The sequence below is a fragment of the Streptomyces sp. NPDC021096 genome, assembly GCF_040641275.1.
Classification (GTDB): domain Bacteria; phylum Actinomycetota; class Actinomycetes; order Streptomycetales; family Streptomycetaceae; genus Streptomyces.
Map to the genome: position 1 here is coordinate 111,796 of NZ_JBFADG010000007.1, position 57,344 is coordinate 169,139.

Sequence of the window (57,344 nt, forward strand, 5' to 3'; positions counted from 1 at the left end):
TGCCGTCGGTGAGGATCACCGCGTCGCCGGGGCGCAGGGACGGGAGGTCCTTGAAGGGGTCGCCGTAGGTGCGGCGGTGGCCGGCGACCGCGAAGTTGCCGCTCTCCCCGAGCCCGGCGGTGCGCTCGTAGTGGCCGAGGCCCTTCTTGAGCAGCTCGGTTCCGGTGCCGTGGAGGACGGGCTTGGCCCAGCCGGCGCCGAAGCGGGGGATGTACATGACGGCGAAGGGGGCGCCCGGGCGGTAGGAGGCGCCCGGCGCGGCGGGCGGGACCTGCCGGCCGGCCTCCGCGGGCGGGGCGGTGGCCCGGCCCTCGCCCTGCTCGCCGCGGGCGGGGGGCGTCGCCGGTGGCGGTGCCGGCCGGCCGTCGGACGGGGTGGCGGCGGGGCCGGGGGACGGGTCCCGGTCCGGGGCGGGGGCGCCGGCGACTGCTCCGGCGGCCCAGCGGTCCTGGAGGCGGTCGATCTCGTCCCGCATGGCGCTGTCGGCGCGGACGCCGGTCCAGTAGAGGACGTACACCACGAACAGGACGATCAATGTGCCGATGGTGAGGCACAGTTCGCTGAGCGTCCGTACGACCAGTCGTAACCCCACCGGCCGACCCCTTCCCGGGCGCTATCCCATGGGCTTGGCGTAGTGGAGATCCACTGTGCCCGAGTAGCCCGGAAGTGTCACCGCGTCGTGCTGGTCGACTTTCCAGCCGAGGCCGTACGCGTTCACGTACTGCAGGTAGTTCTGGATCGCGGGGGAGGTGTCGAGCGCCTTGCGCAGCGTGCCGCGGTCGCCGACGGCGGTGACCTTGTACGGCGGGGAGTAGACGCGGCCCTGGAGGATCAGGGTGTTGCCGACGCAGCGCACCGCGCTGGTGGAGATCAGCCGCTGGTCCATCACCTGGATGCCCTTGGCGCCGCCCCGCCACAGGGCGTTGACGACGGCCTGGAGGTCCTGCTGGTGGATGACGAGGTCGTTGGGCTGCGGCTGGGGGACGCCGGGGATCTTGGCGGTGGCGTTGGGCGGGGCGTCGGTGAGGGTGACCGTCAGGCCCGCGCCGGTGGTCTTGCGGGTACCGGCCGCGTCCTCCAGTGCGGTGAGCTTCTTGTCCTGCGCCGTGTCGCGGCTGTCGCGCCGGGCGAGGGCGTCGACCTGGGCGCGGGCGGTCGCGGCGCTCTCCTCGAGGGCGCCGTTCTTGCGGCTGCGCTCCTGGATGAGGTCGGACAGGCGCAACATGGAGTCGTCGGTACGGATGTTGGTGCCCTGGGCGGTGTTGAAACTCATCCAGAAGATGAGGCCCGCCAGGGCGAAGACACCGCCGGTCAGCAGCCGTACCGGACGGAAGCGCCGGACGGGCCCGCTGGTGGAGTCCGCAGAATGGCTCAACGTACCCTTATCCTCTCCGACGCCGCGGAAGCACTACGCTAACGGACGCCCGGGAGAAGGAAGCGCTCCCGTCGCATCCCGCTCCGGCGGACCAGCCTTGTATCCCAGCGCGGTCACGCAGCGCATCGACAGGAGAGTTACCTCGTGCCGAAGTCACGGATCCGCAAGAAAGACGACTTCACGCCGCCGCCGGTGAAGCAGCAGAGCATCAGGCTCACCACCGGTCGTCGCTGGGTGGCGCCGCTCATGCTGGCGATGTTCCTGATCGGGCTGGCATGGATCGTCGTCTTCTACGTGACGAGCGGCGACATGCCGGTGGAGTCCCTGAAGAACTGGAACATCGTGGTGGGCTTCGGCTTCATCGCGGCGGGCTTCGTCGTCTCCACCCAGTGGAAGTAGCGGCGGCAGCGCCCCTTCCGGAAACCCCCGGCGAAGCTCTGCCCTGAGTTTTCCGGGGAGTTATCCACACCCTCGTCCACAGTGGGGAAAAACTCAGAAGATCTGTGGATAACTTCCCTGGCGTTGACGCCGGTGTGACTGATCGCGGACGCCGCGTATCGACGGTCGCACCGGCGCCTTCCAGGGGAAACGCAGCTCAGCGGGGGTACGGACACACCTGAACACCCGTTCCCACACGCCATGCACAAGATCCGGCACTCGTTGTGGACAACCTGTGCGGCCACCGATGTGGGTGACACCCCCGACGGCACCCGGCCCGGGCCCCTCCGGCCCTCGTTCAGCCGAGCTGGAGCGTCCGCACGCCGACCGTCACCACGATCGCCAGCAGTGCCGCCGCGCAGGTGAGGCGCTGGACGAGCGCCCGCTTGTCGCGGGGGGCGTGCACCATTCCGTAGGCCACCGCCGTGCCCACCACCAGGCCGCCGACGTGGGCCTCCCAGGCGATGTTGCTCCAGGTGAAGGTGAAGATCAGGTTGAGCACGAGCAGCGCGATGACCGGGCGCATGTCGTACTTCAGCCGCCGCAGCAGCACGGCCGTCGCGCCCAGCAGGCCGAAGATCGCGCCCGAGGCTCCCAGCGAGGGCTGGTTCGGGGCGGCGACCAGGTAGGTCAGGGCGCTGCCGCCGAGGCCGGACAGCAGGTAGAGCGCCACGAAGCGGGCGCGCCCGAGGGCCGCCTCCAGCGGCGGGCCGAGCCACCACAGCGAGAGCATGTTGAAGGCGATGTGCATCGGCGCCTGGTGCAGGAACGCCGCCGTCAGCAGCCGGTACCACTGGCCCTCGGCGACGCCCTCCAGCGGACCGAAGTCCGAGAGCGCCGCGCGGCCGAACAGCTCGAGGGAATCCACCAGAGTGTCGCCGGTGGCCAGCACCGCGAACCACAGGGCGAGATTGATCCCCAGGATGATCTTGGTGACCAGGCGGGGGTCCTCCGCATGGGTGCCGCCGGCGATCGTGCGCGGGGCGCTCGCCTGCGGGGCGGGCCCAGCGCCGGAGGCGCCGGCCACGCAGTCCGGGCACTGGAAGCCGACCGAGGCGCTGACCATGCACTCGGGGCAGATCGGGCGGTCGCAGCGCGTGCAGCGAATGCCCGTCTCGCGGTCCGGGTGCCGGTAGCAGCGGACGGCCTGGTCGTTCATGCTCTCCCCTTGCCCCTGTCGCGGACCGGTGTTGCCCCTGTTCGCACCACGGCCCCGCCCGTCATACGGACGGGCGGGGCGCCAGGTTCCCGTGGAACGGGTGTCAGCGGGTCTCGATGACGACCGACTGGATGACGACGTCGTTCACCGGACGGTCGGTGCGCGGGTTGGTCTGGGCGGTGGCGATGGCGTCGACGACCTTCTTGCTCGCCTCGCCGACGACCTGGCCGAAGATGGTGTGCTTGCCGGTCAGCCAGGTGGTCGGCGAGACGGTGATGAAGAACTGCGAGCCGTTGGTGCCCGGGCCGGCGTTGGCCATGGCCAGCAGGTACGGCTGGGTGAAGGCCAGGTCGGGGTGGAACTCGTCCGCGAACTTGTAGCCGGGACCGCCGGTGCCGTTGCCCAGCGGGTCACCGCCCTGGATCATGAAGCCTTCGATGACGCGGTGGAAGACCGTGCCGTCGTACAGCTTGTCCGTCGTCGTGGCACCGGTCTCGGGGTTCACCCACTCGCGCTCGCCCTTGGCGAGCTCGACGAAGTTCTTGACCGTCTTGGGCGCGTGGTTGGGGAGAAGCTGGATCTCGATGTCGCCCTGGTTGGTCTTCAGGGTGGCGTAAAGCTGCTCGGCCACGGTCTACCTTCCATAGTGTTCACTGACGGCTACCGATCCTCGCACGGCGGGTTGGCACGAGTAGCCACCAAAGCCCCGCGCGCGGCGGCGAACCATGGCATTGTCGACCGAAGCTCCCCTTTGACCCGGATGCCCGCTCGCACATGCCGGACCGCCCATCGGCAGGCATGATTTTCCACTGGGTGGAAAGGCGACAAACCATACGCCACCGAGGAGGAGGTTCTCGTGACCCGCAAGGACAGCGTGCGCGCCGCGACCAGTACCGCCAAGGACAGCGTGCGCCATGCCGCGGAAGTGGTGGCGCCCTATGCAGGCACGGCCAAGGACGCCGCCGTGCACTACGCGCACGAAACCCGGGTACGGCTCGCGCCCAAGGTGTCATCGGCCGCCCGGCACGCCCGTACGACCGCGGGCGAGCAGTACCACGCCCACCTCGCGCCGCGCCTGGAGCACGCACGCGACGCCCTGCCTCCCAAGGTCGACCAGGCCACCGCCCGGGCCCGCGCCGTCGCCGAGCCCGTGCGGGACGAGGCGCTCTCGCGCGGCACGGCCGCCCTCGCCGCCCTGCGCGGCCAGGTGTCGGCCGACGACGTGGAGAAGATCACCCGCCGGCGCGGACGCCGCTGCCGGGCGGGCCGCGCGGCCAAGCGGCTCCTGGTCCTGGGCGTGCTCGTGGGTGGCGCGGTCGCCGTGTGGAAGTGGTGGGACAAGCAGGCCAACCCGGACTGGCTCGTCGAGCCCCCGGAGGCCACCGAGCCCGCCGACCGGGGGACCCTGAGCTCCGTGGACGGCAGCGGCGAGGCCGCCGGGCTGGATCCGGAGGTCCAGGCCAAGCAGGACCGGGCGGACGCCGACGTCTACGACGAGGGCGACAACGACCGCCCCTGAGCGGGCACGCGGCGCATACGGATAAGCATAAAACCCCCTCCGACCTGCATTTCTGCAGGTCGGAGGGGGTTTTATGACGGTGGAGCCTAGGGGAGTCGAACCCCTGACATCTGCCATGCAAAGACAGCGCTCTACCAACTGAGCTAAGGCCCCGTCGGGGACCAGACTACCCGGTGCCAGGGGTGTTTCCCGACCGGGTATCGCCGGGACCCACCACTCTCCGTAGGATGCACCGCAAGATTCGCTGCAGCGAAGCGAAGGGGAGAGCGAGATGGACGCATCACAGCAGGAAGCCACCGCCCGCGCACGGGAGCTGCAGCGGAGCTGGTACGGGGAGCCGTTGGGGGCGCTCTTCCGCCGTCTCATCGACGACCTCGGCCTCAACCAGGCCCGTCTCGCCTCCGTCCTGGGCCTCTCGGCGCCCATGCTCTCGCAGCTGATGAGTGGTCAGCGGGCGAAGATCGGCAATCCCGCGGTGGTACAGCGGGTGCAGGCGCTGCAGGAGCTCTCCAGCCAGGTCGCCGACGGCAGCGTGAGCGCCGCCGAGGCCGCCGAGCGCATGGAGGAGGTCAAGAAGAGCTCGGGCGGCTCGGTCCTCAACTCCACCCAGACGACGGCCAGCAGCGGCGCTCCGACCGTGCGCCGGGTGGTCCGCGAGATCCAGTCCCTGCTGCGGTCGGTGGCGGGCGCCGGGGACATCATCGAGGCCGCCGGCACGCTCGCCCCCACCCATCCCGAGCTCGCCGAGTTCCTGCGCGTCTACGGCGCCGGCAGGACGGCCGAGGCCGTCGCGCACTACGAGGCGCACCAGAGCTGACCGTGCCGGCGAGGCCGGCGGAGCAGGAGGCGGGGGCGGCGCGAACGACATGGGTGAGGTCTTCGCTGGGCGGTACGAGCTGGTGGACCCGATCGGACGCGGCGGGGCGGGGGCGGTCTGGCGGGCCTGGGACCAGCGCCGACGGCGCTATGTGGCGGCCAAGGTGCTGCAGCAGAGCGACGCCCACACACTGCTGAGGTTCGTCCGCGAACAGGCGCTTCGCATCGATCATCCCCATGTGCTGGCGCCGATGAGCTGGGCGGCGGACGACGACAAGGTCCTGTTCACCATGGAGATGGTGGGCGGCGGTTCGCTGGCCCATCTCATCGGCGACTACGGGCCGTTGCCGCCGCATTTCGTGTGCGTCCTGCTGGACCAGCTGCTGTCCGGGCTCGCGGCGGTGCACGCGGAAGGCGTCGTGCACCGCGACATCAAACCGGCCAACCTCCTTTTGGAGGCGACCGGTACGGGGAGGCCGCATTTACGCCTCTCCGATTTCGGGATCGCCATGCGCAAGGGCGAGCCCCGGCTGACGGACACCAACTTCGTTATGGGAACCCCCGGTTACTTCGCGCCCGAGCAAATGCTGGGCGAGGAACCCGACTTCCCCGCCGACCTCTTCGCCGTCGGCCTGGTCGCGCTGTATCTCCTCACGGGCCGCAAACCGGACGCCGAGGCGCTCGTGGAGCTCTTCCAGGAGCGGGGCGTGCCGAACGCCCCCCAGGAGGTTCCCGAACCGCTCTGGGACGTGATCGCGAACCTGCTGCACCCCGATCCCTACACCCGCTTCCGTACGGCCACGGGGGCGCGCAAGGCCCTGTCGGCGGCCGTGGAGCTGCTGGGCGAGCCGCCCGAGGACGAGGAGCGGATCGAGGTCTTCGACCAGCTGGGCCCGCTGCCCCCGGGTTTCGGCCCCTCGGGCCCCGAACCGGAACCGCGCCCGGAGCAACGGCCGCAACCCCCTGCGGAGCCGGGGGCGGAGGGCGTCCCGCTCGCACCGCCGCGGCCGAACTACCCGCCCACGCGCCCCTACACGGCCCCGCAGCCCTATCCCCGCCCGTTACCGCCGCCGCCCGCCCAAGGGCCCTTCACCGGGGCCGTACGGGCCCCCCACGGGCGTTCCGGGCCATCCGCCAAGGTGGCGGTGCCGGTGCTGATCGTGGCGCTGCTGTGCCTCGCGGTGGGGGTGTGGGCGCTCACCGTCGGCTGAGCGGCGCACCGCAGGGGACAGGTGGGACATCACGGGAGAAGCTTCACGTTCGCAATCATTTTATTTGCGACCGCAACTAAAAGGACAGGGCCCCGACCGCCTGGCGGTCGGGGCCCTGCTCAACGCTTGTCTTCAGCTCACACGCCCGAACCTGCGGGCACGGAGTCGGTCGCCTCCGTCCACAGGTCCTGCTCGGCGCGATCCGCCTGGATCTGCCGGTACACGAGGAGCCCGCCGATGGCGGCCAGTGCGACCAGGAGCAGCTTCTTCACCGCGCGACCTCGTCTTTCCTTGACGTAAGGGGACCTCTGGTGGCCGATGATACACACCGGCCGATACCGATCGGTGACCTGCGTCCGCTCCCCCGCCGGGCCCGAACTCCCAAAAGCGATCGGCCCGGACGGAGAATTCCGTCCGGGCCGATCGTGCGAGTGGGGCTAACAGGACTTGAACCTGTGGCCTCTTCCTTATCAGGGAAGCGCTCTAACCGTCTGAGCTATAGCCCCTCGCGACACCGAAAGATTAGCGCACTTGGGGCCCAGTCCCAAAATCGCCCGGGCCCCAGGGCGTCATGCCCGCTATTCGTCCTCGGCGAGCGTCAGCTCCACGCCGCCCACGAAGCCGGCGGAGAGGTTGTAGACGAAGGCCCCCAGCGTCGCCAGGGCCGTCGCCAGCACCACGTCGATCACCGCGATGACCGAGGTGAACAGCAGCACGTGCGGCAGCGACAGGAAGGACTCCAGGTCGAAGCCGCCGCCGCTCTCACCGGAGGCCGTGGCGTCGCTGATGGTGCCGCCGACCGTGGAGAAGACGCCCATGCCGTCCATGACCAGCCACAGCACCGTCGCCGCCACGATGGTGCACACGCCCAGCGCGACCGACAGCAGGAAGCTGACCTTCATCACCGACCACGGGTCGGCCTTGGCCACCCGCAGCCTCGCCTTGCGCGTACGCGGGGCCGTACGGGCCTCGGGACGCGGCCGGCGGGCCGATTCCCCTCCGGCCTGTCCGGCGGCCCGCTCGGCCTGCTTGGGGACGCCCAGGGCCTTGCCCGCCTTGGCGTCCTGGCCGCCCTTGCCCCCGGTCTTGCCGGCCTTGCCCGCGCTGTTCTTGGCGTCGCCGCCGTTCGAGGCGGCGCGTGCGGCGCCATCGGAACCGGCGTCGGCTTCGGCGCCGGAATCGGCGGCAGAAGCGGAATCGGAAGCGGAACGCTCGGCCGGAGGCTCGTAGGCCTTCGGCGGGTGGTACGGCTGCGGATCACGGGTCTCGGTCATGGTCCTCCCCCTGCCTGCGGTCCCGGTCCCGTCGGCCCCGGAGCCCGCGCCGTCCGCGCTGTCCGTGGCAGAGCCACGGACCCCCGCCTTCTCGGGTGCGGCCTTCGCGGATGACTTCCGCTTGGCGGCCGCACCGCCGGTGGCGGTGCCCGTGGCTCCACTCACGACTTACTCCTCGGTGTCCTCGACCAGGGGCGCTGTGCCCTCGGCCGCCTCGGACCCGTCGCCCTCGGCTGCGTCGCCCAACTCCTCGACGCCCTCAGCCTCGCGACCGGCCTCGGCGTTCCGGGCGATGCCCACGACGGCATCGCGCTTGCCCAGGTTGATCAGTTGGACGCCCATGGTGTCACGGCCCGTCTCCCTGACTTCGTTGACCCGGGTACGGATCACACCGCCGCTCAGCGTGATGGCGAGGATCTCGTCCGTCTCCTCGACCACCAGAGCGCCGACCAGCGAGCCGCGGTCCTCCACGATCTTGGCGGCCTTGATGCCGAGGCCGCCACGACCCTGGACGCGGTACTCGTCGACGTTCGTCCGCTTCGCGTAACCGCCGTCGGTGGCGGTGAAGACGAACGTACCGGGACGGACGACATTCATCGAGAGCAGCTCGTCACCCTCGCGGAAGCTCATGCCCTTGACACCGGAGGTGGCCCGGCCCATGGGGCGCAGGGCCTCGTCGGTGGCGGTGAAGCGGATCGACTGCGCCTTCTTGCTGATCAGCAGCAGGTCGTCCGCGGCGGAGACCAGCTCGGCACCGATCAGCTCGTCCTCGACGCCGCCGTCCGTCTCGCGGAGGTTGATGGCGATGACACCGCCGGAGCGCGGCGAGTCGTAGTCCTTGAGCGAGGTCTTCTTCACCAGGCCGGACTTGGTGGCCAGCACCAGGTAGGGCGCCACGTCGTAGTCGCGGACGGCGAGGATCTGGGCGATCTTCTCGTCCGGCTGGAAGGCCAGCAGGTTCGCCACGTGCTGACCGCGCGCGTCCCGGCCGGCGTCCGGCAGCTCGTACGCCTTGGCCCGGTAGACCCGGCCCTTGTTGGTGAAGAACAGCAGCCAGTGGTGGGTGGTGGAGACGAAGAAGTGGTCGACGATGTCGTCCTGCTTGAGCTTCGTGCCCCGCACGCCCTTGCCGCCGCGCTTCTGCGAGCGGTAGTCCTCGGTCTTGGTGCGCTTGACGTAGCCACCGTTGGTGATGGTGACGACGATGTCCTCTTCGGCGATGAGGTCCTCGATGGACATGTCGCCGTCGAAGGGCACCAGCTGCGAGCGCCGGTCGTCGCCGAACTTGTCGACGATCGCCGTCAGCTCCTCGCTGATGATCATCCGCTGCCGCTCGGGGGAGGCGAGGATGGCGTTGTACTCGTTGATCTTCGCCTGGAGCTCGTCGTGCTCGGCGGTGATCTTCTGGTGCTCCAGGGCCGCCAGGCGGCGCAGCTGCATCTCCAGGATCGCGTTGGCCTGGATCTCGTCGATCTGCAGCAGGCCCATCAGGCCCTCGCGGGCGACGTCGACGGTGTCGCTGCGCCGGATCAGCGCGATGACCTCGTCGATGGCGTCGAGCGCCTTGAGCAGACCGCGCAGGATGTGGGCGCGCTCCTCGGCCTTGCGGAGCCGGAAGCGGGTGCGCCGGACGATGACCTCGACCTGGTGCGTCACCCAGTTGCGGATGAAGGCGTCCAGGGACAGCGTGCGCGGCACGCCGTCGACCAGCGCCAGCATGTTGGCGCCGAAGTTCGTCTGCAGGTCGGTGTGCTTGTAGAGGTTGTTCAGCACGACCTTGGCGACCGCGTCCCGCTTGAGGACGACGACCAGGCGCTGGCCGGTGCGCGAGGAGGTCTCGTCGCGGACGTCCGCGATGCCGCCGATCTTGCCGTCCTTCACCAGGTCGGCGATCTTCTGGGCGAGGTTGTCCGGGTTGACCTGGTAGGGCAGCTCGGTGACCACCAGGCACTGGCGGTTCTGGATCTCCTCGACCTCGACCACCGCACGCATGGTGATCGAACCACGGCCGGTGCGGTAGGCCTCCTCGATGCCCTTGCGGCCCACCACGAGCGCGCCGGTCGGGAAGTCGGGGCCCTTGATCCGCTCCATGAGCGCCTCGAGGAGCTCCTCCGGCGTCGCCTCCGGGTTGGCCAGGTACCACTGGGCACCCTCGGCCACCTCGCGGAGGTTGTGCGGCGGGATGTTGGTGGCCATGCCGACCGCGATGCCCGCCGAACCGTTGATCAGCAGGTTCGGGAAGCGCGCCGGCAGGACCGTCGGCTCCTGGTTGCGGCCGTCGTAGTTGTCCTGGAAGTCGACGGTCTCCTCGTCGATGTCCCGGAGCATCTCCATGGACAGCGGCATCATCTTGCACTCGGTGTACCGCATGGCGGCGGCCGGGTCGTTGCCCGGGGAACCGAAGTTGCCGTTGGAGTCCACCAGCGGCATGCGCATCGACCAGTGCTGCGCCAGGCGCACCAGGGCGTCGTAGATCGAGGCGTCGCCGTGCGGGTGGTACGTACCCATGACGTCACCGACGACGCGGGCGCACTTGTAGAAGCCCTTCTCGGGGCGGTAGCCGCCGTCGTACATCGCGTAGAGCACGCGGCGGTGCACCGGCTTGAGGCCGTCCCGCACGTCGGGCAGCGCACGCGAGACGATGACGCTCATCGCGTAGTCGAGGTACGAGCGCTGCATCTCGGTCTCGAGCCCGACGGGCTCGACGCGCATGCCGACGCCCTCCAGGGGCGCGGGCGCGCCCTCGGGGGTGACTTCGGGCACGGGAGCGGTGGGAGTCTCAGGGGTCTCGTCGGCCATTGCTGTTCAAAGTCCTTTCGCGCTGCGGCTGTTTCTCGTGGGCCGACAGGCTCAGATGTCGAGGAAGCGGACGTCCTTGGCGTTGCGCTGGATGAAGGAGCGCCGTGCCTCGACGTCCTCGCCCATGAGCACCGAGAACAGGTCGTCCGCCTGCGCCGCGTCGTCCAGGGTGACCTGGCCGAGAACGCGGTGGTCGACGTCCATGGTGGTGACGCGCAGCTCCTCGGCGTTCATCTCGCCGAGACCCTTGAAGCGCTGGACCGAGTCGTCCTTGATCCGCTTGCCGTTCTCCCGGCCGAGCTGGATCAGCGCGTCGCGCTCGCGGTCGGAGTAGGCGTACTCGAAGTCGTCCCGGCCCCACTTGATCTTGTACAGCGGGGGGCGGGAGAGGTAGACGTGCCCGGCCTCGACCAGCGGCCGCATAAAGCGGAAGAGGAAGGTGAGCAGCAGGGTGTTGATGTGCTGACCGTCGACGTCGGCGTCCGCCATCAGGATGATCTTGTGATAGCGGAGCTTCGAGATGTCGAAGTCCTCGTGCACACCGGTGCCGAAGGCGGAGATGAGCGCCTGGACCTCGGTGTTCTGCAGGATCTTGTCGACGCGCGCCTTCTCGACGTTGAGGATCTTGCCTCGGATCGGGAGGATCGCCTGGTACTGCGGGTTGCGGCCGGACTTGGCCGAGCCGCCGGCGGAGTCACCCTCGACGATGAAGATCTCGCACTTGGTCGGGTCGTTCGACTGGCAGTCGCTGAGCTTGCCCGGCAGCGACGCCGTCTCGAGCAGGCCCTTGCGGCGGGTCAGGTCGCGCGCCTTGCGGGCGGCCACGCGGGCGGTCGCCGCCTGGATGCCCTTGCGGATGATGTCCGCGGCCTCGTTGGGGTTGCGGTCCAGCCAGTCCGTGAGGTGCTCGTGGACGACCTTCTGGACGAAGGTCTTGGCCTCGGTGTTGCCCAGCTTGGTCTTCGTCTGGCCCTCGAACTGCGGCTCGCCGAGCTTGACGGAGATGATCGCGGTCAGACCCTCGCGGATGTCCTCACCCGTGAGGTTGTCGTCCTTCTCGCGGAGCAGCTTCTTGTCGCGGGCGTAACGGTTGATCAGACCCGTCAGCGCGGCGCGGAAGCCCTCCTCGTGGGTACCGCCCTCATGGGTGTGGATGGTGTTGGCGAAGCTGTAGACGCCCTCGCTGTACTGGCTGTTCCACTGCATCGCGATCTCGACCGAGAGCATGCGCTCCTTGTCCTCGGCCTCGACGTCGATGACGGTCGGGTGGATCAGCTCGCCCTTGCGCGAGTTGAGGTACGTCACGAAGTCGACGATGCCGCCCTCGTAGTGGTACCCCACCGACAGCGGCTTGCCCTCCTCGTCGACGTGGTCGGCGCGGAGGTCGGTCAGCGAGATGCGCAGGCCCTTGTTGAGGAAGGCCATCTCCTGGAAGCGCCGCGAGAGCGTCTCGAAGGAGTACTCGGTGGTCTCGAAGATGTCGCCGTCGGCCCAGAAGGTGACCGAGGTGCCCGTCTCGTCGGTCGCCTCGTTCTGCTGGAGGGGGGCCGTGGGGACGCCGAGCTTGTAGTCCTGCGTCCAGCGGAAGCCGTCGGTCTTGACCTCGACCGCGACGCGCGTCGACAGGGCGTTGACGACCGAGACGCCGACGCCGTGCAGACCACCGGAGACGGCGTAGCCGCCGCCGCCGAACTTGCCGCCCGCGTGCAGGACGGTCAGCACGACCTCGACGGCGGGCTTGCCCTCGGAGGGGACGATGCCGACCGGGATGCCTCGGCCGTTGTCCACGACGCGCACACCGCCGTCGGGCAGGATCGTCACGTCGATGGTGTCGGCGTGGCCGGCCATGGCCTCGTCGACGGAGTTGTCCACGACCTCTTGGACGAGGTGGTGCAGGCCCCGCTCGCCGGTGGAGCCGATGTACATACCGGGCCGCTTGCGGACCGCGTCCAGGCCCTCCAGAACGGTGATCGCACTGGCGTCGTACGACGTCTCGCCGACAGCGGCGCCGGTCACGGCGTCCGCTGCCTGGGAGGGGGTGGTGTTCTCGTTGGGGTTGCCGGAATCGGCCACGAAGCGCCCTTTCTGGCACAGCACAGGCCTTCCCTGCTGCGGCGGGGGTTTCCGGGGCAGGCAGGAGGCTGCGTCGTTCAGCGGTTGTCCACGAGTCCCGCGATCCGGCGGGATTACTACCAGTGTACCGGTGGCGCTGACATGAATGGGGGTTTGGCGGTGCCTGAGTCCTCACGTGCCGCCCTGAACCGGCATCAGCCGACTCCCTATATGCGGCCCGGGGCTCCAAGAGGCTCACAGCGGCACTCAGCGCTTCGGGCTGTCAACCGCCCGCAACCGTGAGCGCAGTCTCAGCCGTCCGCAGGCGTCACTGGCTTCACCGCCGGAGCGGCCGGGGGTGCGCGCGGGCCACCGGATCACCCGTAGGTGTCGCCCGGTCCCATGCTCCCGGGGGCGCGCAGCTGCCCGTACCGGCGCCCGGGGCCGCCGGGCCCCAGCACCTTGATCAGCTTCACGGTTCCCTGGCCGAGGTCGGCGTTCAGCCGGGCCACGAGCTGGGGCGCCAGCAGCCGCAGCTGGGTCGCCCACGCCGTCGAGTCGCACTGCACCGTCAGCACCCGGGCGTCCTCGTCGTAGGCCTGCGGCTCGCAGTGCAGGGCCACCTCCGGGCCCACCATCTGCGGCCAGCGGCCCATCACGCCGCCCACCGCCGCGGGCTTCTCCCAGCCCCGCTCGGTGATCAGCCGGTTGATCGCGGCGCCCAGCGGCAGCGGATCGCGCCCGTCGGCGCGCGCGCCGGAGCGCAGGCCGCCGCGGCGCGCCTGCTTCTTCTGCTGCGCCGCGTTGCCCCGCGCCCGCGCCTGCTCCTTGGCGGCCCGCAGCGCCACGCGCGCCAGGTCCACGCCGGAGGGCTCGGGCGCCTTGGCCGGCTGCGGGGCGCTCTGCTCGGGACGGTCGCTCATACGCGTTCGACCCTGCCCTCCGCGACCGCGTACCGCGCGCCCACCAGCACGCCCGGTACGTCGTCGTCCACGGCCGCCGTCACCAGCACCTGCTCACCCGGGGCGACCAGCTCGGCCAGCCGCTCCCGGCGCCGGGCGTCCAGCTCCGCGAAGACGTCGTCCAGCACCAGCACCGGCTCGTTGCCCTCCGAGCGCAGCAGCTCGTACGAGGCCAGGCGCAGCGCCAGCGCGTACGACCAGGACTCGCCGTGGCTGGCGTAGCCCTTGGCCGGCAGCGGGCCGAGCCTGAGGAGCAGCTCGTCGCGGTGCGGGCCGACCAGCGTCACGCCGCGCTCGATCTCCTGCTTGCGCGCCTCGGCCAGGGCCGCGAGCAGCACCTCGTAGAGCTCCTCGCGGGTGTGGACGCCCTCGATGCCGGCGGGGCCGCGGTAGTCGAAGGAGACCGGGCCGCCGCCGGGCGCCAGCTGCTCGTAGGCCTTGTCGGCCAGCGGCCGCAGCGTGGCTATCAGGTCCAGCCGGCGCGCGAGCAGCTCGGCGCCCGCCCGGGCCAGGTGCTGGTCCCAGATGTCGAGCGTGGACAGGTCCATGCCGCGGCCGCCGTGGCGGCGGGCCATCGCGGCGGACTTCAGGAGGGTGTTGCGCTGCTTGAGGACGCGCTCGTAGTCGGAGCGCACGCCCGCCATGCGGGGGGAGCGGGCGGTGATCAGTTCGTCCAGGAAGCGGCGGCGCTCCCCGGGGTCGCCCTTGACCAGCGCCAGGTCCTCGGGGGCGAACAGGACCGTGCGGACGATGCCGAGCACGTCGCGCGGTCTGACCTGGGAGGAACGATTGATCCGGGCCCGGTTGGCGCGGCCGGGGTTGAGCTCCAGCTCGATCAGCTGCTGTCGCTCGTCCTGGACGACCGAGGCGCGGATGACCGCCCGGTCGGCGCCCATGCGGACCAGGGGCGCGTCGGAGGAGACCCGGTGGCTGCCGAGCGTCGCCAGATAGCCGACCGCCTCGACGAGGTTGGTCTTGCCCTGGCCGTTGGGGCCCACGAAGGCCGTGACGCCCGGGTCGAGCGGAACCTCGGCCCGGGCGTACGAGCGGAAGTCGGCCAGCGACAGATGCGAAACGTGCATGGGTGTGCGCCGACCTCCCCGGCTGCTGCGGGTCTTACTTCTTGCTCTCGACCGCGTGGCCACCGAACTGGTTGCGCAGCGCGGCGATCATCTTCATCTGCGGCGAGTCCTCCTGGCGGGAGGAGAAGCGGGCGAACAGGGACGCCGTGATCGCGGGGAGCGGCACGGCGTTGTCGATGGCGGCCTCGACGGTCCAGCGGCCCTCGCCGGAGTCGGCGGCGAAGCCGCGCAGGCCGTCCAGGTGCTCGTCCTCGTCGAGGGCGTTGACGGCCAGGTCGAGCAGCCAGGAGCGGATGACCGTGCCCTCCTGCCAGCTGCGGAAGACCTCGCGCACGTCGGTGACGGAGTCGACCTTCTCCAGGAGCTCCCAGCCCTCGGCGTAGGCCTGCATCATCGCGTACTCGATGCCGTTGTGGACCATCTTGGCGAAGTGGCCCGCACCGACCTTGCCGGCGTGGACGGAGCCGAAGTCGCCCTCGGGCTTGAGCGCGTCGAAGATGGGCTGGACCTTCGCGACGTTCTCGGCGTCGCCGCCGTACATCAGGGCGTAGCCGTTCTCCAGGCCCCAGACACCGCCGGAGACGCCGCAGTCGACGAAGCCGATGCCCTTGGCGGCGAGCTCCTCGGCGTGCTTCTCGTCGTCGGTCCAGCGGGAGTTTCCGCCGTCGACGACGATGTCACCCGGGGAGAGCAGCTCGCCGAGCTCGTCGATGGTGGACTGGGTCGCGTCGCCCGCGGGGACCATGACCCACACGACGCGCGGACCCTGCAGGGAATCCACAAGGTCCTTGAGGCTGTGGACATCCGCGAGGTCGCGGTTGCGGTCGTATCCGATGACGGTGTGGCCTGCGCGGCGGATGCGCTCGCGCATGTTGCCGCCCATCTTGCCAAGGCCGACGAGACCGAGCTCCATCAGTGATCCTTAAGTGCCGTAGTCGTGCGAGGTGTACCGGAGGTACCTGCTCCGAGCCTACGCCCGAGGGTTTGTGCACACCTGTGGACCGGGGGCGCTCATCGGGTGAGCGGCCCCCGGGCAGGGGCGGCCCGCCTCAGCCGGACAGCCGCACCGGCATGATCAGGTACTTGTAGGCGTCGTTCGCCTCGGCGTCCAGGGCGGGCTTGCCGCTGAGCAGCGCGGGCTTGGTGGACGTGGTGAAGGACAGCTGGGCGACCGGGGAGTCGATCGCGGAGAGGCCCTCCAGCAGGAAGCCGGGGTTGAACGCGATCGAGATGTCGTCGCCCTCGAGGTTGGCGTCGACCCTTTCCACAGCCTGTGCGTCGTCGCTGGAGCCGGCCTCGAGGATGAGGACGCCCTGCTCGAAGCTGAGGCGGACCGGGGTGTTGCGCTCGGCGACGAGCGCGACGCGCTTGACGGCCTCGACGAACGGGGCGGTCTCGATCACGGCGACGGAGTTGAACTCGGTCGGGAAGAGCGTGCGGTACTTCGGCAGGTCGCCCTCGAGCAGACGGGTGGTCGTACGACGGCCGGCGCCCTCGAAGCCGATCAGGCCCTCGCCGGCACCGGAGCCGGACAGGGCGATCGAGACGGTGTCGCCGCCGCTGAGCGACTTGGCGGTCTCCAGCAGCGTCTTGGCGGGCACCAGGGCGACGGCGGAGATGTCCGGGGTCTCCGGCTTCCACATGAACTCGCGGACCGCGAAGCGGTAGCGGTCGGTGGAGGCCAGGGTGACGGTGTCGCCCTCGATCTCGATGCGGACACCGGTGAGCACGGGCAGCGTGTCGTCGCGGCCGGCGGCGATGGCGACCTGGGCGGCGGCCGAGGCGAAGACCTCGCCCGGGACCGTGCCGGTGGCGGTGGGCATCTGGGGCAGGGCCGGGTATTCCTCCACAGGCAGGGTGTGGAGTGTGAATCGCGAGGAGCCGCAGACGACGGTGACGCGCACGCCGTCGGTGGAGATCTCCACAGGCCTGTTGGGAAGTGCGCGGCAGATGTCGGCGAGGAGGCGGCCGGAGACGAGGACGGTGCCGTCCTCCTCCACATCGGCCTCGACCGAGACCCGGGCGGAGACCTCGTAGTCGAAGCCGGACAGGCTCAGGGAGCCGTCCTCCGCCTTGAGCAGCAGGCCCGCGAGGACCGGTACCGGCGGACGGGCCGGGAGGCTGCGGGCCGCCCAGGCCACTGCCTCCGCGAGTACATCGCGCTCCACCCGGATCTTCACCGGAACCGCCTCCTGCTTGTTGCTGGCTCGCCCTGCTGGCTTCTTCGTCGGCTGAGTTGCCGGAGACCAGTCTGACGCACGCCGCTGACAGTCGGTGCGGCCGGCGGTCAAGTCGAGGTCCGGGGCGTGGCGCGGCCCGCGGCCGAGTTGTGCACAGGACCCACTTCGAAGCGAGTTTCCCGGTAGATCTCTGTGGTCGTAGTAGTAGGGCCTGTGGAAACCGTGGAAAACTTCCTTTGCCCAGGTCAGGCCGGATTTTTTGTCCACCGAGCCTGTGGGTGGGGGCAGTGGAAAACCGGGGGCTTCTGTGGACCGCGAAAAGTTCTGCACACCCGGTGCACAGGCAGGGCGCACTTCTCCCCAGGCCTGTCCCCAGCTTTACCCACGTTGCCCACAGCCCAATCCGGCATCTTGGTGTGACGGCTTTCACTCGGTGCGGTGACCTTCGGCGTTTCGTTGCCGAACAGTGGACAGGGATGTGGAAAGGCTGTGTATAACACCGGTCCTCCTGTGGGCGGCCGGTGGACAACGGCCGGGGCGGTTGTGGGCGGACCGTCCGTCCACAGGCTGTGGAGCGCCGTTTGCCACAAATCCCCAGCCCGCTGACCTCGGCTGATGGCATATCAACAGCCCGGCCTGTGGACATGATCTGGATAACTTCCCGGTCCCCAGGGTGTGGACGGTGGACGACGCCAGAATCTGTGGAGAACCCCCAGGTCAGAGCCCATATTCGAACAGACTGGGGAGTGCGCGGCGCGGTGCGGTCGCCGTCGACGGGCCCCGGGAACGCCGAAGGGCGCCCCGGGAAGCGTCCCGAAGCGCCCTCAGACGGCCCTCGCCGGCCCTGTCAGCCGTTCTTGATGCGGTTCGTCAGCTCGGTCACCTGGTTGTAGATGGAGCGTCGTTCGGCCATCAGCGCCCGGATCTTGCGGTCCGCGTGCATCACGGTCGTGTGGTCACGGCCGCCGAACTGGGCGCCGATCTTCGGCAGGGAGAGGTCCGTCAGCTCGCGGCAGAGGTACATCGCGATCTGCCGGGCCGTCACCAGCACCCGGCTGCGCGAGGCTCCGCACAGGTCCTCGACGGTGTGCCCGAAGTAGTCGGCGGTCGCCGCCATGATGGCCGGCGCCGTGATCTCCGGGGAGGCGTCCTCGCCGCCCGGGATCAGGTCCTTCAGGACGATCTCGGTCAGGCCCAGGTCCACCGGCTGCCGGTTCAGGCTCGCGAAGGCCGTCACCCGGATGAGGGCGCCCTCCAGCTCGCGGATGTTGCGCGAGATGCGGGACGCGATGAACTCCAGCACCTCCGGCGGCGCGTTGAGCTGCTCCTGGACCGCCTTCTTGCGCAGGATCGCGATCCGGGTCTCGAGCTCGGGCGGCTGCACATCCGTGATCAGGCCCCACTCGAAGCGGTTGCGGAGCCGGTCCTCGAGGGTCACCAGCTGCTTGGGCGGCCGGTCCGAGGAGAGCACGATCTGCTTGTTGGCGTTGTGCAGGGTGTTGAACGTGTGGAAGAACTCCTCCTGCGTCGACTCCTTGCTCGCGAGGAACTGGATGTCGTCGACCAGCAGGATGTCCATGTCGCGGTAGCGCTTGCGGAACGCGTCCGCCTTGCCGTCGCGGATGGAGTTGATGAACTCGTTGGTGAACTCCTCGGAGCTCACGTAGCGCACCCGCGTACCCGGGTAGAGGCTGCGCGCGTAGTGCCCGATGGCATGCAGCAGGTGCGTCTTGCCGAGCCCGGACTCCCCGTAGATGAACAGGGGGTTGTACGCCTTGGCCGGCGCCTCGGCCACCGCCACGGCCGCCGCGTGCGCGAAGCGGTTGGACGCGCCGATGACGAAGGTGTCGAAGAGGTACTTCGGGTTCAGCCGTGCCGTCGGCTCGGCCGCCCCCGTCGAGGACGCGGAGGACGAAGAGCCGCTGGAACGGTCGGACGGCGAGCCGGACGGGCCGCCGCGGGAGGGGCCGTCGGGCAGCTCCCGGCGCTGCTCGTACGCCGACCGCTCGCCCTGGCCCGGGGAGCGGTAGTCCGGCTGCTGCTGCTCGTACTGCGAGGCGTAGGGGTCGCGCTCGGACTCGGCGAAGGAGCCCAGGCGCGGCTGCTGCCAGCCATAGTCGCCGCGGTCGGGCGCGGCCGGTCCGGGGGGCGCCGAGTGGCGCGGCCAGGCGCCCGGGTCGGTCCGGGGCTGCTGGTAGTCGGGGTAGGCGGGGCGTACGGACGGCAGCTCGTCGGAGCCGGGGCGGCCGCCGTAGCTCTCGCGGCCGTCGTAGCCGCCGTGGCTGTCATAGCCCTCGTAGGCGTCACGGCCCTGCCCGGGGCCCGGACGCTGGCCGGGCTGGTGCTGGGGGCGCTCCTGGGCCTGGGGAGGGCCCTGAGGCGCGGGGGGCTCGCCCGCGGACTCGTCGACGGTGATCGCGATCCGGATGGGGCGGCCGCACTCGCGGCTGAGGGTCTCGCTGACGATCGGCGCCAGCCGGCCCTCCAGGACGCCCTTGGCGAACTCGTTGGGCACGGCCAGCAGGGCCGTGTCGGCCACCAGGGCCAACGGCTGGCACCGCTTGATCCAGTGCTCGTCCTTGCTCTCCACGCCCTGGCCTCGCCCCTCACCGAGGAGCTGTTCGAGCACGCGCGGCCACACTGCGGCAAGATCGGCGGGCAGGTCAGCCACAGGGCACGCTCTCTCAGTCACGGGTCAGGGGGGCGCCCCGGAGTCCCACGAATGTGTGGTTCTCGGGACGTGCGGGAAGGATTCAGAGTTCAGCCACGGTAGTCAGGCCGAGGTGTACGGTTCAAGTCGTTGTCCACAGGGTGTGTACAAATGTGCCATGGGTCGGCACGTGGTGTCGGCTCGGCCCTGAGGGAAGCTACGGTGTATGCCTGGTGCACTGCCGGTTTGACCGGATGGCGTAACCGCGCGTACCGTGACCAGGTCGAGTTGTCGATGGCTGCTGCCGCCTGCCTCCGATGGGCAAAGATCGCGATCGTATCTGATCGTGATCGTGAAGCGGTGCACTTGGGCGTATTGCGAGCTTCTCGTGGGCGCACGGTGACAGCCAGGCGATGTCCCGCCATCAATATTTCTGGAGTCCCCGAGTGAGCAAGCGCACCTTCCAGCCGAACAACCGCCGCCGCGCGAAGACCCACGGCTTCCGCCTGCGCATGCGCACCCGTGCCGGCCGCGCGATCCTCGCGTCCCGCCGTGGCAAGGGTCGCGCCCGCCTGTCGGCCTGACCGGCCTGACGGCAAGGTCCAGGTCGTGCTGCCTTCCGAGTCTCGGCTGAGGCGGCGCGAGGACTTTGCGACCGCGGTTCGCCGAGGACGCAGGGCCGGGCGCCCGCTCCTCGTCGTCCACCTACGCAGCGGTACAACGGACCCGCACACGCCGGGGGGGAACGTCCCCTCGGTGCGTGCGGGTTTCGTCGTGAGCAAGGCCGTCGGCGGTGCCGTGGTCCGCAATCTCGTCAAGCGGCGCCTGCGCCACCTCATGCGTGACCGGCTGGATCAGCTGCCCGCCGGTAGCCTGGTGGTGGTGCGAGCCCTGCCCGGCGCGGGTGAGGCGGACCATGAGCAGCTGGCCCGCGATCTCGATACCGCGCTGCAGCGGCTGCTGGGAGGGGCGCCGCGAAGCAATCCCCCGGGGGGTGACCCCCGGAACCCCGGTCACCCGGGAGGGAGCGCACAGTGAAGTACCCGCTGCTGTGGTTGATCAAGCTCTACCAGTGGACCATCAGCCCCTTGCTGGGCCCGGTCTGCAAGTACTACCCGTCGTGCTCGCACTACGGCTACAAGGCCATTGACGTGCATGGCGCGGTCAAAGGAACGGCGCTGACGGCCTGGCGCATCCTGCGCTGCAACCCGTGGTCGCTCGGTGGCGTCGACCACGTCCCTCCCCGGAAGCGTCCGGTCTGGCACCAGCGGCTGAGGAGCCGACTGGGTGGGCACCCCGCCGAGGGGCCCACCGCACAGCCCGAGACTCAGCCCAACGCCCAAGGAGCCTGATTCGTGGACACGATCCTGAATCCTCTCTATTACGCCGTTTCCTGGATCATCGTCCAGTTTCACTCGTTCTTCAGCCTGATCTTCAACAAGGACAGCGGCGCGGCGTGGGGTCTGTCCATCGTCTCGCTGGTGGTGCTGATCCGTATCTGCCTGATCCCGCTCTTCGTGAAGCAGATCAAGGCCACGCGGAACATGCAGGCGCTCCAGCCGAAGATGAAGGCGATCCAGGAGCGCTACAAGAGCGACAAGCAGCGCCAGTCCGAAGAGATGATGAAGCTCTACAAGGAGTCGGGCACCAACCCGCTCTCGAGCTGCCTCCCGATTCTGGCGCAGTCGCCCTTCTTCATCGCCCTGTACCAGGTGCTGAACAAGATCGCCGGTGGGCACGAGGTCGGCGTCCTGGACCAGGAGCTGGTGGACAGCGCCCGTAGAGCGCACATCTTCGGCGCCCCGATCGCGTCGAAGTTCATGGACAGCGCGAGCAAGGTCGAGTCCCTCGGTTCCACGCTGACCGACGTCCGCGTGGTCACGGTCATCATGATCGTCCTGATGTCGCTGTCGCAGTTCTACACGCAGCGCCAGCTGATGACGAAGAACGTCGACCTCACGGTGAAGACGCCGTTCATGCAGCAGCAGAAGATGCTGATGTACGTCTTCCCGATCATGTTCGCCGTCTTCGGCATCAACTTCCCGGTCGGTGTCCTCGTCTACTGGCTGACCACCAACGTGTGGACCCTGGGCCAGCAGATGTTCGTCATCCGCCGCAACCCCACCCCGGGCAGCCTCGCCTACACCCAGCGCCAGGAGCGCCTGCGGGCCAAGGGCAAGCTGAAGGAGGACCCGGCGGAGGTCGAGGCCCGCAAGGCCGTCGAGGCCGCCCGTGCGGCCCGTCAGCAGCCCAAGCGCCAGACGAAGGCCAAGCGCCAGGTCGCCGGCACGGCCCAGCCCGTCGGGGACACCAAGAAGACCTCGCTGGAGAAGGACCGGGACGACCAGCCGGGTGACGCCAAGTCCAAGCAGGGCGGCACCTCCCGCAGCGCCAAGTCCGGACAGCGCAAGGGCGGCCCGCAGCGGCCCAAGCACCCGTCGAAGAAGTAATGAAGGAGTCCACCGTGACGGAGACGCAGCCCCAGACCGCCGCCGAGGGCACCGACACGCTGTCCCGCCTCGAGCAGGAGGGCGAGATCGCCGCCGATTACCTCGAGGGGCTGCTGGACATCGCCGACCTCGACGGCGACATCGACATGGACGTCGAAGCGGACCGCGCCTCGGTGTCGATCATCAGCGACTCCACCAGCCGTGACCTGCAGAAGCTGGTGGGCCGCGACGGTGAGGTCCTGGAGGCCCTCCAGGAGCTGACCCGGCTCGCGGTGAACCGGGAGACCGGCGACCGCAGCCGTCTCATGCTCGACATCGCCGGTTTCCGGGCGCGCAAGCGCGAGGAGCTGGCCGAGATCGGTGCCAAGGCCGCCCAGGAGGCCAAGAGCACCGGTCAGCCCGTCAAGCTGGACCCGATGACCCCCTTCGAGCGCAAGGTCGTCCACGACGCGGTGGCCGCGGCCGGCCTGAGCAGCGAGTCCGAGGGCGAGGAGCCGCAGCGCCGAGTGGTCGTCCTCCCGGCCTGATCTGTCGCACTTCCAGGTGTGTACGGCCCCGTCTGCTCGCAGGCGGGGCCGATCCTTGTCAGCCTGATATTCAGATTCCGGCGTTCACAGCGGACGTCGGAGTTCCACCCAACGTTGTACGGAAGGACGGTTCCCCGTGGAAGAGGCAGCGGAGCTCCCCCCGGCGCCCGCGGCGGCGCGGGCGGTATTCGGTGACCGCTTTCCGGAGGCCGTCCGCTACGCGGAACTGCTCGCTGACGCGGGTGTGAAGCGTGGACTGATCGGCCCCCGTGAGGTCCCCCGCCTGTGGGAGCGCCACCTGCTGAACTGTGCGGTGCTCTCCGAGGCCGTGCCGGACGGCGTCTCGGTGTGCGACGTGGGCTCGGGCGCCGGTCTGCCCGGTATCCCGCTGGCCCTCGTCCGCCCGGACCTGCAGATCACCCTGCTCGAGCCGCTGCTGCGCCGCACGACCTTCCTGCAGGAGGTCGTGGAGCTGCTCGGCCTGGACCACGTCACGGTGGTCCGCGGCCGGGCCGAGGAGATGCTGGGCAAGGTCGATCCGGTGCACGTGGTCACCGCCCGGGCCGTCGCGCCCCTGGACCGGCTGGCCGGCTGGGGCGTGCCGCTGCTGCGCCCCTACGGCGAGATGCTGGCGCTCAAGGGGGACACGGCGGAGGAGGAGCTCCAGGGCGCCCGTGCCGCACTGAGCAAGCTCGGTGTCGTACGGACCTCGGTGCTCCAGGTCGGCGAGGGCGTGGTGGAGCCGCTGTCCACCGTGGTGCGGGTCGAGGTCGGGGAGAGCCCCGGCGGGGTGCGGTTCGCCGCCAAGCGGGCCAAGGCCGCCAGGGCCGACCGCTCGCGCCGTCGTCGCTGACGCGCCGGCAGCGGATGTGAGGCATCCGAGGGGATCCCTCGGATGCAATGCTCCATACAAGCTGGCAAAACTACCCATAGCGGAGTGTCGCGGCTCGGTAGCGCGGCGTGCCGTGCATCGTGTTTCACGTGAAACATCGCTCCCTGCTGCATGGAATCATCGGCCGCAGTCGTGCGGCCTCCGCGCCGCGTGGCCGTCGGCCGGTCGAGGAAGTGGGATCGTCCACAGGCCCACGGGATTCATCCACAGGAGAACGGGCCTCGCTGGTTCGCGACCCCGAAAGCATGGCAGGCTCTGTTCATTGCGAGCCTGATGTCGAGGAGAGTGAATCCTTGCGGTCCGACGCCAACATCGCGGGGCCGATGACCGACCCGGTCCCCGGCCCCCGCCCCGCCGACTCCGAACCAGCGCCTGTCCCTGGTCCCGTCCCCGCGGTCGTGGCTGTTTCACGTGAAACGGCCCCCATGCCGATGCCGAGGCCGGAACAGACCCGGGTGATGGTGGTCGCCAACCAGAAGGGCGGGGTCGGGAAGACCACGACCACCGTGAACCTGGCCGCCTCCCTGGCGCTCCACGGCAATCGGGTGCTCGTCATCGACCTCGATCCGCAGGGCAACGCCTCGACGGCTCTGGGAATCGACCACCACGCCGATGTGCCGTCGATCTACGACGTCCTCGTGGACAACAAGAAGCTCTCCGACGTGGTGCAGCCGGTGACGGATGTGGAGGGGCTCTTCTGCGCTCCTGCCACCATCGACCTGGCGGGCGCCGAGATCGAGCTGGTCTCGCTCGTGGCCCGGGAGAGCCGGCTGGACCGGGCGATCAAGTCCTATGAGCAGCCGCTGGACTACATCCTCATCGACTGCCCGCCCTCGCTCGGCCTGCTGACGGTCAACGCACTCGTCGCCGGCGCCGAGGTGCTGATCCCCATCCAGTGCGAGTACTACGCGCTGGAAGGACTGGGCCAGCTGCTGCGCAACGTCGAGCTGGTGCGGGGGCATCTGAACCCCAAGCTCCATGTGTCGACGATCCTGCTGACGATGTACGACGGCCGAACCCGGCTCGCCTCGCAGGTCGCCGACGAGGTACGCACGCACTTCGGCCAGGAGGTGCTGCGGACCAGCATCCCGCGCTCGGTCCGCATCTCCGAGGCGCCCAGCTATGGGCAGACAGTTCTTACCTACGACCCGGGTTCCAGTGGGGCGCTGTCCTATCTGGAGGCGGCCCGGGAGATCGCGCTACGGGGGGTCGGCGTGCACTACGAAGGCGCCAGGGCTCACACGGTGGGTCGCCAGCAACAGCAAGACCAGCACAGTATGTCGGAGGGGCTTCAGTGAGTGAGCGACGTAGAGGACTGGGCCGAGGGCTCGGTGCGCTGATCCCGCCGGCACCGAAGGGCGTGGAGAAGAGCGGACCGGCCGTAGGGTCCGGCGTGACGTCCCCGACCATGGTGCCGGTGCTGACGGCGGAGCGCGGGGCGGCCGGTACGGCGACCACGATGACGGTGGACGAGGTCACCCTTCCCCGTGAAGCGCACGTGGGTGGCTCTCAGGTATATGGCTCCGTTTCACGTGAAACGGAGGCCGGGGAGCCGGTGGCGGGTGCGCACTTCGCCGAGCTGCCCCTGGACTCCATTACGCCCAACTCCCGGCAGCCTCGTAAGGTCTTCGACGACGACGCCCTCGCCGAACTGGTCACCTCCATCCGCGAGGTCGGCCTGCTTCAGCCCGTGGTGGTGCGTCAACTGGCGCCGGAGCGCTATGAGCTCATCATGGGCGAGCGTCGCTTGCGCGCCTGCCGCGAGGCCGGGCTGGAGCGGATCCCCTCCATCATCCGGGCGACGGATGACGAGAAGCTTCTGCTGGACGCGCTCCTGGAGAATCTGCACCGGGCTCAGCTGAACCCGCTGGAAGAGGCGGCCGCCTACGACCAGCTGCTCAAGGACTTCAACTGCACGCACGACGAGCTGGCGGACCGCATCGGGCGTTCGCGTCCCCAGGTCTCCAACACCCTGCGTCTACTGAAGCTCTCACCGGCCGTGCAGCGACGGGTGGCGGCCGGAGTGCTCTCCGCCGGTCACGCCCGTGCCCTGCTCTCCATCGATGATTCGGAGGAGCAGGACCGGCTCGCCCATCGCATCGTGGCCGAGGGGCTGTCGGTGCGTGCGGTGGAGGAGATCGTGACCCTGATGGGGTCGCGTCCGAAGAGCACGGGGAAGGGCAAGGGCCCCCGGGCCGGTGCCCGGGTCGCCCCCGCGCTCAGCGATCTGGCCTCGCGGCTGTCGGACCGCTTCGAGACCCGGGTGAAGGTGGACCTCGGACAGAAGAAGGGAAAGATCGTCGTCGAGTTCGCCTCGATGGATGATCTGGAGCGGATTCTGGGCACGCTGGCCCCCGGCGAGGGGCGGGTGCTGGAGCAGAAGCTCTCCGACGGGGACGGCGACAGCACGGACTAGGGACCTTTACGGCGCTCGCCTCGGGGCGGGTTGTGTTTCACGTGGAACCTTGCGTGGACACAACCCGCCCTTTGCCTTGTCCGGCTATCCGCTCAATCGACCTCCGGATACGATGCGTTGGGTATGGCACATCCACGTTGGACACAGTTCACGGAGGGGCGGGGCCATGCGAACGGTGAGCCGGACCGGACTGGTGGCAGCGGGTCTGAGCTTGGGAGCGGTCGGCGGATTCGTCGGCAGCCTTCTCAAGGAGTTCAGTGCGCTGAGCGCCGCCCGGAGCGTGGCACACGACGGAAGTGAGGAACTGGCTGCATGGGGCGACGGCTCGTACCGCTCACGCTGGACAACCTCCCGGACCTTCCCAAGCGCTGTCGTGCGTGCGTCTTCTGGGAGCTGGACCCCGTCAGCGGTGAAGCCGCGCTGAGAGCCGGACGCCCGGAGCTGGAGAAGGAAGCCTGGATCTCCGCGGTCCTGCTGGAGTGGGGCTCCTGCGGCCGTGTGGTCTACGTCGACGATGTGCCAGTGGGCTTTGTGCTCTACGCTCCCCCCGCCTATGTGCCACGCTCCACCGCGTTCCCCACCAGTCCGGTGGCCGCGGACGCCGTGCAGCTGATGACCGCCTGGCTGATGCCGGCCTACCAGGGGCAGGGCCTGGGCCGGGTGATGGTGCAGACCGTCGCCAAGGATGTGCTCCGGCGGGGCTTCAAGGCGATCGAGGCGTTCGGGGACGCCCGCTGGAAAGAGCCGGCCTGTGTGCTGCCCGCCGACCATCTTCTGGCCGTCGGCTTCAAGACGGTACGGCCGCACCCGAGCTATCCGCGGCTGCGGCTGGAACTGCGGACGGCGCTCTCCTGGAAAGAGGACGTCGAGCTGGCCCTGGACCGCCTGCTGGGCGCGGTCCAGAAGGAGCCCGCGCTGCGACCCCTCTAGGACGCCCCCCGGCCTCTGCGGGCGGCTCCGGGAAAGCGAACAGGCCCGCCCCTGGGAGAAGGACGGGCCTGTTTCACGTGAAACAGCGCCTGCTGACGCAGGCCTGCTGTGACGCGCTTACTTGGCGGCGTGGATGAAGTCGGCCAGCTCGCGCTCGAGGGCCGCCTTGGGCTTGGCGCCGACGATGGTCTGGACGACCTCGCCACCCTTGTAGACGTTGAGCGTCGGGATCGACATGACGCCGTACTTGGCGGCGGTGGTCGGGTTCTGGTCGATGTTCAGCTTGACGATCTCGATCTTGTCGCCGTACTCGGCGGAGATCGCCTCGAGCGAAGGAGCGATCTGGCGGCACGGACCGCACCACTCGGCCCAGAAGTCCACCAGGACGGGCTTGTCGCTCTTGAGGACGTCCTCGTCGAAGGACGCGTCGGTCACGGTCTTGAGAGCCACTGAGGTCTCCTTGAATCTGTTCTGCGTGGGGAGGGGTGGTGGGGGTGGATCAGGGGGTCTTCTCGGGCTCCCGGACACCCTCGCCGTCGGAGAGCGCGGCGAGGTGGCGCTCGGCGTCGAGCGCGGCGGAGCAACCGGTGCCGGCGGCGGTGATCGCCTGGCGGTAGGTGTGGTCCACGACGTCACCGGCGGCGAACACACCGGTGAGGTTGGTGCGGGTCGAGGGGGCTTCGACCTTCAGGTAGCCCTCGTCGTCCAGCTCCAGCTGGCCCTTGAAGAGCTCGGTGCGCGGGTCGTGGCCGATGGCGATGAACAGGCCGGTCACGGGCAGCTCGGAGGACTCGCCGGTCTTCAGGTTGCGCAGCGTCAGCCCGGAGAGCTTGTTCTCACCGTGGATCTCGGCGACCTCGCTGTCCCAGATGAAGGAGATCTTGGGGTCGGCGAAGGCACGCTCCTGCATCGCCTTGCTGGCGCGCAGGGTGTCACGACGGTGGACGACGGTCACGGACTTGGCGAAGCGCGAGAGGAAGGTGGCCTCCTCCATCGCGGTGTCGCCACCGCCGATGACGGCGATGTCCTGGTCCTTGAAGAAGAACCCGTCACAGGTGGCGCACCAGGAGACGCCGCGGCCGGAGAGCTCGTCCTCGCGGGGCAGACCCAGCTTGCGGTGCTGCGAGCCGGTGGTGACGATCACGGCCTTGGCGCGGTGGACGGTGCCGGCGGAGTCCGTGACGGTCTTGATCTCGTCGCTCAGGTCGACGGCGACCACGTCGTCCGGGATCAGCTCGGCGCCGAAGCGCTCGGCCTGGGCGCGCATGTTGTCCATCAGGTCGGGGCCCATGATGCCCTCACGGAACCCGGGGAAGTTCTCCACGTCGGTGGTGTTCATCAGCGCACCACCGGCGGTGACGGCGCCCTCGAAGACCAGCGGCTTCAGGGAGGCACGGGCGGTGTAGAGCGCGGCCGTATAGCCCGCGGGCCCGGAGCCGATGATGATCACGTTGCGGACGTCGCTCACGGGTGTCTTCCTTGTCTCTGACGACAGCTGTCTGGGTCCTTGCTGGGTCTCACCCCACCCAACGGATCCTACGGGGCGAGCATTCCCGAGCGGGACGACAGCACGTGCGCAAGAGAGATCAGTCGCGCGGAAACGTCTCGTTCAGCAGCACTTTTCCGGGCGCCGGGGGCGAGGCGGTGGCACAGGCGGCCGAGACCATATAGGCGTCGACGAGGGTGACGTCGGAGGGGTGCGGCAGGACGACGAGGTAGGCGTCCTCTCCCTTGTACGTCTCCTGGTGCGTGGCGAGCGCCGTCTCGGTCCGGCCGATGCCGTCCTGTACACAGGCCGGGACGGTGGTTCCGGGGGCGCGCAGCGTCGTCTCCGGAGAGCTCTGGGAACTCATGCCCCGGGACTCGGCGGCCTTGGACGTTCCCCGCAGGAGCTCCTGCACCCGCGTCTTGATGCCGTCGTAGGCGAGGACCGAGGGGGCCGACTGGTTCTGGCTCGGCTCCGGGGGTCCCGCCTGGGACGCGTCGTCCCCACCGGACTGCAGGAAGAAGCCGCCCACACCGATGACGGCGGCGGCACAGGCGGTGCCGAGCAGCGCCTGCGACCAGCGGCGGCCGCGGCGAGGGCGCGGTCCGGAGGGCCTGGGGGACTGCCGTCCGGGCCCGGTGGTGGCGCGTGGGCGTCCAGCGGGGCGGTCGACGGTTTCACGTGAAACACGTGTCGCCGCCGTCTGGGGTGCTGTCTTCGGCGTCTCCGTTTCACGTGAAACAGCGACGCCGGATGAACCCTCGGCGATCGCCTCGGGCGCGGTCGCGTCCAGCAGCGCCTCGGCCGCGAGTGCGGCGTCGATGCGGCCGGCGACGTCCGCCGGCATCCGGAGGGGGCCGGGCAGGGTGCCGAGCAGCCCACGGATCTCGTCCAGCGAGCTCCGTACGTCCTCGCACAGCTCGCAGTCCGCGAGGTGCTCACGCACGTCCGCGGTCCGCGCCGGGGAGAGGACACCCTCGGTGAGTGCGGAGATCTCCGCGACCTCCGGGTGCCCATCCGTGCCGGTCATCGAAGTCACGCTCGCCCACCTCCGCCCTTCACTGGATCTGCGTCGCTCGGTCCTGCCGGTGGTGGGACGGACGTCCCCTGCGACCGGTTCCTTTCCCTGTCAAGAGGGGGGCTACCCCTGCGATCCGGGCGCAGATGGGTGAGCAACGGCAGCAGCCGTGCCCGTCCCCGGGCGCATCTGCTCTTGACCGTGCCGGTCGGCACGTCCAGCACCGCGGCCGCTTCGGCGACCGGATAGCCCTGCATGTCGACGAGCACGAGGGCGGCCCGCTGGTCCGGGGGCAGCTTCGCCAGGGCCAGGATCAGCTCACGGTGCAGATCGCCGCGCTCGGCGGGGGCGTCGGCGGGCTCGTGGGGTTCGAGGAGCTGCTCGAGTCGCTCGGTCTCGGCGAGCGGTGCGGTGCGCCGCGAGGCGGCCTTGCGGGCGCGGTCCAGGCAGGCGTTGACCGTGATGCGGTGCAGCCAGGTGGTGACGGCGGACTGGCCGCGGAAGGTGTGGGCGGCCCGGTAGGCGGAGACCAGGGCGTCCTGGACGGCGTCCGCGGCCTCCTCCCGGTCCCCGAGGGTGCGCAGCGCCACCGCCCAGAGCCGGTCGCGGTGGCGCCGCACTATCTCGCCGAAGGCATCGGGGTCGCCCTTGACGTGCAGGGCGATGAGCTCGGCGTCGCTCGTGCCGCCACGTGTGACGTCGTCCACCGTCGAGCCCTCCCCCTGAGCGACGTGACCTGACGGTCAGCCGATGAACTTCACTTCGTTGATGGCCTGCTTGTACCCGGCGCTGCTGAAGGTCTGGCTGTCATAGGGCGAGAAGGGCAACGCCGTGATCCACAGCAGGACGTACTGCGTTTCCACAGGCTTCTGGAGCGTGAGCTTCAAGGTCTTCATGGCGGTCGTGCCGCTGGAGATTTTCTGCATGCCTGACACCGGGCCCGACGGGGACAGCGAGTCGACCGCGTAGAGCGTGGCCTTGGTGTGGTCACCCGCGTAACGAAGGTCCACGGTGGCGGCGCTGACCTGCTGTTTCGACCCCAGGTCGTAGACGATGCCGATGCCCCCCTTGTACGGGACGATCGACGGTCCGTCATTGAAGGAAGCCGTGCGCCAGTACGTCTTGGGGTTGTTGTCGTACGTCCGCTGGACCGGGTCCTTGTCCTGGAGAACGTGGTCCGGGGCGTACTGCGCGGCGTTCGTGATCGTAATGGGCTTGTTCGTGGGCCTTCCGGGCGTGTCGTCCCCGGAGGACTGGGACCGCGGAGTGTCCTTCTCGCCGTCCTTGAGGAGCGTGTCCGCGAGCTGCCAGCTGCCCAGTCCCAGCGCCGCGATGAGCAGGGCCGAGACGCTCCACTTGAGGGCGCGGCCGGTGCGGCTCTGGAGCGGGGGCGGCGGTGCCACCGGCAGCGGGTGGACCGGTCCCCCGTTGCGGGGAACCGACGGGCGCGAGTAGGCCGGCGGGGCGCTGTAGGCCGACTCCGGGGGCCGGATGCGCGGCATCGCGGCGACGGCCTTGGCCAGCTCCTCCGGCGTGGTGCACGGCTTCTCCTGGCGCGACGCGGTGGCCCCGTCGTTGACGAGGGCGCGCATGGCGAGCTCGGAGAGGCCCCGGTGCACTCCGGCGCGGACCTGGTCGGGTGCGATGAGACCGACGCCCTTGGGCAGCCCCGACAGGCCGTGGGCGTTGCTCTCGTACGGCCAGCGCTGGGTCAGCGCCGCGTACAGGAGCGCGCCGATGGCCTCGGTGTCGGTCCGCTGGGGGTGCTCGGAGCTGATGCCCCGCAGAGCGGCCATGACGGCGAGCCCGCGGATGCGGTACTGGCCGGTGCCGGTGCGCAGGACGGAGCCCGGGTTGAGGCGCAGGTGCGCGAGGCCCTCGCGGTGGGCGGCGGCCATCGCCTGGGACACCTGGTTGACCAGCTGATAGGCCTCGTGGGGCTCGAGGGGTCCGGAGGCGAGGACGGGCGTCAGCTCGGTGGCGTCCGGCAGCCACTCGTGGACGACGTAGACGAGGTCGTTCTCCTCGACGGCGTCGAGGACCTGGACGAAGCGCGGGTCGCCGAGGAGCGCGGCGGATCGGGCGGCGGCGAGCACCGGGCGGGCCCGGGGGTGGTCGGCGGGCAGCAGGTGGACGCCGACGGCGCGGCGCAGCTTCTCGTCGACGGCACGCCAGCTGCTGAATCCCTCCAGACGGGTGACGCACTCCTCCAGGCGGTACCTTCTGGCGAGCTTGTGGCCGCTGTGCAACTCCGGAGATTGTGCGTCGCGCGCGGGGCTCTCGCTCTCCGCGCGCTCGGACTTCTTGTGCGTGCTGACCTGTTTATCGGCCGCCGCCCCGTCGGTCGTGGCCTTGCCCGCCGCGGCGGTCAGTGGCTGCTCGCCGCTGTTGTCGGCCACGTCGACGGCAGCCGTGCTCCGTTCCGCCACCGTCGTTCCTGCCTCCCCATCCGTTGCACGCCGTCCACAGCCAAGACAATTGTGCCCACAGTCCGGCGCTATGCACGACACGCGGCGGCGGGCGATGGTTGTGCTCCGGTCAGCGACCGAGCCGGCCGCGCACCATACCGACCATGGCGGTCAACTCGTCGATCCGCATCCGCTTCGCGGCGATGTAGAAGACGGCGATCAGGATCAGTCCACCACCGGCCAGGGCTGCGAGCGATCCGATGATGTCGCTGCCCAGAACCTGAACGATTCCGTAAGCGGCGGCTCCGCTGACGAGCGCGGCGGGGATGCACGCGCCGACCAGACGGGCGTAGGTGCGGATGACGTGCGAGCCGTCCAGGTCGCCGCCCAGGCGGGCGCTGAGCCGGCGCCAGGCGACGCCGACGCCGACGGCGTAGCCCAGACCGTAGGAGGCGGCCATGCCGGCTACAGCCCAGCGCGAGGGCAGGACGAGGTAGCTGACGAAGGAGGCCGCCGCGTTGACGGCGGCGACGATGACCGTGTTGTAGAAGGGGGTGCGGGTGTCCTCGTAGGCGTAGAAGCCACGGAGGATGACGTACTGCGCGGAGTACGGGATCAGGCCGAGGCCGAACGCCATCAGGATGAAACCAATGTTGGTGGCGCCCGCGGTGTCACCGCCGGCCGAGAACATCAGCGTGGACATGGGGACGCCGAGCGCCAGGAAGGCGAACGCACAGGGCACGATCGCCACGGCCGAGGTGCGCAGGCCGTGGGAGAGGTCGTCGCGGACGGCCGAGACGTCTCCGTCGTGGGCGGCGCGGGAGATCCGCGGCAGGACGGCGGTCATCACCGAGACGGTGATGATGGCCTGCGGCATCTGCCAGAGCTGCAGCGCGAAGTTGTACGCGGTGATGCCCGTGCCGGAATGGCCCGCCTTGTCGGCCAGCGCGCCGGCCTTGGTGGCGAGCTGGGTGACCACGACCATGCCGAGCTGGTTGGCGAGGACGAAGAAGAACGTCCACTTGGCGAGCCCCGCGGCCTTGCCGAGGCCCTGGCCGCGCCAGTCGAAGCGGGGCCTGATCCGGAAGCCCGCGTCGCGGAGGTAGGGGATCATGGCCAGCGCCTGGACCGCGAGGCCCAGCAGGGTGCCGAGGCCGAGGAGCCGGACGCCTTCCGGCGTGATGGTCGCGGAGCTGACGTCGCTGTCCGAGAACGGGCCGAAGGCCCAGATGAAGGCGCCGAAGGTGGCGATGATGATGATGTTGTTGAGGACCGGGGTCCACATCATTGCGCCGAACTTGCCCCGGGCGTTGAGGATCTGGCCCAGGACCACGTGCACGCCCATGAAGAACATCGTGGGAATGCAGTAGCGGGCGAAGGCCACCGCGACGTCCATCCGGGCGGGATCGCCGGCGATGGTCGGCGACATGATCTGGATGAAGACCGGTGCGGCCAGCACACAGACGGTGGTGACGCCGGCCAGCAGCACCACCACGAGGGTCAGGAGCCGGTTGGCGTAGGCCTCGCCGCCGTCCTCGTCGTTCTTCATCGCGCGCACGAGCTGCGGGATGAAGACGGCGTTGAGGGCGCCGCCGCCGACCAGGATGTAGATCATGGTCGGCAGGGTGTTGGCGACCTGGTAGCCGTCGGCGAGGGTGGTGACGCCGATCGCCGCCGCCATGATCAGGTTCCGGCCGAAGCCCAGGAGGCGGGAGACCATGGTTCCCGCGGCCATCACCGCGCTCGACTTCAGCAGGCTCGCGGCCTTGCCGCCGCTCTTCGCCGTGGCGGCCGGGGCCGCCGGCGGCTCCTGCTCCGCGGTGGGCTCGGCCGCCGGGGGCTGTGCGGGCGGCGGGACGAACTGTCCGGGTGACTTCGGCGGGAACTGCTGACCGGCCGGGAACTGCTGACCGGCCGGGCGCTGGGGCTCGTACGGCTGCTGCTGGTCGCGGTACAGGTGCGCGAAGGCGTCCCGCTGGGGCTGCCCGCCCGACGGCGCGGGAGAGCCGCCCATGACGTCGTTCACGCCGATGAGCTGGGTGGCGTCCTCGTCGCTGTACGGGCGAGGGAAGGCCTCGTGCTGCGGTGCCTGGGGGTACTGCGGGGTGTGACCCTGCGGTGCCTGGGGCTGCTGCGGCTGCTGGGGCTGTGCCCACATCCGCGGGTCGGAGGCGACCGGAGGCACGGGAGGCTGCTGGTAGGAGCCGGGCGGCGGCTGCGGCACGGTCCGGTCGTAGAACGCGTCGTTCACCGGGTCCTGGGCGGACGCGTCGTGCGCCGGGTAGGGATCCGACGCGTAGGCGTCCCGGAGGTAGGGGTCCCGGGCGTACGGGCCCTGGTGCTCCGGGCCGGAGGCAGGCGGGTTCTGCGGGTACTGGTCCCGCTGCTCACCGCCCGCGCCCTGACCGCGGTCACCGTCGTACGGCGCGCTCATCGCTACCCCACCTCATCGTCCGCGGCCTGCCGGCCCCACAAAACGTCAACGTTCCACTTTCTCACCTGAGCCGGACGGGTCACCGTCTCGCGCCCCGGATTCCGCGGCCGGATCACCCGGCTGCTCGGGTCGGTCGTCGCCCGGCCCACCGTCGTCGCCCGAGTCTCCCCCGTCTGCGTCGTCGGGTCCGCCACCTGCGGCTTTACGGGCAGCTGCCCGCTTGCGCTGGATGTAGATACGCAGACCCGCGAGGACCAGGAGGAGGACACCACCGGCGATGACCAGGAGCACCATAGGGGTGATGGAGGTGACATGCACAGTGAAGGTCATCGGCTCGCCGTAGGGCTGGCCGTCATCGGCGTACAACCGGGCCGTCACCTGCACCGGACCGTTGGCGTTGGCACGCGTCTCGAACTTCACCGACTGCTGGCGGCCGCCCGCCACCTCGACGGGCTGTGAAGCGTCGATCTTCAGTCGGTTCGGCTGGCTGGAGGTGAGGACGAGCCGGAGGCCCTGTACGCCCTGCAGGAGGCCGTTCTGCACGGTCACCGGGATCGTCGCGCTGCGGCCGGAGAGGGTCGCGTCGGACTTGTTGATCAGGTGTACCTGGCGGGTGAGCTGGTCCAGGTAGGACTGCACGGCGTCCCGGAACTCCGCCGCACCCCTGGGGTTGCCGCGCCACGAGGTCGACATCTCCCGCATGATCGCGCTGCCGAAGGGGGTGACGACGCGGTCCTGGGCGGTCAGGATGACCTTGAAGCTGTCGAGGGTGCTCTGGGTGCGCTGGATCGCCTCGAAGGCCTCGGTGGACAGCTCCTGCGAGCGCAACGAGTCCGGGTACGAGCCGCTGCCGGGCACCTGCTGGTTGGCGGACGGGTCGGGCTGGGCCTTGGCCGCGTCCCCCAGGTCGAGGGGCTGTGTCCAGCGACCGTCCAGGCCCTTGAGGGCGGTCGCCATCGCCTGCGCCTGGCTCGCCGTGGGCATGCGCTGCGGAGCGACGACGATGCTGCGCTCCTTCTCCGGAGCCTGCTTGTTCACCATGAGGCTCTGGGCGAGGAAGCGCTGCACGGCGAGCGAGGAGTCGTCGGCCCTGATCATCTCGCCCTGGAAGACGGTGGAGAGCCGGGCGTCCGCCACGACGGCCGTGTTGCCGCCGCCGATCTGCCGGGCCGCCGTGGGGGCGTAGGGGGAGGCGCCGGGCTCGCGGAGGCTGTCGCTGCGGGCGATGACGTTGTGGGCGCCCGCCGAGGTGGCCACGTCCACGATCGAGGAATCGACGGCACCGTCCACGGGCCAGGCGAAGTCCGTGCGCGGCTTCACACCGAGGATCGTGTCCACGGTGGTCGCGGCGAGCTCCGTGGCGGACTGCAGGTGGCTGAGGGCGCCGGAGACGTCCTTGCCCCGGTGGGCCAGCGAGGCGAGGTCCGGGTCACCGAAGGGCAGCGCCACCACCTGGCGGTTCGTGACGGCTTCCTGGAGCTGGTTGAGCCACTGCTTGGCGACCGCCTGGCCCCGGCCGGGGGTGTTCTGGTCGTTCGGCCCGGCGACCTGGTAGCGCTTGGTCATCGCCTCGACCGTGGCGAGGAGGTCCGGGTCGATCACCCAGGTGATCGGCAGCCCCTTGCCCAGGGCCACCAGCTGCTGCAGCCGGCCGCCCGGGGCCAGCTCCGCCGCCAGGTCGTCGTTGGGGAAAACCGGCGTCTGCTGCTGGTCGGACTCGGTGCGGGCGGTCAGGTGCGTGGCGGAGACCAGCGGCCACAGGAAGGTCAGCTGGGTCTTCTTGCCGTCGGTCCCGGACGGCTGCCAGGGCAGCAGCGTCCGCCGGATGCTCAGGACCTGCTCGTACGGATGGCCGGCGGTCTGGCCGGAGAGGGTGACGCCGAGCTGGTAGACGCCGTCCTTGCCGAGGGCGAGGTCCTTGACCGGCACGGTGAGCGTGAAGTCCCGGCTGACGCCGGGAGCCAGCGCTTCGAGCTTCTGCGCGTGGTTGCCGCCCACCTCCGAGCCGTCGGTGCCCGGCGAGAACGGCGTCCGGTCGCCCAGATCGTCTATGTCGCTGCGCGTGCTGATCTGCGGGCCCACCCGCAGACCCACATGGGCGCCGGTGATCGCCGACTTTCCGCCGTTGGTGACCGTGCCCGAGACGGTGAGCGTGTCGTCCTGCTTCGGGGCGACGGGCGTCACCGTGTCGACAGAGACGCTGATGGTGTGGTTGCCGGGGGAGTCCGCGTGTGCGGCGGGGGCAGCCGGCAGCTGCACCAGGCCCACGAACAGCAGCACCCCGGTGAGCAGCACCGCGGTGTGCCGGAACCACCGGCAGGCAGGAGCGGATCTCGTCCCCTGGAACTCTGCCGCCTCGGCCACGCGCTCGCCCGTCCCTCGTCGTCGTCAGTGGTCGTCGGATGGTGCGTCCACGAATGGTAACGAGGCCTGCTGCGACGAAGTGCTGCGGAGGGCACTACAAGATCGCCACCGGGGCCCGTTGTCCGGGCTGCGCCTGCTTTGTGAGAGCTGTTGTGAAGCGCCCCATAACGAGGAGGCCCTCGCGCGCGCGGACACGTACCCTCTTCTGTTGTGCCGAACGCCAACAATGACAGCCACACCCCGCCGTCGACGAATGAGCTCAGCCAGGTGCAGCGCCGTGCCGTGAGCGAGCTCCTGCGGGTGTCCCCCGTAGCCGACGACCTCGCCCGCCGCTTCAAGGAGGCCGGCTTCACGCTTGCCCTGGTCGGCGGGTCGGTGCGGGACGCGCTGCTCGGCCGTCTCGGCAACGATCTGGACTTCACCACCGATGCCCGTCCCGAGGACGTGCTGAAGATCGTGCGCCCGTGGGCCGACGCGGTCTGGGAGGTCGGGATCGCCTTTGGGACCGTCGGATGCCGCAAATCGAACTTCGATATTGAGGTCACGACATATCGGTCGGAAGCGTATGACCGGACCTCGCGGAAGCCCGAGGTCTCCTACGGCGACTCCATCGAGGAAGACCTGGTCCGCCGCGACTTCACCGTCAACGCGATGGCCGTCGTGCTGCCGGAGAAGGAGTTCGTCGACCCGCACCACGGTCTGGAGGACCTGGCCTCCCGGGTCCTGCGCACTCCCGGGACGCCGCAGGAGTCCTTCTCCGACGACCCGCTGCGCATGATGCGGGCCGCGCGCTTCGCCGCGCAGCTGGACTTCGAGGTCGCCCCCGAGGTCGTCGCCGCCATGACGGAGATGTCCGACCGTCTGGAGATCGTCTCCGCCGAGCGGGTCCGGGACGAGCTGAACAAGCTGATCCTCTCCGACCATCCCCGCGAAGGCCTCAAGCTCCTCGTCGACACCGGCCTCGCCGCCCTCGTCCTCCCCGAGCTCCCGGCGCTGCGACTGGAGCGCGACGAGCACCACCGGCACAAGGACGTCTACGAGCACACGCTGATCGTCCTCGAGCAGGCCATCGACCTGGAGGAGAACGGCCCCGACCTCGTGCTGCGCCTGGCGGCGCTGCTGCACGACATCGGCAAGCCGAAGACGCGCCGCTTCGAGAAGGACGGCCGGGTCTCCTTCCACCACCACGAGGTGGTGGGCGCGAAGATGACCAAGGCCCGGATGACCAAGCTCAAGTACTCCAACGACCTGGTCAAGGACGTCGCCAAGCTGGTCGAGCTGCATCTGCGCTTCCACGGCTACGGCACCGGGGAGTGGACCGACTCGGCCGTGCGCCGCTACGTACGGGACGCGGGGCCGCTGCTGGACCGGCTGCACAAGCTGACGCGATCCGACTGCACGACGCGCAACAAGCGCAAGGCCAACGCGCTCTCCCGCGCCTACGACGGGCTCGAGGAGCGCATCGCACGGCTGCAGGAGCAGGAGGAGCTGGACTCGATCCGGCCCGACCTGGACGGCAACGAGATCATGGAGATCCTGGGCGTCGGCCCCGGGCCGCAGATCGGCAAGGCGTACAAGCACATGCTGGAGTTGCGGCTGGAGCACGGGCCCATGGAACGGGAGACCGCGGTCGCCGCGCTCAAGGAGTGGTGGGCGACCCAGCAGGGCTGACCTTCCGCGGTGATGTTTCACGTGAAACGTCACTGGGCGGCAGATGTGGCGAGGGGCGGTGTTTCACGTGAAACACCGCCCCTCGGCGTACTGCCGGTGCCGCTACTTCTTGTTGCTCGCCAGGCACAGGACGAAGGAGTCGCTGCGCTCCCGCCACGTCACGGCCGCGGTGGTGCCCTCCACGTTCTCGCACGCCGTGTAGGCGGAGGAGGTGCCCTTGACCTTCTTCAGCACCTTGTGGGTGGCGTTGGAGGCGGTGCAGTCGCGCTTCTGGATGTTCGGCTTGTAGGAGGATCCCGTGTTCTCCAGGCACTGGCCGGCCTGCAGCGTCTCGGCGTCGTCCTGGCCGAAGATCCATGCGGCACCCGCGATGATGAGTCCCAGGATGGGCAGCACGATGTTCCGGATGATCTTCATGGGCGAGCGGCGCGGACGCGCCGGCGGGGGCACCGGGGTACCCCATCCGCCGGGCTGACCCATCGGTGCGGTGGGCTGCTGACCGTACGGCGGAGCCGGGGGCTGCTGGCCGTACGGTGCGGCCGGCGGCTGCTGACCGTAGGGCGCGGCCGGGGGCTGCTGACCGTAGGGACCGGGCTGCTGGCCGTACGGGTTGCCGCCCTGCGGGGCGTACGGGTTCTGGTGGGGCGGCGGAGTGGTCACGGGAAAACCCTTCGGACTGAGCGAGATCCGGTCGCGAATTGCAGCCCGTAAGGTATCCGGTGTCCATGACATTTCTTCAGCTCACAGCGGCCCTGTGGCCTTGATGTGACACTTAACGGCGTCGAAATCCGGCCATAGCGCAAGCAATCGCCGCGTAGATCACGGCGACCGTTACGACCAGCGCGGCCGACCGCCCGTCCGGCGGCAGCATCAGGGCGGCCACCGCTGCGGCGCCCACGAAGGCGACGTTGGACAGGACGTCGTAGAGCGCGAAGACCCGCCCCCGGAAGGCGTCGTCGACCGACGCCTGGACCACCGTGTCCGTAGCGATCTTGGCCCCCTGGGTGATGAGTCCCAGGACGAAGGCCCCGATCAGCATGGGAACGGGCTCGAAGGGCAGACCGAGGGCGGGTTCGAGGACCGCCGCGGTCGCGGCGCAGGCCACGATCCAGCCCAGCCGTCCCAGCCGGTCGGTCCCCCAGGGGGTGACCACGGCCGCCGCGAAGAACCCCGCTCCCGAGGCGGCGACGGCATAGCCGAGCAGGGCCAGCCCCTCCGCGTCGTCGTCGGACCAGGCGTACCGGCACAGCATCAGCAAAGTGACCGTCAGCGCGCCGTAGCAGAAGCGCATCAGCGTCATCGCCGCCAGCGCCCGGGCGGCGGTCCGGCGTTGCGCCAGATGGCGCAGCCCCTCGGCCAGTCCGCGCGTGGCGATCGCCAGGGCGGTGCGCACCCGTGCGCGGGAAGCCGAGGCGTCGGGGCCCAGCAGGTCCACGGGCATGCGCAGGGACCAGAGTCCGGCGCACAGGTACAGCGCCGCGGCGAGGAGCACGGCCCAGGCTTCGGAGGCGGTGCCGTCGGACGAGGCGAGACGTACGACGAAGGCGAGGCCGCCGCCCGCGGTCGCGGCCAGGGTGCCGGCCGTCGGGGAGAGGGAGTTGGCCATCACCAGGCGCTCGGGGGAGTCCACCACGCGGGGCAAGGACGCCGAGAGCCCGGCGAGCACGAAGCGGTTGACGGCGGTGACCGAGAGCGCGGAGGCGTAGAAGAGCCAGTCGGGCGCCCCGCCGACGATGAGCAGCGCGGTCACGGTGGCCAGCGCGGCGCGGAGCACGTTGCCGTGGAGCAGGACCTGGCGGCGGCGCCAGCGGTCGAGCAGGACGCCGGCGAAGGGGCCCAGGAGCGAGTAGGGCAGGAGCAGCACCGCCATGGCGGAGGCGATGGCCGCCGGGGACGTCTGCTTCTCGGGGGAGAAGACGACGTAGGCGGCGAGCGCCACCTGGTAGACGCCGTCGGCGGCCTGGGAGAGCAGCCTGACTGCCAGCAGACGGCGGAAATCGCGCAGCGCCAGCAGAACGCGAAGATCACGCACAACGGGCATGCCCCACAGCCTCACACAACGCACAGGTCCCCGGGTGGATTACCCGGGGACCTGTGGTCGAGCGAGGGGGTGTTCGGCGATTAGCCGTCGACCTCACCCTTGATGAACTTCTCGACGTTCTCGCGGGCCTCGTCGTCGAAGTACTGCACCGGCGGCGACTTCATGAAGTACGAGGAAGCGGAGAGGATCGGGCCACCGACGCCACGGTCCTTGGCGATCTTCGCGGCGCGGACGGCGTCGATGATGACACCGGCGGAGTTCGGGGAGTCCCAGACCTCGAGCTTGTACTCCAGGTTCAGGGGGACGTCGCCGAACGCGCGGCCCTCGAGGCGCACGTACGCCCACTTGCGGTCGTCCAGCCAGGCGACGTAGTCCGACGGGCCGATGTGGACGTTCTTCTCGCCCATGTCGCGGTCGGGGATCTGGGAGGTGACGGCCTGCGTCTTGGAGATCTTCTTGGACTCCAGGCGCTCGCGCTCGAGCATGTTCTTGAAGTCCATGTTGCCGCCGACGTTCAGCTGCATCGTGCGGTCCAGGATGACGCCCCGGTCCTCGAACAGCTTGGCCATCACGCGGTGCGTGATGGTGGCGCCGACCTGCGACTTGATGTCGTCGCCGACGATCGGGACGCCCGCCTCGGTGAACTTGTCCGCCCACTCCTTGGTGCCGGCGATGAAGACCGGGAGGGCGTTGACGAAGGCGACCTTGGCGTCGATGGCGCACTGCGCGTAGAACTTCGCGGCGTCCTCGGAGCCCACGGGCAGGTAGCAGACCAGAACGTCGACCTGCTTGTCCTTGAGGACCTGGACGACGTCGACGGGGGCCTCGGTGGACTCCTCGATGGTCTGGCGGTAGTACTTGCCCAGGCCGTCGAGGGTGTGGCCGCGCTGGACGGTGACGCCGGTCGGCGGCACGTCGCAGATCTTGATGGTGTTGTTCTCGCTGGCGCCGATGGCGTCCGCGAGGTCCAGGCCGACCTTCTTCGCGTCAACGTCGAAAGCGGCCACGAACTCCACGTCGCGGACGTGGTAGTCGCCGAACTGCACGTGCATCAGACCCGGCACGCGGCCATTCGGGTCGGCGTCCTTGTAGTACTCGACGCCCTGCACCAGCGAGGCGGAGCAGTTGCCCACACCGACGATCGCTACGCGAACCGAACCCATTCCGGTTGCTCCCTGTTTGTACTCGACGAAGCCCTGCGGAGTGCAGAGCTCACTGGTCCGGACCGGTGCGCTTGTCACGCCCGGCCCGCTCGCTCTCGATCAGCTCGTTCAGCCAGCGGACCTCGCGCTCCACGGATTCCATGCCGTGTCGCTGAAGTTCGAGGGTGTAGTCGTCCAGCCGCTCCCGGGTGCGGGCCAAAGAGGCGCGCATCTTCTCCAGACGCTCCTCCAGACGGCTGCGGCGGCCTTCCAGCACCCGCATCCGTACGTCCCGCGAGGTCTGTCCGAAGAACGCGAAGCGGGCGGCGAAGTGCTCGTCCTCCCACGCGTCCGGACCGGTGTGGGCGAGGAGCTCCTCGAAGTGCTCCTTGCCCTCTGCCGTCAGGCGGTAGACGATCTTCGCTCGTCGTCCGGCCAGGGACGCCGCACGGGCATCCTCCGGAGCGCTCCCGGGTTCCTCGATCAGCCATCCGTTGGCCACCAGGGACTTCAGGCAGGGATAGAGGGTGCCGTAGCTGAACGCTCGGAACACCCCGAGTGAGGTGTTCAGGCGCTTCCGCAGCTCGTAGCCGTGCATCGGGGACTCGCGGAGCAGGCCGAGGACGGCGAACTCGAGGATGCCGGAGCGTCTGCTCATGTTTCGCCTCCTTGTCCCCCACAGCCTAGTCCTTGTGATCCCTAATCCTTATTGGTCCCTTATGCCGAGCTGATGTGTCCGGCTGATGTGCTGAGCTGATGTATCGACTCGATACATCCAGAAGATAGAACGGGCGTGCCGCCGCGACAAGGGGGGGCACGGTGAACGAGGTCACATCACCGATTCGTGGGACACAACCGGCCTGATTTGGAGTGAACATCCCCAGTGGGCTGGATTTGGCCGTGCGTAGTCTGTGCGGCATGCAATTCACCGGGAACCGTGTGACGTCGTCAGACGTCCTCGTCCCGTATGCAGTGCGGCCCGTGGCTCGGGGGGACAGCCGGATCGCACATCGGGGGGACCGCAAGCCACCTGCCGCTGTCAGGCGATAGCGCCTGCCCGAGGAGTAGTCGTTCGATGAGCGAGCACCGCCGCAAGCCGCCGCCGCCTCAGGGCGGTGGACGAGCCTCGGCCCGTCGTGCGGCCCAGCAGCCGACGCCCGGCCGCCGCACCGCACCACCCAGCAGTTCGGACGCGCCCGGTCGCGGCCGTGGTGACGAAGCCCGGTCCACGGGCCGGACCGACGCCCGTCGCGCGAGCCAGCGCGCCGTCGGCGCCGGCGGACGCAGACGTTCTCCGGACGCCGGCCCCGGCGGTCCGGGCCGCGGGCGCCGGGACAACGGCCGTCCGACGGCCAAGCGCGTCATCGACTACCCGCGTGCGGGCAAGCAGGGGGCGCGGCGCTGGATCCCCTCCTGGAAGCTGGTCACGGGGCTGACGTTCACGCTCGCGGCTCTGGTCGTGGGCATCGTGGGCGTGGCCCTGGCGGTGGTCCAGGTTCCGAGCGCGCAGAAGGCCTCGGTCGTCCAGAAGAACGTTTACTACTGGGCGGACGGCAAACAGATGGTCGTCGCCGGCGGCGGCAGCCTCAACCGGCAGATCGTGCCGATCTCGCAGATCCCCAAGTCGATGCAGAACGCGGTGATCTCCGCCGAGAACGCCAGCTTCGAGAAGGACTGGGGCGTCGACCCGATGGGCATCGCCCGTGCCGTCGTGAAGATGGCACAGGGCGGTGAGACGCAGAGCGGCTCGACCATCACGCAGCAGTTCGTGAAGAACACCTACCTGAGCCAGGAGCAGACGCTCAAGCGCAAGGCGACCGAGCTGCTCATCTCCGTGAAGGTGGGTGCCACCAAGGACAAGGACTTCATCCTTGCGGGCTATCTCAACACCGCCTACTACGGGCGCGGGGCCTACGGCATCCAGGCCGCCGCGCGGGCGTACTTCGACAAGGACTGCGCGGACCTGACGCCGAGCGAGGGCGCGTTCCTGTCGGCCACCCTGAACGGTCCGAACCTGTACGACCCGAACGGCGGCCAGGGCCCGGCGGCGACGGCGGAGAAGAACACCAAGCGGGCCACCGACCGGTGGAAGTGGACGCTGGACCGCGAGGTCCAGGTCGGCCGCATGGACGCGGCCGAGCGCGACAAGTGGGTCGCCCAGGGCTTCCCCAAGGTGCAGAAGCCGAAGCCGGCGACCAACCGTGCCGGGCAGATCGGCTACCTCACCGACCTCGCCGACAACTACATCGTCGCCCACTCCAGGATCAGCAAGGCCGAGCTGGACAAGGGCGGCTACCAGATCCACACCACGTTCGACCGGGACAAGGTCGACGGACTGGCGAAGTCGGTCGAAGAGGTGCGCAAGGCGAACATCAAGCCGAAGGTGCGCGACGTCGATCAGTTCGTGCAGTTCGGCGGGGCCTCGGTGGAGCCCAAGACGGGCAAGATCGTCGCCATCTACGGCGGTGAGAACGCCCTGGAGCACTTCACCAACAACTCGGACTACACCGGTGTGCAGGTCGGCTCGACCTTCAAGCCGTTCGTCCTGGCCGCCGCGATGACGCACGGCAAGCGCAATCCGGCCCTCGGCCCGCAGCAGAGCCTCAGCCAGCGCACGCTCGTGTCGCCGGACAGCATCTACAACGGCAACAACAAGCTGACGCTGCGCGACTACCGGGGCAAGGTCTGGCACGACCAGAACGGCGGCGAGTGGCACCAGGTGAACGACGGTGACGAGGACAAGGGCCTCATCACCCTCCGCACGGCCATGCAGTTCTCGGTGAACACCCCCTTCATCCAGCTCGGCATGGACGTCGGGACCGACCTGGTGCAGGAGGCCGCGCTCAAGGCGGGCCTGGACAAGGACCAGCTGGCCTCCCTGACCCCCACCTTCTCCCTGGGCACCTCGGCGCCCAGTGCGATCCGCCTGGCGGGCGCGTACGCGACGTTCGCGGCCAACGGCAAGCAGGTCGACCCCTACTCGGTGGAGAAGGTGGAGAAGGACGGCAAGGTCGCCTTCCAGCACGAGGAGAAGAGCGCCCAGGCCTTCGACGCCAATGTCGCCAACAACGTCACCGACGTGCTGAAGACGGTCGTCGAGTCGGGCACCGGTACGTCGGCGCAGCTCGGCAACCGCCCGGCGGCGGGCAAGACGGGTACCACCGACGGCAACCGCTCGGCCTGGTTCGCGGGGTACACCCCGCAGCTGTCCACGGCGATCGGCATGTACCGCGTGGACCCCAACGCCAAGAAGCAGGAGTTCCTCTCGATGCGCGGTGTGGGCGGCAAGCCCACGATCCACGGTGCGTCGTTCCCGGCGGAGATCTGGGCCGACTACATGGGCAAGGCGCTCAAGGGCCAGCCCGTCCTGCAGTTCGAGGCTCCGCAGCCGATCGGCGAGAAGGTCTACGGAGACGGGGCCAGCCCCTCTCCCAGCGCCGTGCCGTCCGCGTCGCCCTCGGCCACGCCGTCGGCGTCCGCCTCCCCCTCGCCGTCGAAGTCGCCGTCCGGCTCCCCCTCCCCGTCCGCGACCTGCAGCGTGTTCGACCGCAAGTGCAAGCCCGGACACCACGGCGGTACCACCACCGGCGGCACCGGTGGCCCGGGAGGTTCGGGCGGTCCCGGCGGGGACACCGGCGGCCTGCCGTCGCCGACCCCGACCCGCCAGTCGGGTGGCGGGTTGTTCGGAGGACCGGAGGGCTGATCACGGGGCCCGGGACCCGGCCGTCGGGCCGGGTCGGGCACCGGATCGGGATCCGATCATCGTAAAAATCCGGCACAGGCCGGTTGAGCAGGGCTTTTCGAGGGCCGTTCCGCGTCAGCGCGGGGCGGCCCTCGGGGTTTTCCACAGGCTCCGCCGGGTCCGCCGCGGGTACGGCAGGATGTGGGCATGAGGAGCGTGCGGGACGACCAGCTTGTACGGCCCACCGTCGAGGACGAGGTGGCTGCCGCCGGCAGCGAGCTCATCGGCGGGCCGGTGGGCCGGCGCGCGCTGCTCGGGGTGAGCTGGTGGACGCCGGTGCGGGTGATCGCGCTCGTGGCGATCGGGATGTTCGCGCTCGGGATGGTGCAGAAGTTCCCCTGCTACGACCACGGCTGGTTCTTCGGCGCCACCACGCAGTACACCCACGCCTGCTACTCCGACATCCCGCACCTCTACAGCGGGCGCGGTTTCGACCAGGGCCTCCTCCCGTACTTCGACCGGATCCCGCAGTCCCTCTCGGGGGGCATGGAGTATCTGGAGTACCCGGTCCTGACGGGACTGTTCATGGAGGTCGCGGCCCTGCTCACGCCGGGCGGCGGGACCGTTCAGCACCGCGAACAGCTGTACTGGCTGATCAACTCGGGGATGCTGCTGGCCTGCACGGCCGTCATCGCCGTATGCGTGGCCCGCACGCACCGGCGCCGGCCCTGGGACGCCCTGCTGGTGGCCCTCGCACCGGCCTTCGCGCTCACGGCCACCATCAACTGGGACCTCTTCGCGGTCGCCCTCACGGCCGCCGCGATGCTGATGTGGTCCCGCGGGCGCACGCTCCTGGCGGGCGTGCTGATCGGCCTGGCGGCCGCGGCGAAGCTGTACCCGATGCTGCTGCTGGGACCGGTGCTCATCCTGTGCTGGCGGGCCGGGCGCCTGCGGGCGTTCGTCACCACCACCGGCGCCGCCGTCGGCGCCTGGCTCGTGGTCAACCTGCCGGTCATGATCACTCATGACGCTGACGGGTTCCACATCCGCGAGGGCTGGGCGAAGTTCTACACCTTCAGCCAGGACCGGCCGGTCGACTTCGGCTCGGTCTGGCTCTTCATCTCACAGCGCACCGGCGATCCGCTGGACGACGCCAACACCTATGCGACGCTGCTGATGATCCTGGGCTGTCTGGCCATAGGAGTCCTCGGCCTGCGTGCCCCCAGGCGCCCGCGCTTCGCGCAGCTGGCCTTCCTCGTGGTGGCGCTGTTCATCCTCGTCAACAAGGTCTACTCGCCGCAGTACGTGCTGTGGCTGGTGCCGCTGGCCGCGCTGGCCCGGCCGAAGTGGCGCGACTTCCTCATCTGGCAGGCCTGCGAGGTCCTGTACTACCTGGGCATCTGGTTCTACCTGGCCTACACGGGCAGCGGGGACAAGCACCAGGGGCTGCCGCCGGAGGGCTACCAACTGGCGATCCTGGCCCACCTGCTGGGCACGCTGTACCTGTGCGTGCTCGTCGTGCGGGACATCCTGCTGCCCGAGCGGGACGTCGTACGCCGAGACGGCTCGGACGACCCCTCCGGCGGGGTCCTGGACGGGGCGCCGGACATATTCGTCCTCGGCTCCGAGCGCCGGCGTCAACGGCACGCGGAGCACTCCGACGTCGCACGCGTCCAATGGGGCACCGGGAGCCGCAACCCGTAGTCACGGCTCCCCGCCCCGCACCACGGGGGTGGGATCAGTGGGATCAGTGGTCGACGAGACGGTCGAACTGCGTGGTGGTGTGCCGCAGGTGCGCCACCAGCTCGTCGCCGACCTGCGGGGCGGGGGCGTCGCCCGGCACGAAGAGGATCGAGACCTGCATGTGCGGGGGCTCGGCGAACCAGCGCTGCTTGCCCGCCCACACGAAGGGCGAGAGGTTGCGGTTCATGGTCGCCAGGCCCGCGCGGGCCACGCCCTTGGCGCGCGGCATCATGCCGTGCAGCGCCTTCGGCGCCTCCAGCCCGACGCCGTGCGAGGTACCGCCGGCCACTACGACCAGGTAGCCGTCACCGGTGGCCTTCTGCTGGCGGTAGCCGAAGCGGTCGCCCTTGGCCACGGGGGTGACGTCCAGCACCGCGCCCCGGTAGTGGGTGGCGTCGTGGTCGCCGAGCCACAGCCGCGTGCCGATGCGGGCCCGGAAGCGCGTCTGCGGGAAGCGCTGCTGCAGGTGGACCAGCTCGTCGGCCTTGAGGTGGCTGACGAACATCGTGTGCAGCGGCAGATGGGCGTTGCGCAGCCGCTCCATCCAGCCCACGACCTCGTCGACCGCGCTGCTGCCGTCACCGCGGTCGAGCGGCAGGTGTATCGCGAAGCCCTCCAGGCGCACGTCCTCGATGGCCGCGTGCAGCTTGGGCAGGTCCTCCTCGCTGATGCCGTGCCGCTTCATGGTGCTCATGACCTCGATGACGACGCGGGCGCCGACCAGGCCGCGCACGCCCTCGACCGAGGAGACGGACCGGATGGCCCGGTCCGGCAGCGGCACGGGCTCCTCGCCCAGCCGGAAGGGGGTCAGCACCAGCAGGTCACCGCTGAAGAAGTCCTTGATCCGGGCCGCTTCGTAGGTGGTGCCCACGGCGAGGATGTCGGTGCCCATGCGCGTCGCCTCGTCGGCGAGCCGCTCATGGCCGAAGCCGTAGCCGTTGCCCTTGCAGACCGGGACGATGCCCGGGAACTGCTGGATGACGGACTGCTGGTGTGTCCGCCAGCGCGCGGTGTCGACGTAGAGCGTGAGCGCCATGGCCGGTCCCGGATCCTTTCCCTGTGTCTGCGGAGTGACGTGGTGTGCCTGACGGCACTGCTTCGTGGACGGACTGAACGGTCAGCGACGCGACATGTAGATGTCGAGGGCCTTGTGCAGCAGCTTGTTGAGCGGGAAGTCCCACTCGCCGAGGTACTCCGCGGCCTGGCCGCCGGTGCCGACCTTGAACTGGATGAGGCCGAAGAGGTGGTCGTTCTCGTCGAGGGAGTCGCCGATGCCGCGCAGGTCGTAGACGCTGGAGCCCAGGGCGTAGGCGTCGCGCAGCATGCGCCACTGCATGGCGTTCGACGGGCGGACCTCGCGCTTGTGGTTGGCGGAGGCGCCGTAGGAGTACCAGACGTGCCCGCCGACGATGAGCATCGTCGCGGCGGCGACGGCCTCGCCCTCGTGCACGGCGAAGTACAGCCGCATGCGGTTGGGGTCCTCGGAGTTGAGGGCGGTCCACATGCGCTGGAAGTAGCTCAGCGGGCGCGGACGGAACTTGTCGCGCTCGGCGGTGATCTCGTACAGGTGCTGCCAGGTGGCCAGGTCCTCGTAGCCGCCCTGGACGACCTCGACGCCGGCCTTCTCGGCCTTCTTGATGTTGCGCCGCCACAGCTGGTTGAAGCCCTTGTGGACGTCCTCCAGGGAGCGGTTCTCCAGCGGCACCTGGAAGACGTAGCGGGGCTGGACGTCGCCGAAGCCGGCGCCCTCCTCCTCGCCCTGCTGCCAGCCCATGCGGCGCAGCTGGTCGGCGACCTCGAAGGCGCGCGGCTCGATGTGGGTGGCCTCGACGTCGCGCAGGCGCTTGACGTCGGGGTCGGCGATGCCGGTCTTGATCGCGTTGGCGTCCCAGCGGCGGATGACGACGGGCGGGCCCATCTTCACCGAGAACGCGCCCTGCTGCTTGAGGTGGGCCAGCATGGGCTGCAGCCAGTCGCTGAGGTTCGGCGAGAACCAGTTGATGACCGGGCCCTCGGGCAGGTAGGCCAGGTAGCGCTTGATCTTGGGCAGCTGGCGGTAGAGCACCAGACCGGCGCCGACCATCTGCCCGGTCTTGTCGAACCAGCCCAGGTTCTCCGAGCGCCACTCGCCCTTCACATCGGCCCACCCCGGCACCTGCATGTGACTGGCCGAGGGCAGGCTCTGGATATACGCCAGATGCTGCTCGCGGCTGATTGTCCTCAGGGTCAGGCTCATGATCGGGGCGCTCCTCGGCAGGTGTGTCCCCAGGGTCGGGGCTCCGGCTCTCGCGCCGAAGCCTACTGCGACCGGGGAGCGCCCCGATTGGGCGTACGGCCCTTATCCGATCAAGCCCCCGAAAAGCCCCCCGTGCGCCATGCCCAGAAAGAAGCCGAAAGCGGACGCTCCGAGCCCGATGATCAGCAGGAAGCGCTCACCGGTCGTGGCGGAGATGAACTGGCCCCAGGCCCCCGTGAGGATGCCGATGAGCCCGCTCCACGAGGTGAGCAGGTGCAGGCCGGTCCACAGGGAGGAGATGGCGGCGAGCGCACCCAGCACGACCGTCAGGGCGACGAAGGTGTTCTCGACGGGATGGGCCTTTCCGTCGCTGTTGAGGACTGCGCCGAGCAGCGCGCGGGGTCCACGGGGCTGCCGAACCGCCTGTGTCATGGGGCACCTCCTGAAGGCAAGCGCGAATGTAGCGCCGGTCACACCCGATGCGTTCAGATTGCGGGGCCCGGCGGTCGGATTTCAACCGGACGCCGGAGTGCAGGTACTCTGTACGGTCTGCACCGGTGTCTGCCCGGACCCAGCTTCGGTCCCAGGGGCAAACCCAGGGACTTCCGCTGATTGTCAGTGTCCGCCGATACCGTTGTTCACGCATTACGACCCTCCTGCCACGGATCGACCGTGGCCGCTGAGTCCAAAGGAGGTGGGTTCCACATGCGTCACTACGAGGTGATGGTCATCCTCGACCCCGATCTCGAGGAGCGCGCTGTCTCCCCGCTGATCGAGAACTTCCTCTCCGTCGTCCGTGAGGGCAACGGAAAGGTCGAGAAGGTCGACACCTGGGGCCGTCGTCGTCTGTCGTACGAGATCAAGAAGAAGCCCGAGGGCATCTACTCGGTCATCGACCTGCAGGCCGAGCCTGCGGTCGTCAAGGAGCTCGACCGCCAGATGAACCTGAACGAGTCGGTCCTCCGGACCAAGGTCCTCCGTCCCGAGACCCACTGAACCCCAGCGGTTCAGAGGTAATCGGGCTGCATCGCAACGAGTAGCAAGCAGCCAGCAGCACACCCGCCGAGAGGTTCATCCATGGCAGGCGAGACCGTCATCACGGTCGTCGGCAATCTCGTCGACGACCCCGAGCTGCGCTTCACCCCCTCCGGTGCGGCGGTCGCGAAGTTCCGTGTCGCGTCCACTCCCCGCACCTTCGACCGCCAGACCAACGAGTGGAAGGACGGCGAGAGCCTCTTCCTCACGTGCTCGGTGTGGCGGCAGGCGGCGGAGAACGTCGCCGAGTCGCTTCAGCGAGGCATGCGCGTGATCGTGCAGGGCCGGCTGAAGCAGCGGTCCTACGAGGACCGTGAGGGCGTCAAGCGCACGGTCTACGAGCTCGACGTCGAAGAGGTCGGCGCCAGCCTGAAGAACGCCACGGCGAAGGTCACCAAGACCGCGGGTCGCGGTGGCCAGGGTGGCTATGGCGGCGGCAATGGTGGTGGCCAGGGTGGCGGCGGCTGGGGCTCCGGTCCCGGCGGCGGCCAGCAGGGCGGCGGGGCTCCCGCCGACGACCCCTGGGCCACCGGCGCTCCGTCCGGCGGCCAGCAGGGCGGCGGCGGAGGCGGCTGGGGCGGCGGCTCCGGCAACTCCGGCGGCGGCTACTCGGACGAGCCGCCCTTCTAGGCCCTTCACGGGCCCGGGCCGGTGACGGCCCGAGGGCGACAGCACAAAACTTCTTGATTCACAGGAGAGAGACAATGGCGAAGCCGCCCCCGCGCAAGCCCAAGAAGAAGGTCTGCGCGTTCTGCAAGGACAAGACCGCTTACGTGGACTACAAGGACACGAACATGCTGCGGAAGTTCATTTCCGACCGCGGCAAGATCCGTGCCCGCCGCGTGACCGGCAACTGCACTCAGCACCAGCGTGACGTCGCCACGGCCGTGAAGAACAGCCGTGAGATGGCGCTGCTGCCCTACACCTCGTCCGCGCGATAAGGGAAGGGTGACCAAATAATGAAGATCATCCTCACCCACGAGGTCTCCGGCCTCGGCATTGCCGGTGACGTCGTCGACGTCAAGGACGGCTACGCTCGCAACTACCTGGTCCCGCGCGGTTTCGCGATCCGCTGGACCAAGGGTGGCGAGAAGGACGTTGCGCAGATCCGTCGCGCTCGCAAGATCCGCGAGATCGCCACGATCGAGCAGGCCAACGAGGTCAAGGGCCAGCTCGAGGGCGTCAAGGTCCGCCTCGGCGTCCGCGCCGGCGAGGCCGGCCGCCTGTTCGGCTCCGTGACCCAGGCCGACGTCGCTTCCGCGATCAAGGCTTCCGGTGGTCCCGAGGTCGACAAGCGCCGCGTCGAGCTGGGCTCGCCCATCAAGACCCTGGGCGCCCACCAGGTGTCCGTGCGTCTGCACGCCGACGTCGTTGCCAAGCTCGGCATCGAGGTCGTCGCCGCCTGACGGCAGCGACAGGCATAGCCTGAGGAAGGGCCGCACCCCACTGGGGTGCGGCCCTTTCCGCTGTCCTCAGGGCGCTTCCGGTGGGCGCTCAGGCCCGTACCCGGCGTGCTCGGCCCCGTACCGGCGTGCTCAGGCCCGTACCGCCCCCGTGACCAGCCAGCGGCCGGACCGGGCGCGTATCCACAGGGTCGCCATGCGGACCACCATCATCAGGTTCATCGCCCACCACAGCGCCGTCAGACCGCCGCCCACCGTGGGCACCAGCAGGGCGGCGGGCGCGAAGACGGCCAGGACCAGCAGCATCGCCCAGGCGAGGTAGGGGCCGTCGCCGGCGCCCATGAGCACGCCGTCCAGGACGAAGACGATCCCCGCGATCGGCTGTCCCACGGCCACCACGAGCAGCGCCGGGATCAGGGCGTCGCGTACGGCGGGATCGCTGGTGAACAGCGGGGTGAGCACGGGCAGCGCCGCCGCCACCAGGGCCCCCAGGACGACGCCTGAGGCGATGCCCCACTGCACCATGCGCCGGCAGGCGGCCCGGGCCCCGGCGGCGTCCTCGGCGCCCAGGTAGCGCCCGATGATCGTCTGCCCGGCTATGGCTATGGCGTCCAGGGCGAAGGCCAGGAAGCTCCACAGGGTCAGCACGATCTGGTGTGCGGCGATCTCCGTGTCGCCGAGGCGGGCCGCGACCGCGGTGGCAATCATCAGCACGGCGCGCAGCGAGAGGGTGCGGACCAGCAGCGGGACGCCGGCCTGGGCACAGGCCCGTATCCCGGCGGCGTCGGGCCGCAGGGAGGCGCCGTGGCGGCGGGCTCCCCGGACGACGACGGCGAGGTAGACGGCGGCCATGGCCCACTGGGCGAGCACCGTCCCCCACGCGGAGCCGGCGATGCCGAGGCCGGCGCCGTAGACGAGGCCGAGGTTGAGCCCGGCGTTGGCGGCGAAGCCGCCGATGGCGACGTACAGCGGCGTCCTGGTGTCCTGCAGGCCGCGCAGCACGCCCGTGGCGGCGAGCACCACGAGCATCGCGGGGATGCCCAGGGCGCTGATCCTCAGGTAGGTGGTGGCGTGCGGGGCGGCGGTCGGGGAGGCGCCGAAGAGGTCGACGAGGGCGGGGGCGGTGGGCAGCACGGAGACGCCGACCACCGCCCCGAGTATGAGGGCGAGCCATATGCCGTCCATGCCCTGGCGTATGGCGGCCTGGAGGTCCCCGGCGCCGACCCGCCGGGCGACGGCCGCGGTGGTGGCGTAGGCGAGGAAGACGAAGACGCTGACGGCCGTGGTGAGCAGGGCGGCGGCGATGCCGAGGCCCGCGAGCTGGGGGGTGCCGAGATGGCCGACGATGGCGCTGTCGGCCAGCAGGAAGAGGGGCTCCGCGACGAGCGCGCCGAAGGCGGGCACGGCCAGCGCGAGGATCTCGCGGTCATGCCGGCGGGCGGTGCTCGGCTCACGCGCGGGTGCCTGGGTCACGGTGCCTGTTCCAATCTTCCACAGGTAATCTGTGCTCCTAGCTTACGACCCTTACTTGAGTGGGTTGTGTGTGATCTTCTCTGCGCCGTTTGTCGCGATCTCGGTCCCGGCGGGAAAGTTTTTCTCCTCAACAGCCAGTGGACGACAAACCTGCAGGTCAGAGCGGTGTGACGAGGGCGACTGTGTGTTTGTCCACAGTGCTTTCCCCCGCACCGTGCACAGGTTCAGGGCGGTTCTCCACAGCCTGGGGCCGCTCATCCACATGCCCTGTGGATAACCAGATTGGCTGACGGTGCCCGCGGCCCTACCGTGGACCGGCGCCTGCCGTCTGTTTTCGCCCCCTCCGGGGGAGCCGCGGACCTTACGGGATCGACACGAACTCGCCGCGAACTCGACGCGTCATAACCGGAGTCGGGCGTCCTAATTGTCAGAGCCGTGCCGTAAGAAGGAAGCGCACGGCGAGGTCCGCTTCGCGGACGGGAGGAGGTGGCCCGGGTGAGCAGTCCCGAGCCCATGGACGACCCCTGGGGCGACAGCCCCAGCGACCGCCTCCCCTTCCCCCGCTCCCGCCGCGGCGACGGCAAGGGCCGTGGCGAGCAGCACGACCAGGGCGGCGACGAGGGCGGCTCCTGGGACCGCGGCGGCGGCTTCGAGCGCGTACCCCCGCAGGACCTGGACGCCGAGCAGTCCGTCCTCGGCGGCATGCTGCTGTCCAAGGACGCCATCGCCGACGTGGTCGAGATCCTCAAGGGCAACGACTTCTACCGCCCGGCGCACGAGACGATCTACCAGGCCATCCTCGACCTCTACGCCAAGGGCGAGCCCGCCGACCCCATCACCATCGCCGCGGAGCTCACCAAGCGCGGTGAGATCACCCGGGTCGGCGGGGCCGCGTATCTGCACACCCTGGTCCAGTCCGTTCCGACCGCCGCCAACGCCGAGTACTACGCCGAGATCGTCCACGAGCGCGCGGTGCTGCGCCGCCTGGTCGAGGCCGGCACGCGCATCACGCAGATGGGATACGCGGCCGACGGCGACGTCGACGACATCGTCAACAAGGCACAGGCCGAGGTCTACGCGGTCACCGAGCAGCGCACCAGCGAGGACTACCTCCCGCTCGGCGACATCATGGAGGGCGCGCTCGACGAGATCGAGGCCATCGGATCGCGCAGCGGCGAGATGACCGGCGTCCCGACGGGCTTCACCGACCTGGACTCCCTGACGAACGGCCTGCACCCCGGCCAGATGATCGTCATCGCGGCCCGTCCGGCCATGGGTAAGTCCACCCTCGCGCTGGACTTCGCCCGCGCCTGTTCGATCAAGCACAACATGCCGAGCGTGATCTTCTCGCTCGAAATGGGCCGCAACGAGATCGCGATGCGCCTGCTCTCCGCCGAGGCGCGCGTGGCCCTGCACCACATGCGCTCCGGCTCGATGACGGACGAGGACTGGACGCGCCTCGCCCGCCGGATGCCCGATGTCTCCGCCGCCCCGCTCTTCATCGACGACTCCCCGAACCTGTCGATGATGGAGATCCGCGCCAAGTGCCGACGCCTGAAGCAGCGCAGCGGCATCAAGCTCGTGATCATCGACTATCTGCAGCTGATGCAGTCCGGCGGCAACAAGCGTGCCGAGAGCCGCCAGCAGGAGGTCTCGGACATGTCCCGAAACCTCAAGCTGCTGGCCAAGGAGCTCGAGCTGCCGGTCATCGCCCTGTCCCAGCTGAACCGTGGCCCCGAGCAGCGTACGGACAAGAAGCCGATGGTCTCCGACCTCCGTGAGTCCGGCTCGATCGAGCAGGACGCCGACATGGTCATCCTGCTGCACCGCGAGGACGCCTACGAGAAGGAATCGCCCCGTGCGGGCGAGGCGGACATCATCGTCGGCAAGCACCGTAACGGCCCCACGGCGACCATCACGGTGGCCTTCCAGGGCCATTACTCGCGCTTCGTGGACATGGCCCAGACCTGATCTTCAGGAACGCCGCCCCAGTAGGGGAGTTGGACACTTGTACGGCCATCTTCCCTTGTCGGGCGCCAGGTTGGCGTCGGCGGCCCCCAAAAGATCTTGTGGAGTGCATGTTTCACGTGAAACGGTCTCCCGTGTCAACGACTCGACCATGGGAGGAATATTCATGCTTTCCCGCACGATCACGGCCGGAGCAGTCGGTTTCGCGGCGGCCGCCGTGTCCCTCATCGGTATGACGCCCGCGGTCGCCGCGAGCTCCGCGGCGACCGCAGGTTCCAGCTGGTCGGCGAGTCACGGTACGGCGACCGTCGAAGGCACGTCTCGCACAGAGAGAGGCGCCGGCGGTATATCGACAGCGTATGAAGGCGCGCTGAAGAACACCGGTGGTGACTGCTACTCGTCCTACTTCGTCATCCAGCAGGATCTGGCCCCCGGCCCGCCCATCAAGTTCGCCACCCAGTGCGGTGTCGGCACCAAGCCGGCCAACTTCAAGGTGGGCGCCCTCATGCCGACCACCACGGTCTCCGTCTTCGTCTGCAAGGGCGACGGCTTCAACGACTGCGGTCAGCGCAAGATGGTGCGCTGACCTTCCACTGTGTGGAAGTGATCACCGTCCCGGCCGCGGCGCCGGGACGGTGAAATCCACGTCCCCGGCGTGCGCGACGATCTCGATCCCGTCGCCGAGCGCCCACTCGGCGGTCCGCGCGACCATGGCCGCCGGGACCGGGCCGCTGATGCCCGCCGCCGGGGGAATGTCGTAGGTGGCGTGGGCGTCGTGGGGCAGGACGACGCGGTAGCCGAGCTCCAGGGCCGTACGGGCCGTCGCGCTGACGCACATCTCGGACATCACGCCGCAGACGACCAGCGCCCGCACCCCCGAGCGGCTGAGCAGGTCCTGCAGACGCGTCTCGTAGAAGCCGTCGTCCTCCGTCTTGCGGACGACGACCTCGGCAGGGCCCGGCCGTACGGGCAGATGGAGCTCCCAGCCGGGCGTGCCCGGCTCGTCGTCCGCTCCCGGAGGCCCGTCGTTCTGCAGGTGGACGACGAGGGCGCCGGCCGCCCGCGCCCCGGATATCAGCTCGTCGATGTGCGTGAGGAGCCGGGCCGCTCCGGGCACCGCCCCCTCACCGGAGACGAAGGCGGACTGGGCATCGACGACGAGCAGGGCGTGGACGGGCTGCGCATCCTTGGTCATCCCGCCATCCTGCCGCACGGCCGGAAGCCGGAACGATCACGTGGTTAGGGTGCGGACATGACTGACTCGCACGAAGTTCCCGCCGGAGCACCCGTGAGCGACGCGGAGTTCACCGACCTGCTGCCCGCCACCCGCCGTGCGCTCCTGCACCGCCTCGCCACCGGGCAGGTGGAGGGCCGTACCCCCTCCCTCGTGGGAGCGGTGATGCGCGACGGACGGATGGCGTGGTCCGCCGGGCGGGGAGCCGTCGACGGTCAGGTGCCCGGGGCGGACACGCAGTACCGCATCGGCTCGATCACCAAGACGCTGGTCGCCGTGCTGGTCATGCGGCTGCGCGACGAAGGACTCCTCGATCTGGACGAGCGGCTCGGCCAGTACCTCGACGCGCCCGAGGGCGGGGAGGCGACCATCGCACAGCTGCTGTCGCACACCTCGGGGCTCGCGGCCGAGACGGGCGGGCCCTGGTGGGAGCGCACGGACGGTGCGCTGCGCCCCGAGCTCGCCGACATCTTCGGCGAGCGCCCCCAGCGCCATGCCGCGGGTCGTCTGCACCACTACTCCAACCCCGGGTTCGCGCTCCTGGGCGCGCTGGTCGAGCGCCTGCGCGGGGAGAGCTGGTACGAGGTGCTGTGCCGGGAGGTGCTGGAACCGCTCGGGATGCGGCGCACGACGCTCGCCTCCCAGGCGCCGCACGCCGAGGGATGGGCGGTGCACCCGTGGGCGGACGTACTGCTTCCGGAGCCCGCGGTGGACACCGGCCGGATGGCGCCGGCCGGGCAGCTATGGTCCACCGCGGCCGACCTGTGCCGCTTCGGGGCGTTCCTGCTGAACGGTGACGACCGGGTGCTGAAGGCCGCCTCGGTCGCGGAGATGCGCAGGCCGCAGACCGAGCCGCAGAACCCGGACTGGTCCGGCGCCTACGGCCTGGGCATGCAGCTGATACGGCGGGACGACCGGCCCCTCTTCGGCCACGCCGGCTCGATGCCCGGGTTCGTGGGGGCGCTGTGGGTGAGCCAGGAGGACGGCATCGCCTCCGTCGTGCTGAGCAACCTCCAGTCCCTGTTCAACGCCCCCGTCATCGCGGCGGAGCTCCTGTGCACGGTCGCCGAGCACGAACCGCGGATTCCGCGGCCGTGGCGCCCGCTCGACGACGTGGACACCGCGCTGCTGGAGCTGACCGGGCCCTGGTACTGGGGCGCGGCCCCGTTCGCGGTGCGGCTGGAGGCCGGCCGGGGGCTGCGGCTGGCGCCGCTGGGCGGGGTGGGGCGCGGGGCGTCCTTCCGCGCGGAGGAGGACGGGACCTGGACGGGCCT

General features: G+C 69.7%; 52 protein-coding genes and 2 tRNA genes (2 of these 54 only partly in view). 23 read left to right on the forward strand and 31 right to left on the reverse strand.

Annotation, left to right across the window (positions count from 1 at the left end):
• Both AB0G59_RS13315 and AB0G59_RS13320 read right to left on the reverse strand, forming a co-directional pair.
• A protein-coding gene (locus AB0G59_RS13315) for a class E sortase (RefSeq protein ID WP_360911038.1) crosses the window boundary here: on the reverse strand, positions 1-592 show its 5' portion. It extends 230 nt beyond the left edge of the window; the window shows 592 of its 822 coding nt (coding positions 1-592); its start codon is at positions 590-592; the stop codon falls past the left edge of the window.
• A 21-nt stretch (positions 593-613) separates the two neighbouring features.
• Positions 614-1,375, reverse strand: coding sequence for a DUF881 domain-containing protein (locus AB0G59_RS13320; protein WP_360911040.1), 762 nt, complete (start codon positions 1,373-1,375; stop codon positions 614-616).
• 144 nt (positions 1,376-1,519) lie between these two features.
• Here AB0G59_RS13320 and crgA point away from each other — a divergent pair, with 144 nt between their 5' ends.
• Complete coding sequence (crgA, locus tag AB0G59_RS13325; RefSeq protein ID WP_360911042.1) at positions 1,520-1,774, forward strand: cell division protein CrgA; 255 nt, start codon at positions 1,520-1,522, stop codon at positions 1,772-1,774.
• 337 nt (positions 1,775-2,111) lie between these two features.
• Here the strand turns inward: crgA and AB0G59_RS13330 are convergent, their stop codons facing one another.
• Positions 2,112-2,972, reverse strand: coding sequence for a rhomboid family intramembrane serine protease (locus AB0G59_RS13330; protein ID WP_360911043.1), 861 nt, complete (start codon positions 2,970-2,972; stop codon positions 2,112-2,114).
• A 103-nt stretch (positions 2,973-3,075) separates the two neighbouring features.
• Positions 3,076-3,603, reverse strand: coding sequence for a peptidylprolyl isomerase (locus tag AB0G59_RS13335; RefSeq protein WP_360911045.1), 528 nt, complete (start codon positions 3,601-3,603; stop codon positions 3,076-3,078).
• 225 nt (positions 3,604-3,828) lie between these two features.
• Here AB0G59_RS13335 and AB0G59_RS13340 point away from each other — a divergent pair, with 225 nt between their 5' ends.
• Complete coding sequence (locus AB0G59_RS13340; protein ID WP_360911048.1) at positions 3,829-4,491, forward strand: DUF5324 family protein; 663 nt, start codon at positions 3,829-3,831, stop codon at positions 4,489-4,491.
• 80 nt (positions 4,492-4,571) lie between these two features.
• Here the strand turns inward: AB0G59_RS13340 and AB0G59_RS13345 are convergent.
• Positions 4,572-4,644, reverse strand: a tRNA-Ala gene (locus tag AB0G59_RS13345).
• A 118-nt stretch (positions 4,645-4,762) separates the two neighbouring features.
• Between AB0G59_RS13345 and AB0G59_RS13350 the strand changes: the two genes are divergently transcribed.
• A complete protein-coding gene (locus AB0G59_RS13350) occupies positions 4,763-5,308 on the forward strand; it encodes a DNA-binding protein (RefSeq protein WP_360911050.1) in 546 nt (181 codons plus the stop codon).
• A 49-nt stretch (positions 5,309-5,357) separates the two neighbouring features.
• On the forward strand, positions 5,358-6,518 hold the full coding sequence (locus AB0G59_RS13355) for a serine/threonine-protein kinase (protein ID WP_360911052.1): 1,161 nt from the start codon (positions 5,358-5,360) through the stop codon (positions 6,516-6,518).
• A 137-nt stretch (positions 6,519-6,655) separates the two neighbouring features.
• On the opposite strand, the gene AB0G59_RS13360 is transcribed toward AB0G59_RS13355, so the two are convergent.
• The 10 genes from AB0G59_RS13360 to dnaA all read right to left on the reverse strand — a co-directional run bounded on the left by AB0G59_RS13360 (position 6,656) and on the right by dnaA (position 19,538).
• Positions 6,656-6,790: a DLW-39 family protein gene (locus AB0G59_RS13360; RefSeq protein ID WP_003958712.1), complete on the reverse strand. Its 135-nt coding sequence runs from the start codon at positions 6,788-6,790 to the stop codon at positions 6,656-6,658.
• Between the two features lie 160 nt (positions 6,791-6,950).
• Positions 6,951-7,024, reverse strand: a tRNA-Ile gene (locus AB0G59_RS13365).
• A gap of 72 nt (positions 7,025-7,096) precedes the next feature.
• Complete coding sequence (locus tag AB0G59_RS13370) at positions 7,097-7,957, reverse strand: DUF3566 domain-containing protein (protein ID WP_360911054.1); 861 nt, start codon at positions 7,955-7,957, stop codon at positions 7,097-7,099.
• A 3-nt stretch (positions 7,958-7,960) separates the two neighbouring features.
• Positions 7,961-10,591 carry a DNA gyrase subunit A gene (gene gyrA / locus AB0G59_RS13375; RefSeq protein ID WP_360911056.1) on the reverse strand — a complete coding sequence of 877 codons (2,631 nt, stop codon included), beginning with the start codon at positions 10,589-10,591 and terminating at the stop codon, positions 7,961-7,963.
• 51 nt (positions 10,592-10,642) lie between these two features.
• Positions 10,643-12,688: a DNA topoisomerase (ATP-hydrolyzing) subunit B gene (gene gyrB, locus AB0G59_RS13380; RefSeq protein ID WP_360911058.1), complete on the reverse strand. Its 2,046-nt coding sequence runs from the start codon at positions 12,686-12,688 to the stop codon at positions 10,643-10,645.
• A gap of 332 nt (positions 12,689-13,020) precedes the next feature.
• Complete coding sequence (locus tag AB0G59_RS13385) at positions 13,021-13,566, reverse strand: DciA family protein (RefSeq protein ID WP_360911060.1); 546 nt, start codon at positions 13,564-13,566, stop codon at positions 13,021-13,023.
• Positions 13,563-14,687 carry a DNA replication/repair protein RecF gene (recF, locus tag AB0G59_RS13390; protein WP_071966160.1) on the reverse strand — a complete coding sequence of 375 codons (1,125 nt, stop codon included), beginning with the start codon at positions 14,685-14,687 and terminating at the stop codon, positions 13,563-13,565. Before recF ends, AB0G59_RS13385 begins: the two co-directional genes overlap by 4 nt.
• A gap of 34 nt (positions 14,688-14,721) precedes the next feature.
• Positions 14,722-15,600: a phosphogluconate dehydrogenase (NAD(+)-dependent, decarboxylating) gene (gene gnd, locus AB0G59_RS13395; RefSeq protein WP_071966159.1), complete on the reverse strand. Its 879-nt coding sequence runs from the start codon at positions 15,598-15,600 to the stop codon at positions 14,722-14,724.
• Positions 15,601-15,736: 136 nt separating this feature from the next.
• Complete coding sequence (gene dnaN / locus AB0G59_RS13400) at positions 15,737-16,867, reverse strand: DNA polymerase III subunit beta (RefSeq protein ID WP_360911063.1); 1,131 nt, start codon at positions 16,865-16,867, stop codon at positions 15,737-15,739.
• A gap of 847 nt (positions 16,868-17,714) precedes the next feature.
• The gene (gene dnaA / locus AB0G59_RS13405) at positions 17,715-19,538 is read right to left on the reverse strand and encodes a chromosomal replication initiator protein DnaA (RefSeq protein ID WP_360911065.1); all 1,824 of its coding nucleotides are present in this window, start codon (positions 19,536-19,538) and stop codon (positions 17,715-17,717) included.
• A gap of 425 nt (positions 19,539-19,963) precedes the next feature.
• On the opposite strand from dnaA, the gene rpmH reads away from it, so the two are divergent.
• The 9 genes from rpmH (at position 19,964) to AB0G59_RS13450 (ending at position 26,732) form a co-directional block, all read left to right on the forward strand.
• Positions 19,964-20,101 (forward strand): 50S ribosomal protein L34, encoded by a 138-nt coding sequence (gene rpmH, locus AB0G59_RS13410; protein WP_003949374.1) that lies wholly within the window; start codon positions 19,964-19,966, stop codon positions 20,099-20,101.
• Positions 20,102-20,126: 25 nt separating this feature from the next.
• On the forward strand, positions 20,127-20,555 hold the full coding sequence (gene rnpA, locus AB0G59_RS13415; RefSeq protein ID WP_360911067.1) for a ribonuclease P protein component: 429 nt from the start codon (positions 20,127-20,129) through the stop codon (positions 20,553-20,555).
• Positions 20,552-20,869: a membrane protein insertion efficiency factor YidD gene (gene yidD, locus AB0G59_RS13420; RefSeq protein WP_071966153.1), complete on the forward strand. Its 318-nt coding sequence runs from the start codon at positions 20,552-20,554 to the stop codon at positions 20,867-20,869. Before rnpA ends, yidD begins: the two co-directional genes overlap by 4 nt.
• 3 nt (positions 20,870-20,872) lie before the next feature.
• The gene (yidC, locus tag AB0G59_RS13425; RefSeq protein ID WP_360911070.1) at positions 20,873-21,967 is read left to right on the forward strand and encodes a membrane protein insertase YidC; all 1,095 of its coding nucleotides are present in this window, start codon (positions 20,873-20,875) and stop codon (positions 21,965-21,967) included.
• Positions 21,967-22,494, forward strand: a complete 528-nt coding sequence (locus AB0G59_RS13430; RefSeq protein ID WP_071966149.1) for a R3H domain-containing nucleic acid-binding protein — start codon at positions 21,967-21,969, stop codon at positions 22,492-22,494. Before yidC ends, AB0G59_RS13430 begins: the two co-directional genes overlap by 1 nt.
• 136 nt (positions 22,495-22,630) lie before the next feature.
• Positions 22,631-23,347: a 16S rRNA (guanine(527)-N(7))-methyltransferase RsmG gene (gene rsmG, locus AB0G59_RS13435; RefSeq protein WP_071966148.1), complete on the forward strand. Its 717-nt coding sequence runs from the start codon at positions 22,631-22,633 to the stop codon at positions 23,345-23,347.
• 284 nt (positions 23,348-23,631) lie between these two features.
• Positions 23,632-24,684, forward strand: coding sequence for a ParA family protein (locus AB0G59_RS13440; RefSeq protein WP_360911073.1), 1,053 nt, complete (start codon positions 23,632-23,634; stop codon positions 24,682-24,684).
• Positions 24,681-25,802: a ParB/RepB/Spo0J family partition protein gene (locus AB0G59_RS13445; protein WP_360911075.1), complete on the forward strand. Its 1,122-nt coding sequence runs from the start codon at positions 24,681-24,683 to the stop codon at positions 25,800-25,802. The genes AB0G59_RS13440 and AB0G59_RS13445 overlap by 4 nt, the downstream gene beginning before the upstream one ends.
• Positions 25,803-26,114: 312 nt before the next feature.
• Entirely contained in the window at positions 26,115-26,732 is a 618-nt protein-coding gene (locus AB0G59_RS13450) for a GNAT family N-acetyltransferase (RefSeq protein ID WP_360911077.1), read from the forward strand.
• Between the two features lie 117 nt (positions 26,733-26,849).
• Here the strand turns inward: AB0G59_RS13450 and trxA are convergent, their stop codons facing one another.
• From trxA to AB0G59_RS13485, 7 genes are all read right to left on the reverse strand, one after another.
• Entirely contained in the window at positions 26,850-27,182 is a 333-nt protein-coding gene (gene trxA, locus AB0G59_RS13455) for a thioredoxin (protein ID WP_360911079.1), read from the reverse strand.
• 49 nt (positions 27,183-27,231) lie between these two features.
• A complete protein-coding gene (gene trxB / locus AB0G59_RS13460; RefSeq protein WP_360911081.1) occupies positions 27,232-28,200 on the reverse strand; it encodes a thioredoxin-disulfide reductase in 969 nt (322 codons plus the stop codon).
• 118 nt (positions 28,201-28,318) lie between these two features.
• Positions 28,319-29,248 (reverse strand): zf-HC2 domain-containing protein, encoded by a 930-nt coding sequence (locus tag AB0G59_RS13465; protein WP_360911083.1) that lies wholly within the window; start codon positions 29,246-29,248, stop codon positions 28,319-28,321.
• 5 nt (positions 29,249-29,253) lie between these two features.
• On the reverse strand, positions 29,254-29,943 hold the full coding sequence (gene sigM / locus AB0G59_RS13470; RefSeq protein ID WP_071966138.1) for an RNA polymerase sigma factor SigM: 690 nt from the start codon (positions 29,941-29,943) through the stop codon (positions 29,254-29,256).
• A gap of 36 nt (positions 29,944-29,979) precedes the next feature.
• The gene (locus tag AB0G59_RS13475) at positions 29,980-31,665 is read right to left on the reverse strand and encodes a protein kinase family protein (RefSeq protein WP_360911085.1); all 1,686 of its coding nucleotides are present in this window, start codon (positions 31,663-31,665) and stop codon (positions 29,980-29,982) included.
• Between the two features lie 109 nt (positions 31,666-31,774).
• Positions 31,775-34,078 (reverse strand): murein biosynthesis integral membrane protein MurJ, encoded by a 2,304-nt coding sequence (gene murJ / locus AB0G59_RS13480; RefSeq protein ID WP_360911087.1) that lies wholly within the window; start codon positions 34,076-34,078, stop codon positions 31,775-31,777.
• 45 nt (positions 34,079-34,123) lie between these two features.
• Positions 34,124-36,442, reverse strand: a complete 2,319-nt coding sequence (locus AB0G59_RS13485) for a DUF6049 family protein (protein WP_360911088.1) — start codon at positions 36,440-36,442, stop codon at positions 34,124-34,126.
• Between the two features lie 210 nt (positions 36,443-36,652).
• On the opposite strand from AB0G59_RS13485, the gene AB0G59_RS13490 reads away from it, so the two are divergent.
• Positions 36,653-38,113 (forward strand): CCA tRNA nucleotidyltransferase, encoded by a 1,461-nt coding sequence (locus AB0G59_RS13490; protein ID WP_360911090.1) that lies wholly within the window; start codon positions 36,653-36,655, stop codon positions 38,111-38,113.
• A gap of 102 nt (positions 38,114-38,215) precedes the next feature.
• Here AB0G59_RS13490 and AB0G59_RS13495 read toward each other — a convergent pair whose 3' ends face one another.
• The 4 genes from AB0G59_RS13495 to AB0G59_RS13510 all read right to left on the reverse strand — a co-directional run bounded on the left by AB0G59_RS13495 (position 38,216) and on the right by AB0G59_RS13510 (position 41,954).
• A complete protein-coding gene (locus AB0G59_RS13495) occupies positions 38,216-38,773 on the reverse strand; it encodes a hypothetical protein (RefSeq protein ID WP_360911092.1) in 558 nt (185 codons plus the stop codon).
• Between the two features lie 112 nt (positions 38,774-38,885).
• Positions 38,886-40,154, reverse strand: coding sequence for an MFS transporter (locus tag AB0G59_RS13500; protein WP_360911094.1), 1,269 nt, complete (start codon positions 40,152-40,154; stop codon positions 38,886-38,888).
• Between the two features lie 80 nt (positions 40,155-40,234).
• Positions 40,235-41,317, reverse strand: coding sequence for an inositol-3-phosphate synthase (locus tag AB0G59_RS13505; RefSeq protein ID WP_360911096.1), 1,083 nt, complete (start codon positions 41,315-41,317; stop codon positions 40,235-40,237).
• Positions 41,318-41,366: 49 nt separating this feature from the next.
• Positions 41,367-41,954 (reverse strand): helix-turn-helix transcriptional regulator, encoded by a 588-nt coding sequence (locus tag AB0G59_RS13510; protein WP_360911098.1) that lies wholly within the window; start codon positions 41,952-41,954, stop codon positions 41,367-41,369.
• A gap of 417 nt (positions 41,955-42,371) precedes the next feature.
• On the opposite strand from AB0G59_RS13510, the gene AB0G59_RS13515 reads away from it, so the two are divergent.
• Positions 42,372-44,999: a transglycosylase domain-containing protein gene (locus AB0G59_RS13515; protein WP_360911100.1), complete on the forward strand. Its 2,628-nt coding sequence runs from the start codon at positions 42,372-42,374 to the stop codon at positions 44,997-44,999.
• 186 nt (positions 45,000-45,185) lie between these two features.
• A complete protein-coding gene (locus AB0G59_RS13520; RefSeq protein ID WP_360911102.1) occupies positions 45,186-46,682 on the forward strand; it encodes a glycosyltransferase 87 family protein in 1,497 nt (498 codons plus the stop codon).
• Positions 46,683-46,725: 43 nt separating this feature from the next.
• Here the strand turns inward: AB0G59_RS13520 and AB0G59_RS13525 are convergent, their stop codons facing one another.
• The 3 genes from AB0G59_RS13525 to AB0G59_RS13535 form a co-directional block, all read right to left on the reverse strand.
• Positions 46,726-47,757, reverse strand: coding sequence for an alanine racemase (locus tag AB0G59_RS13525; RefSeq protein WP_360911104.1), 1,032 nt, complete (start codon positions 47,755-47,757; stop codon positions 46,726-46,728).
• A gap of 81 nt (positions 47,758-47,838) precedes the next feature.
• A complete protein-coding gene (locus tag AB0G59_RS13530) occupies positions 47,839-48,957 on the reverse strand; it encodes a peptidoglycan bridge formation glycyltransferase FemA/FemB family protein (RefSeq protein WP_360911106.1) in 1,119 nt (372 codons plus the stop codon).
• Between the two features lie 102 nt (positions 48,958-49,059).
• Entirely contained in the window at positions 49,060-49,389 is a 330-nt protein-coding gene (locus AB0G59_RS13535) for a hypothetical protein (RefSeq protein WP_360911108.1), read from the reverse strand.
• 273 nt (positions 49,390-49,662) lie between these two features.
• Between AB0G59_RS13535 and rpsF the strand changes: the two genes are divergently transcribed.
• The 4 genes from rpsF to rplI all read left to right on the forward strand — a co-directional run bounded on the left by rpsF (position 49,663) and on the right by rplI (position 51,398).
• Positions 49,663-49,953, forward strand: coding sequence for a 30S ribosomal protein S6 (gene rpsF, locus AB0G59_RS13540; RefSeq protein ID WP_006604399.1), 291 nt, complete (start codon positions 49,663-49,665; stop codon positions 49,951-49,953).
• Positions 49,954-50,034: 81 nt separating this feature from the next.
• Complete coding sequence (locus AB0G59_RS13545) at positions 50,035-50,622, forward strand: single-stranded DNA-binding protein (RefSeq protein WP_360911110.1); 588 nt, start codon at positions 50,035-50,037, stop codon at positions 50,620-50,622.
• A gap of 74 nt (positions 50,623-50,696) precedes the next feature.
• On the forward strand, positions 50,697-50,933 hold the full coding sequence (rpsR, locus tag AB0G59_RS13550) for a 30S ribosomal protein S18 (protein WP_004950692.1): 237 nt from the start codon (positions 50,697-50,699) through the stop codon (positions 50,931-50,933).
• Positions 50,934-50,951: 18 nt separating this feature from the next.
• Positions 50,952-51,398, forward strand: a complete 447-nt coding sequence (rplI, locus tag AB0G59_RS13555; RefSeq protein WP_071966125.1) for a 50S ribosomal protein L9 — start codon at positions 50,952-50,954, stop codon at positions 51,396-51,398.
• 129 nt (positions 51,399-51,527) lie between these two features.
• On the opposite strand, the gene AB0G59_RS13560 is transcribed toward rplI, so the two are convergent.
• The gene (locus AB0G59_RS13560; RefSeq protein WP_360911112.1) at positions 51,528-52,868 is read right to left on the reverse strand and encodes an MATE family efflux transporter; all 1,341 of its coding nucleotides are present in this window, start codon (positions 52,866-52,868) and stop codon (positions 51,528-51,530) included.
• A 495-nt stretch (positions 52,869-53,363) separates the two neighbouring features.
• On the opposite strand from AB0G59_RS13560, the gene dnaB reads away from it, so the two are divergent.
• Together dnaB and AB0G59_RS13570 are read left to right on the forward strand one after the other, a co-directional pair.
• The gene (gene dnaB / locus AB0G59_RS13565; RefSeq protein ID WP_071965850.1) at positions 53,364-54,839 is read left to right on the forward strand and encodes a replicative DNA helicase; all 1,476 of its coding nucleotides are present in this window, start codon (positions 53,364-53,366) and stop codon (positions 54,837-54,839) included.
• A gap of 163 nt (positions 54,840-55,002) precedes the next feature.
• Positions 55,003-55,422 (forward strand): hypothetical protein, encoded by a 420-nt coding sequence (locus AB0G59_RS13570; protein WP_360911114.1) that lies wholly within the window; start codon positions 55,003-55,005, stop codon positions 55,420-55,422.
• A 21-nt stretch (positions 55,423-55,443) separates the two neighbouring features.
• On the opposite strand, the gene AB0G59_RS13575 is transcribed toward AB0G59_RS13570, so the two are convergent.
• Positions 55,444-56,031: a cysteine hydrolase family protein gene (locus AB0G59_RS13575; protein ID WP_360911116.1), complete on the reverse strand. Its 588-nt coding sequence runs from the start codon at positions 56,029-56,031 to the stop codon at positions 55,444-55,446.
• A gap of 57 nt (positions 56,032-56,088) precedes the next feature.
• Between AB0G59_RS13575 and AB0G59_RS13580 the strand changes: the two genes are divergently transcribed.
• A protein-coding gene (locus AB0G59_RS13580) for a serine hydrolase domain-containing protein (RefSeq protein ID WP_360911118.1) crosses the window boundary here: on the forward strand, positions 56,089-57,344 show its 5' portion. Its footprint extends 154 nt past the window's final position; the window shows 1,256 of its 1,410 coding nt (coding positions 1-1,256); the start codon lies at positions 56,089-56,091; its stop codon lies beyond the right edge, outside the window.

Bases quoted from the DNA above. Each gene is read 5' to 3' on its own strand.
- AB0G59_RS13545 (WP_360911110.1), top strand. From the start codon at position 50,035: ATGGCAGGCGAGACCGTCATCACGGTCGTCGGCAATCTCGTCGACGAC.
- AB0G59_RS13575 (WP_360911116.1), bottom strand. From the start codon at position 56,031: ATGACCAAGGATGCGCAGCCCGTCCACGCCCTGCTCGTCGTCGATGCC.
- AB0G59_RS13510 (WP_360911098.1), bottom strand. From the start codon at position 41,954: ATGAGCAGACGCTCCGGCATCCTCGAGTTCGCCGTCCTCGGCCTGCTC.
- gyrA (WP_360911056.1), bottom strand. From the start codon at position 10,591: ATGGCCGACGAGACCCCTGAGACTCCCACCGCTCCCGTGCCCGAAGTC.
- murJ (WP_360911087.1), bottom strand. From the start codon at position 34,078: ATGAGCGCGCCGTACGACGGTGACCGCGGTCAGGGCGCGGGCGGTGAG.
- rpsF (WP_006604399.1), top strand. From the start codon at position 49,663: ATGCGTCACTACGAGGTGATGGTCATCCTCGACCCCGATCTCGAGGAG.
- AB0G59_RS13330 (WP_360911043.1), bottom strand. From the start codon at position 2,972: ATGAACGACCAGGCCGTCCGCTGCTACCGGCACCCGGACCGCGAGACG.
- AB0G59_RS13515 (WP_360911100.1), top strand. From the start codon at position 42,372: ATGAGCGAGCACCGCCGCAAGCCGCCGCCGCCTCAGGGCGGTGGACGA.
- recF (WP_071966160.1), bottom strand. From the start codon at position 14,687: ATGCACGTTTCGCATCTGTCGCTGGCCGACTTCCGCTCGTACGCCCGG.
- rplI (WP_071966125.1), top strand. From the start codon at position 50,952: ATGAAGATCATCCTCACCCACGAGGTCTCCGGCCTCGGCATTGCCGGT.
- AB0G59_RS13385 (WP_360911060.1), bottom strand. From the start codon at position 13,566: ATGAGCGACCGTCCCGAGCAGAGCGCCCCGCAGCCGGCCAAGGCGCCC.
- rpsR (WP_004950692.1), top strand. From the start codon at position 50,697: ATGGCGAAGCCGCCCCCGCGCAAGCCCAAGAAGAAGGTCTGCGCGTTC.
- AB0G59_RS13520 (WP_360911102.1), top strand. From the start codon at position 45,186: ATGAGGAGCGTGCGGGACGACCAGCTTGTACGGCCCACCGTCGAGGAC.
- AB0G59_RS13570 (WP_360911114.1), top strand. From the start codon at position 55,003: ATGCTTTCCCGCACGATCACGGCCGGAGCAGTCGGTTTCGCGGCGGCC.
- AB0G59_RS13450 (WP_360911077.1), top strand. From the start codon at position 26,115: ATGGGGCGACGGCTCGTACCGCTCACGCTGGACAACCTCCCGGACCTT.
- gnd (WP_071966159.1), bottom strand. From the start codon at position 15,600: ATGGAGCTCGGTCTCGTCGGCCTTGGCAAGATGGGCGGCAACATGCGC.
- AB0G59_RS13350 (WP_360911050.1), top strand. From the start codon at position 4,763: ATGGACGCATCACAGCAGGAAGCCACCGCCCGCGCACGGGAGCTGCAG.
- AB0G59_RS13430 (WP_071966149.1), top strand. From the start codon at position 21,967: ATGAAGGAGTCCACCGTGACGGAGACGCAGCCCCAGACCGCCGCCGAG.
- AB0G59_RS13500 (WP_360911094.1), bottom strand. From the start codon at position 40,154: ATGCCCGTTGTGCGTGATCTTCGCGTTCTGCTGGCGCTGCGCGATTTC.
- AB0G59_RS13355 (WP_360911052.1), top strand. From the start codon at position 5,358: ATGGGTGAGGTCTTCGCTGGGCGGTACGAGCTGGTGGACCCGATCGGA.
- AB0G59_RS13465 (WP_360911083.1), bottom strand. From the start codon at position 29,248: ATGACCGGCACGGATGGGCACCCGGAGGTCGCGGAGATCTCCGCACTC.
- AB0G59_RS13535 (WP_360911108.1), bottom strand. From the start codon at position 49,389: ATGACACAGGCGGTTCGGCAGCCCCGTGGACCCCGCGCGCTGCTCGGC.
- AB0G59_RS13530 (WP_360911106.1), bottom strand. From the start codon at position 48,957: ATGAGCCTGACCCTGAGGACAATCAGCCGCGAGCAGCATCTGGCGTAT.
- AB0G59_RS13505 (WP_360911096.1), bottom strand. From the start codon at position 41,317: ATGGGTTCGGTTCGCGTAGCGATCGTCGGTGTGGGCAACTGCTCCGCC.
- AB0G59_RS13525 (WP_360911104.1), bottom strand. From the start codon at position 47,757: ATGGCGCTCACGCTCTACGTCGACACCGCGCGCTGGCGGACACACCAG.
- AB0G59_RS13440 (WP_360911073.1), top strand. From the start codon at position 23,632: ATGGCAGGCTCTGTTCATTGCGAGCCTGATGTCGAGGAGAGTGAATCC.